Origin of the sequence: Natronospirillum operosum, assembly GCF_004768465.1 — a bacterium.
Taxonomy (GTDB): Bacteria; Pseudomonadota; Gammaproteobacteria; order Pseudomonadales; family Natronospirillaceae; genus Natronospirillum; species Natronospirillum operosum.
On record NZ_SRMF01000004.1, the window covers coordinates 1 to 57087 of the forward strand.

The following is a 57087-nucleotide window of genomic DNA, read 5'->3' on the forward strand; positions in this document are numbered from 1 at the left end:
CAGCGCATCGCCGATGGTAGTGTGGGGTATCCCCATGTGAGAGTAGGTCATCGTCAAGCGCCTAACAGAAGACCCCATCAACCCGGCCCTCGTGCCGGGTTTTTGGGTTCTGGGGGGCCCGGAATGGGTGCCTTCCAGCCCTTGCAGGCGGTGGCCCTTGGCCACGCATGCGGGCCGAGGCACTTCTGCGTGGCCAAGGGCCATCGCCTGCAAAAAAGCCTCGATTGTAGCGAGCGACGCGAGTCGCGATGGCGGCGCAGCCGCCCTTCATACAGGGCCTGCCGGCCCAGTCGGGACTTGCGTCCCTCGCTACACGTCCCTCGCTACAGGGGCCTCGCTACAGGATGGAGTATTCGGCACGGCTGGAGTCGCCTTACCGTGTCTGGCTGCCCAGATCCGCTACTGCATAATAGGCCGGCTTGCGCTGACGTGAGCGATCAAACAGCAGTGGATAGTTGGTGCGCCCCTGTACCGGGAAGTCATTCTTCCAGGACTCCCCGTCGTAGGTACCCCAGGTGGTGACCCGATCGATCTTGTTGCGATGCCGAATGAACATTTCAAACATCTCGACATAGCGGTCGGTCAGTTGCTGTTCAATGGCTGCCGGCAGGCCGTCCCTGTAGGGGTCGAGTTCTTCCGCGTATTCCTCGAGCGCTGATATCTCGGCGCCGGTGTGCTCCCAGGCTACAGGCAGGGCGTCGACATCCATTTCGGTGATGTGAATGCGCATGCCTTCGGCCGCATAGGCTTCGATGCTGCGCTCGAATTCGGTCAGATTGGGGAAGTCCAGGCCGACATGGCCCTGCAGGCCGATGGCGTTCATGGGCACTCCGCGGCGCTTGTAATCGCGGATGACATCAACAAGGAACGACCGCTTGCCGGGGTTGTGCATGTTGTAGTCGTTGTAGAGCAGATGGGCATCAGGCTCCATCTCATGAGCCAGATGAAAGGCCCGCTCCATGTACTCGGCGGAGCCGAAGATTTCATACCAGGGGCTCTGGCGCCAGCCCTGGTCTTCATCGATGGCTTCATTGACTACATCCCAGATGCTGACCTTGCCCTGGTAACGTTCCATCAGCGTCTGGATGTGGGTGTCCATGCGGCGGATCAGTTCATCGCGGGAGATCTGGTTGTCATTGGCATCGACAAAAAAGTCGCCGGGCACCTGGGAATGCCATACCAGTGCATGCCCGACTATGGTCTTTTTATGTTCGACACCAAAATTAATAAAACGGTCTGCCAGCGCCCAATCCCAGTTGCCCTGGGAGGGTTGGATCTCGCCCGACTTCATGCAGTTCTCTGCCGTAATGGTGTTGAACTCGCGATCAATCAGCCCCAGAAGCTCGCTGTTCTGGGTCTCGAGAGTGTGGTTGCTGATTGCAGTGCCAATCAGAAAGTCTGCTCCATAGGCGTCTTTCAGGCCGGTTTTCTGGATGGCGTTGGTGATGGCGCAGCCCTTCAGATGGCTGAGCGCCAGCGCGGCGGCAGAAGCAGTCAGAAAGCTGCGGCGATTGATCTTGCGCATGGTACAGAGGTCCTCTTTCTAGGGTGATTCTTGTTTTATTATTTCGAGTTCAGAATAAAATAAAGGTTTCGCAACTCTCTGACAAGACCCGTTGATCAGCGGGTACTTCCATTCATCGGAAGCTCGCTGTATAAGGAGCGCCTTCTGTTCAGTATAAGCACCGATGGAGGGGGCATGGCGGTCTGGATAGCAATAGCGCTGGGGGTGGTGCAGGGCGTGTTCATGTTCCTGCCGGTCAGTTCGACGGCTCACCTGGTCCTGACTCAGCACTGGCTGATTCAGCTCGGGTATGATCTGCCGCCTCCCGAGAGCGCCGAGATGGTGCTGTTTGATCTGGTTGTCCATGTCGGGACTCTGGTGTCCATTCTGGTGGTGTTTCGGCGCAGTCTGTGGAAGCTGAGCCTGGGTGTGCTGCGTGATACCGGCCATTGGCTGTCCGACGGCGGTAGAATCAGGCGGGAATTGCTGTTTCTGCGCCTGAGTTTTCTGTGCGCCTTTTCATTGCTGGTGACCGCTGTCATCGGCTTCAGTTTTCGCCACTGGTTCAACCTGGTCTTTGCCAATCCGCTGTCGGTTGCGGGTACGCTGACCGTGACCGGCATTCTGCTGTGGCTGACTGACCGCCTGTCGCGGCGGCCGCTTGGCCTGCGTCGTATCAATCTCAGAATTGCCGGTATTATCGGTCTGGCGCAGGGGCTGGCGTTGATCCCGGGTCTGTCGCGCAGCGGCATGACCATCACCTTTGCCCTGTTCAGTGGCATGAAACGAAAGTGGGCGGCCGAGTACAGCTTCTTCCTGGCCATACCGACCATTCTGGCCGCGTCGGCGGTGCAGTCACTTGAGGTGTTGCTGGATGGCGGGCTCAGGCAATTGAGCGGCACCGTGATGGCGGTCGGTTTTGTGGTGGCAGCCCTGGTGGGGATAGTCGCCCTGAAACTGGTGCTGGTATTGCTGTATCGTGCCCGGCTGAAGTATTTCTCCTTCTACCTCTGGGCGCTGGCCGCGGCCGTGGGCTTCGGCTTTATCAGCCCGGGTTACTGACTCAGAAGCGATACTGCCACTGGGCCAGATAGCGAGTCTGCCGATGCCGGTCCGCAAAGGGGGTGCCGTCATCGGCAAAATACTGGGTCAGGGTCAGCGACAGTTCACTGCCGTGATCATAGTGCCAGCCGGTGCGGGCCACTCCGGTGAGATAGGCGTCCGAGAAGGAGCCATAGACACTCAGCCGGGTGCTGATGCGGTTCGCGTACCAGCTGTCCAGCCAGGACAGAGCCAGCTCGTTTTGCCAGGCCTCGGTGTCGATCAGCGCCTGGTCGTCAAACCAGCGCCTGGCCGTCATGAAACCTTCCCATTCGCCAAATCGCCTGGTTATGATGCGCAAGCCAGTGGCGCCTTCCAGACGGCCATGGGCGCTCGAGTCAGCGCTGGGTATCGGTGCCGAGGGCGTGGGCGCATCAGCAGGGTACAGGCTGGACTTGTAGACCAGCTCGCCTCGCCATTCAACGGGCCCTACCGGGACGCGCGAACTGAGCCCGAAAAGCCAGTAGGGGTCGCGGGTTGCCGGTTCAGATGCTGTTACCTGCACGGGGGTGTCCGAGCTCAGGCGGGCCAGATGCAAGGTGGTCACGCTGCGTGGGGCTCGCGAGCTCAGTTGCAGCGCGAAGCCGGGGTCAGCGGCCTCTGTTCCGTTCTGCGCACTCTGTTGTTGCGCTTCCCGAGTGGCCAGCGGATCCGGAAACAGCCAGGCAGACAGGTCCAGAGTGGCAATACGGACGCTGCCCTGAATGCTGAGTTGGGGTTGTTTCCGGCCGCCGATATCCTCGGTAACATCGAGCGTCTGCGGGCTCAGTACATCCAGTACGTGCGCACCCTCTACCGTACCCCAGCTCGATTCCTGCCAGCCCGCAGCCAGCTGCCAGCGGCCTTCCTCGAAATGCACCGCCGCCTCGTCCACCCGGCCCTGAAACTGCAGTCTGTCATCGGCAATACGGTCCCATCTGACGGGTGCGTTCAGGTCGGCTTCCACCGTGATGGCGGCGTGCATCAACTCGGAAAACGGATGCTGCAGACGCGAGCGCAAGCGCGTCGTGAGTGCCGTCAGACCCTGTTCGCGTCCACCTTCCAGGCGCTGGCTGAAGGTGGAAACGGCCGTGGGTGGTGGGGCGACAATGTGGTAGCCCAGCGCTTCTGGATCCAGGGAATAGTCATCGGCCAGAAACAGATCGACAGGGAGAGAGTTGGCAGACAATGGCAATGGCAGCAGGCAGGCTCCAATGGCCAGCGCCTGCGTACAGAAGCGTGCGCGGTCCATGGCATGTCCTTTGTTGTAATCTTCGCATCTACCTGAGCATATTATGCCCTGAACCCCCACTGTCTGTCTCGCCTGACCGAGCCAGACCCGTCACAGGTCAGAGGCAGGGCTGGCAGCAGACGTGATATCAGTTAGAATCGTTGCCTCAATTTGAATACCGAGATCGGCATGCAGCCCGAACGAGAACAGCTCAGACAGCATTATCTGGAGGCCATGGGCGTCCGTAGCTGGTTTGCCCGGGTGGCACCGGAGCTGGGCCGGACGATTGATTGGCCGCCGGTGCCTGAAGAGCCTTCAGCGTATCAAGAGCCTTCAGCGGGAGGAATGCCTTCAGCGGATAGGCCACAGGAGTCCGGCAGACCACAGGCGCCTGAACCAGGCCGCCTGCAAGATGCCATGGCAGCAGTCAAGGCAACAGCAACCGAGGCTGTAACTGACAGATCCGACACTGAAGACCCGGCCGCTGCTGCTGCAGCGGCCATGCCGGAACCCGAAGCTGTAAAAGCCGGCCAGGGCGTCGAATTCAAGCAGCGCTGGTGGGCACGTGATGGCTGGCTGATTGTTGATACCCGCCCGCCCGGCATGCCTGCCGGCCAGCAAAGGGGGGCCGATCGGTTGCTGGCCGCCCTGGCGCAGACAGTGTGCGGCGAACGCCAGCCGACGGTGGCCCACAATATCGACTGGCCCCTGTTTGTGAACCGTTCCATCAAGCATGACGTGGAAGAAGCCCGCTTCTATCTGCAACAGAAGTGGCAGTCCGCTGAACGTGAAGGCAAGATCCGCTACCTGCTGATGCTGGGCGACGCCACGCCGGAACTGCTGAACTGCGAACCACCGGACGGGTTTGCCGCAGACATGGGTGGCTGGGAAGCCGGTGACCTGGCCTGTTTTGTGGGTCCGGCGCTGTCCGAACTGATGCACCTGCCGGCGCAGAAGCGAAAATTCTGGCACCGCCTGCAGCCCTGGCTGGACAGCCTGCCCTGATGGCGCTGACCCTGAATCCCCTGACCGAAGCGGATATATCGGCGTGCTGTGCTCTGGATACGCGAGTGAGTGACTACCCCTGGGCTGAGTCGACATTCAGGCGGGGCCTGCAGAGCAACCATTGGGCGCGTGTGGCGCTGTCTGACGAGCAACTGGTCGGGTTCTGCATTTGCCTGCTGGTCGCCGACGAGTTGTCCATTCTCAATATTGCGGTAGACCAGGCCTGGCAGCGCCAGGGGGTGGGGCAGACCCTGTTGTCGGCGGCACTCGAAGCGGGCCGGACGCATGGTGCGACCGAGGCCTTTCTGGAAGTCCGGCAAAGCAATGCGGGTGCGCAGGCCCTCTATGCAAGCAATGGCTTTCATATTGCCGGTATCCGCGAAGACTACTACCCTGCGCGCAAGCCGATGCCAGCGGCGCCGGATTCTGCACGTCCGCGCCCGGGCCGGGAGCACGCCCTGATCATGGCCCGTACCCTGCTGGCCTGAATTGAGCCGACCACAGGCTGTTCTGTGCTAGAGTACGGGGTTATTCAGTTCATAAAACAGATCGAGCAAGAACCGGCGAGCGATGGCCGGTTCGTCAGGTGATTGATGATGCATACCGAACGTACTATTGAAGAGATTCTGGGCCGCCTGGTCGGGTTTGATACCACCAGCCGCAATTCCAACCTGCCGCTGATCGACTGGGTAGATGCCTGGTTGCAGCAGTTTGGAGTGCAGGGAGAGCGCGTCTTCAATGCCGATGGCAACAAGGCCAACTTCTACGCCACCATCGGTCCTGCTGACCAGCCGGGCTATATTCTGTCCGGACACACCGACACCGTGCCGGTGGATGGTCAGAACTGGCTGACCGATCCCTACACGCTGACCCGCCAGGGTGATCAGCTGTTTGGCCGCGGCACGGTGGACATGAAGGGATTTCTGGCCTGTTGCCTGTCCCGAGTGCCACAATTGGTGGCGGCCGATCTGAAAGCCCCCGTGCATCTGGCTTTCTCCTATGATGAAGAAGTCGGCTGCCAGGGGGTGCCCGGCTTGCTGGAAGTGCTCTGTGACCGCCCTGTGAAGCCAAAGGCCTGTTTCGTCGGTGAACCCTCCTCCATGGAGGTGGTGGTGGCGCACAAGGCCAAGCAGAGCTATCGCGCCGAGTTCACCGGCCTGGCCTGCCACTCTTCGCAGGCACCGCATGGCGTGAATGCAGTCAGCTATGCGGCTCGTCTGGTTCAGTTCGTGGACAGTGTTGCCATCCGCCTGGGTGAGGGTGTACAGGGCGAGCTGTATGACGTCCCCGTGTCGACTGCCCATGTGGGTGTCATGCGAGGTGGTACCGCTCTCAACATAGTACCCGAGCGCGCGGTGGTCGATTTCGAGTTTCGCGTCCTGCCGACGGAAGATATCGATGTCGTGGCGGCAGAGGTGGCCTATTTCGCGGCGAGTCTGGATGCGGAGATGAAACAGCGCAACCCGGACTGTGGCGTGCAGTTGTCCAGAATCTCTGCGTTCCCCGGTCTTGATACCGACCCCGAGGCCGAGGTCGTGCGCCTGGCCTGTCAGTTGGCCGATGATCCCAAACTCAAGAAGGTGGCCTATGGCACCGAAGCCGGGCTGTTCTCTACCCGTCTGGGTGTCCCCACTGTAGTGGTGGGCCCTGGTTCAATCAATCAGGCGCACAAGCCCAACGAGTTTGTCGACATCGAGCAGCTTGAGCGTTGCGGGGCCTTTGTCGACCGTCTGCTAGAGCATTGCCGAGGGTAGAGCGGGGCGCTGTCAGTCCTGCTTGCCGCCGGCGATGGAGTGCATGGTGCAGGCCTTACGCAGTGCCTCCAGCGTTTGCTCGAAAGCTGTGACGGGCTCGGGGTGGCTGAACAGGTAGCCCTGAAACACATCACAGCGCCGTGAGAGCAGAAACTCGCGCTGTACCGGGGTTTCCACCCCCTCGGCGACCACGCGCATGCCCAGGCTGTGGGTGAGTCCGATAATGGCTTCCACTATGCTTCTGTCTGCGCCCTCGGTATCCAGTTGAGCCTGCCGGATAAAGGCCTGGTCTATCTTGACCTCGTCGAAGGGCAGGCGCGACAGGTAGGCCAGGGACGAATAGCCGGTACCGAAGTCGTCCATCGCAAAGCGTATGCCGGCTGCTCTGAGTGCCCGCATCTTGGTCACGGAGTCATCCAGATCAGTCAGAATGAGTGACTCGGTCAGCTCAAGTTTCAGTAACCTGGGGTTGGCACCGGTCTCATCGACTATGGTGAGGATGCGGTTTACGAAATCGGGCTGGTGGAACTGCCGGGCGCTGATATTGACGGCCAGGCTGAGTGTGTCGGCCTCGGCCTGCTCACCCCACAGACTCAGTTGATGGCAAGCGGTGCGCAGTACTGTGTCTCCCATGGGCGCGATCAGCCCCGTTTCTTCTGCCATGTTGATAAAGGCGGCGGGCCCCAGCAGGCCGCGGGCAGGATGCTGCCAGCGTATCAGGGCCTCGGCCCCGCAGGGTTCACCACGACGATTGACCTGAGCCTGGTAGAACAGCACCAGTTCATTGTTGTCGAGTGCAGCGCGAAACTCTGCTTCCAGCCGGAAGCGGGCTTCGATCGCGGCATGGATGGAGGGGTCGAAAAAGTGAATGGCATTGCGGCCGGCGGCCTTGGCCTGATACATGGCCACATCCGCGCGCCGTAACAGTTCCTCAGTGGATTCCCGCTCGCCCGTGAACAGGCAGATGCCGATGCTGGCCGTGCATCGGTAAATGGTCTCACCGAGCTGCACCGACTGGGTCAGCGTGGCGCGCAGCTTTTCCGCCATCCGTTCGGCCTCGATGGCTGCGGTGTGTTCTTCTGTATCCAGATTTTCCAGAATAACCACGAACTCGTCGCCCCCCAGGCGGGCCAGGGTGTCGGTGCCGACCAGTCTGCTGCGCAGCCGCTGTGACAACACCTTCAACAGGCGATCACCCGTTGAGTGGCCCAGGGTGTCATTGAGGCGCTTGAAATCATCCAGATCGATAAACAGCAGCGCACCATGCTTGAGGCTTACTCTGCTGCTGACCCTGGCCAGTTGCAGCCGATCGAGCAGCTGGCGGCGGTTGGGCAACCCGGTCAGGGCGTCATAGAAGGCCAGTTGATGAATGATGTCTTCCGACTTGCGGCGTTCGGTCACGTCCATGATAAAGCCGTTCCATAGTATGGACCCGTCCGACTCGCGCTCGGGCAGGGCATTGCCCTGCAGCCAGAGGATACTGCGGTCCGGCTTGCGTACTCGGTACTCATGCTGCCAGGGTTTCAGGGTCTCTGCTGACTCCCGAATGGAAGCGAACACGCCATCGAGGTCATCGGGGTGTATGACCCTGGTCAAGCGCATGGCGTCCTGTTGTACAGCCTCGGGCTCAACACCATAGATATCCCGGATCGCATTGCTTGCATAGGGGAATGACATGGCGCCGTCCGGGCCCAGGCGGAACTGGTACACCATGCCCGGCAGACGCGAGACGATCTTGCGAAAGCGATCGCGCATATGTTTCTGCGTGGCCTCGGAACGTTCCGTTTCCAGCTCTGCCATCTGCAGCCGGTTGCGCATGATGGCCGTGGTGGTTGATGTACCCAGGATGATCAAGCTGGCCAGCACGGCCAGGGAGGCGAGCAGGGTCTGGTCCATCACGGCGCCGGCAACCAGTTGCGGGTGGTCGCCGGGCAGAAACACTGTGGCACCCATGGCCACATAGTGCATGCCGGAAATCGCCAGTCCCATCAGCAGTGCACTGGCCAGTCTGGTGGTGGTCTCATCCTCGATGATTTGCGGCAGCAATCGGGGCGTCGCCAGGGCCAGGGTGGCCAGCAGCACCGCAATGCCGATTGAACTGGTGAACAGCCAGGGGTTGTAGTGGATATCACTGCTGGTCACCATGGCGCCCATGCCGGTGTAGTGCATGGCGCCGATACCGGCCCCCATCAGCAGCCCGCCTATGGCGATACTGGAGACTGCGGGCTGATCCTGGCTGATGATGTTCAGGGTGACAAAGCCTGCCAGTATTGCAGGCAGCACGGAAGTCAGTGTGAGATTGAGGTCATAGCTGATTTCAACCGGCATACGGAAAGCCACCATGCCGGTAAAGTGCATGGTCCATACACCCACCCCCATGGCCACAGCACCGCTGACATGCCAGACAATCCGAGTGAGTCGGGTCCGTGCCGAACGCATCAGGTCAACGTGACTGAAGCTGGCGTAGGCCGCGAGCACGGCGATCAGGATGGAGAGTACCACCAGAGCGATGGAGTACTGGCCGGAGAGCGCGGCGTGAACCGGGGTGTCTGCTCCGGTGAAATTGAGGGGACTCATGTGCCATCCCTGCCTGTGATCAGCATACAACATAGTCAGTGTAGTCAGGGATGGGGCGGACGTCACCTTTGGTGCTGTTCCCGCGACAGGAAGCAGGCCTCGGGGTGGTCAGAAGAGGGCGCCGCAGCGCCCGTCAGACTCAGGTGTCGGCACAGTGATCGATGTAGGAGTCGGCATCCATCAGGTCATCCAGCTCGCCGGTATCGGTTACCCGCATGCGGAAAAACCAGCCGTCCTCGAACGGATCGCTGTTGACCAGTTCCGGGGCTTCTTCCAGCGACTCATTGATGGCCAGGATGGTGCCTGTCGCCGGGGCATAGATGTCGGAGGCCGCCTTGACGGACTCCACCACCGCAATGCCGTCCCCGGCCGTTACGGCAGCGTCCACCTCGGGCAGTTCGACAAAGACCACGTCGCCCAGTTGCTCCTGTGCAAAGTCGGTAATGCCCACGGTGACGATGTCACCGTCTATCAGCAGCCACTCGTGCGTGGCGGTATACTTCAGATCTGCAGGTGTATTGCTCATGCCGCGTTCTCCTGTATCCACAGCCTGTCGGGTGCAGGCTTACCCATTATAGGCCTTGGCCGATTCTTCAATAGCCTGGCGTGCAGCGTCTGCATTGCGCCAGCCGTCGACCTTGACCCACTTGCCTTTTTCCAGTGTCTTGTAGTGCTCGAAAAAGTGCTTGATCTGTTCCAGCAGCAGGGAGGGCAGGTCTTCAATATCGTTGACCTCATCATACAGGCTGGTCAGCTTCTGATGCGGTACCGCCACCAGCTTGGCGTCCGAGCCGGCCTCGTCGGTCATGTCCAGAATGCCCACCGGACGGGCCCGAATGACCGAACCCGGGGCAACAGGATAGGGTGTGACGACCAATACATCCAGCGCGTCGCCATCGGGGGCCAGCGTCTGTGGAATATAGCCGTAGTTGGCCGGGTAGAACATGGGCGCTGCCATGAAACGGTCGACCAGGAGAGCATCCATGTCCTTGTCGATCTCATACTTGATGGGATCGGCATTGGCCGGAATCTCGATTGCCACGTAGATGTCATTGGGCAGGTCCTTGCCTGCGGGAATCTTGCTGTAGCTCATGTCTTTGTTCCTCCGGAGGTTGTCAAACGGGTTCGGCGTCAGGGCTGCACTGTGCGTTCTGCCCGGGGTGTTGTCAAAGCCCCGAACCGCGTGAAATAGTCGGGGAAGGTTTTGGCGGTGCAGCCCGGGTCGAGTATGGTCACCGGCTCTTCGCCGAAGGCGGCCAGCGAGAAGCACATGGCGATGCGATGGTCGTCATAGGTCTCGATTTCAGCCGGCTGGTAGTGCGTCGTTGGCGTGATGCGGATGTAGTCCTCGCCTTCTTCCACCTCGGCGCCGAGCTTGCGCAGCTCGGTGGCCATGGCACTGAGACGATCAGTCTCCTTGACCCGCCAGTTGTAGATGTTGCGGATTGTGGTCGGGCCTTCGGCAAACAGCGCCGTGGTGGCAATGGTCATGGCGGCATCGGGGATATGGTTCAGATCGACATCGACCCCGCGCAGGGCCCCGCGCGTGACCTCGATCCAACTGGGGTTCCAGGTCACCTGGGCGCCCATCTGCGCCAGTACCTCGGCAAAGCGGACATCACCCTGCACCGAGTCGGTGCCGGTGCCGTGCACCCGCACAGTGCCGCCGGCAATGGCGGCGGCAGCGAGAAAATAGGACGCCGAAGACGCATCGCCTTCGACCATGATCTGGCCGGGAGACCGATAGCGCTGGCCGCCCCGGATGTGAAAACTCTGGTAGTCCCGATTGTCGACGCTGACGCCAAAGCGACGCATGACATCCAGGGTAATGTCGATGTAGGGCCTGGACACCAGTTCGCCCTCCACCTGAATGGTCAGATCGCCGGCGGCCATCGGGGCAGCCATCAGCAGGGCGGTCAGAAACTGGCTGGAAATATTGCCCCGGATACTGACCGTCCCCCCCTGCAGACCGGTACCGCGGATCTGCAGCGGAGGGTAGTCGGTGGTGCCCAGATACTCGATGTCTGCGCCCAGTGGCCGCAGGGCCTCAATCAGGTCGCCAATGGGCCGCTCGTACATGCGCGGCACACCGCTGAGTATGAAATCACCCTGGCCCAGGCAGAGCGCTGCCGTCAGCGGGCGCATGGCGGTACCGGCGTTGCCGAGAAAGAGGTCCAGGGGTTCCGCGGCGTCTGTGCTCAACGGGCCGCCCACACCGGTGACCCGGCAGCGGGCTCGGTCAGCAGAGACATCGATGTCGACGCCCAGCGCGGCCAGAGCCTCCAGCATGCGATCCGTATCGTCGCTGTGCAGCAGATTGCTGATATCTGTCGTGCCTTCCGCGAGAGCGGCCAGCAGCAGAATACGGTTGGACAGGCTTTTCGAGCCCGGAATGGTGACTTCACCATCTATGCGTGCCAGAGGCTGCAGGGTCAGACTTTCCATGGAATGCTGTAAGAACCAGTGCTGTGTGATCAGGTCGAGCTATTGTAGCGGCCTGATCACGGGAAGCAATGAAGGAACTTCAGCTTCCTGACTGGTCCGTCTTGATGACCAGCACATCGCAGCGCAAACGGTCGAGAATCTTCTCTGCCGTATGGCCGATCAGCCAGCGGTTCAGGCCTTCCCGGGTTTGTGCGCCCAGCACTACCACATGGCTGCCGCTGTCCTGTACCAGCTCCGGGATGGTCGAGGTGGGGGTGCCGGCTTCAAGTCGGCCCTGCGCCTGCGGAATACCGCATTCATCCAGCAGCTTGTTCAGGGCATCCTGATGCTGCTCGGCCAGCGCCTCGGTGATCGGGGTGGTATCGGGGACCGGCGGGTCCATGTAGACGATGAAGGGGGTGGGGTCGTAGACGTTGAGGACTTCCAGTCGGGTGTCCAGAGCCTCCTGCCAGACTTTGGCCTGCAGCAGGATGGCCTTGTCCAGCAAGCGCGGTGCGTCGCCCTGTTCCACCGGGTCGACACAGGCCGTCAGATGCATGCCGGTGTCGGGCCAGGGGTTGTCCTTGACCAGCAGTACCGGCAGCGGGCTGCAGCGCATCAGGTCCCAGTCGGTGGAGCTGAAGAAGGTGCGCTGCATGACATTCTGGTGGTGGGTGCCTTTCAGGATCAGATCGAAATCCTGCTCTTCCAGCAGCTTCTCGATGGCCTGCCAGGCGTGTTTGCACCAGGCCACTCGGGTGGAAACCTCCAGGCCCCGCTCACGGAGCTGGCGCGCGATGGCCTCCAGCTTCTGCTCCTGCTCGCGCAGATAGGATGCCTGCTGGTTTTCGGCGCGGCCATCCGAGCCGCCCGCCAGGCCACGTGCCAGCGCACTGTGGAAAGCGGCAGAAAACAGCACCAGCGGGCATTGCCAGCGTTGGGCCAGGAATTCTGCCTTGTTGACCACAGGCAGGTTGTCTTCAGTCGGGTCCAGATAGACCAGGATCGGGTTCATGGTGGCATCACCTCGCGCTGATTAGGCTTGTTATAGCGTCAGCATAGCTCCGTCCTGACGTTTTGTGCACCCCGAATCAGTCAATGTAGTCAAAAATGGAAACAACCCGCTGCACACCATCGACCTGAGCGGCGCGCTGTTCCGCAATGCTGCCCTGTTCGCGGGTGACCAGCCCCATCAGGTAGGCCACGCCCTCATGGGTCGTGATGACCACTCGGCGCGCCGGAAAATCTGCCGTCAGCACCAGGCGACCCTTGACCCGCACGCTGATCCATTGATCGTTGGCACGCATCTCGGCGGTGGGCGGCTCGCCAACGCGCAATTCGTTGTGCAGCAGGCGCACACGCCGGAACTGCCGCACGACCTCGGTGGCCTGGTTGATCATCTGCTCTGAGGGCACGCGGCCGGTGATCAGAATACGGGCATTGTGCGAGACCACCTTGATGCGGCTGTCACTGAAGCGCTCATCAGCCGCGACCAGGCGTTCCCTGATGCGTACTTCCAGATCGGCATCATCAATGGCTGCACCACGGGACAGGCTGCTGTCATCACCGCGCGGGCCTGAACTGCCGCCGAGAGCACAGCCGACAACCAGCAGCATGAGTGGAAGCCAGATCAGCAGGGGTAAATGTTTCACGGCCTTCAATCCTCCGAACCGAAAATGGTGCGATCAACCAGCTCGCAGAGTCGGTGCACCAGCATGATATGAGCCTCAATGGCCATTGAACCAGCTGCCGGCACGGCGATCTCCAGATCATCCGGGGTCAACAGCGAGACCACATCTTCGCTGGTCTGACAGGAAAATGCGAGTACCGACAAGCCCCTGTTGTGGGCCGCCTGAATGGCCTGCACCAGACTGCCGGCGCGGGCACCATGATTGAATACCACCAGCAGGTCATGGGTCTGCGCAAGGGCCTGGATGGGCTTGGCAAAAATATCGTTGATGCCGGTCTCTACCCCTATCTGTGAAATCAGGGCCGAGTTGTTGCTCAGATTGATGGCGGGCAGGGCCGGTCGGTCCATGGCATAGCGGTGCAGCAGATAGCTGCAGAGCAGCTGAGCGCTGGCGGCACTCGGCCCATGGCCGCAGACCAGCACCTTGCCGTCGTGCAGGAAGGTATCGCACAGCAACTGATTGGCCACCAGCAACCGCTCCAGCGTCTGGTCGGCGGTTTCCTGCAAATGTTCAATGGTGTCGACCGTGCGCTGGGTCAACAGGGCCAGTTCCTCTGACATCAGAACGCGTTCCTTATCCAGGTCAGCTCATCAGTCTGCAGATTAACCTCGACCACGTCGAAACGGCAAGGTTGGTCGGTTGCACGGTGACGCGACAGGTACCAGTTGGCGGCGCTTCTGAGCCTGGCCTGCTTGCTGGCGGTGACTGCGGCCAGTCCGCCGCCGAACTGCTGACTGCGGCGCGCCTTGACCTCGACAAATACCCAGCAGTTGCCATCGGCCAGCACCAGGTCCAGTTCGCCCTGGCGACAGCGGGCCTGCTGGTCCCTCAGTTGCAACCCCTGGCTCTGCAGGTATTCGGCGGCCCGGCGTTCCGCCGCATTGCCGATGGCCACACTCATTGCGAGCCGTTCAGCGGGCGTGGAGACTCTTCAGCCTCCAGAGTGGGTGACAGCGTGAGGGGGACCAGACGGCCATTCATGTATTGGGCCCAGGCCAGTTCGCGTTCGATCTGGCCCCGCTCATTCAGCCGCAGTATGCCCGTCTGGCCGCGGTACTGAGCCTCCGGGGCACTGCGCAGATAGGGCAGTTGGGGTACCAGGTGCCATGCATCCAGGCCCATGGCATAGAGGCGTGAGTAGGTGCTGAACTGCTCGATGTCCAGGGCAGCCAGGGCTTCTGCCTCGGCACTGTCACTGACCAGCCAGGGTATCTCGACCAGACGGATCCCGCTCAGATCGCGATCACGCCCGGTATCATTGGTAGCCACGATGGACGAAGTGGCAAGTATCGGAATATCTTCCGCATACTGAAAGTTCAGCAAGGGCCGCAGCTGTCTGGCCTGGTCGGGCTCGACGGCCATGAAGATGAAGTCCAGGTCACGCCGTCGTCTGGGTTCGATTTCAACGGCAGTGCCGAGCACTGACTGAATGTTGATCGACCGCTGCTGGCTCTGATCGATGTCCAGCAGTGAGCGCACCTGAGCCAGGTAGCGCCGGCCGTCATCCTGTGCCGGGATGGACTCGGTGCTGACCAACTGGCCGCCCAGGCGTTCCCACTCTTCACGGAACGCGCTGGCCACGCGCTCTCCCCATTCACCCTGAGGGCGGATGGCGGCGGCCACATTGTGGCCGCTGAACCAGGCGTGCCGGGCGACCTGGCGGGCTTCGTCTTCCGGCGCCAGCGCAAACTGGATGACATTTTCGTTGTTGATGACCTGGCGATCTGTCCGGTTCAGCGCCATGACCGTGACCGGCAGGCTGTTGACGGACTCAACCTGCATGACCTGGTTGCGCCCCAGGGGGCCGATAATGAAATCGGCTCCGGCCTCTATGGCCGAGGTCACCACCTGACGCACATCACCATTGGCCTCATCGTAAAAGCGCAGCTCGGGCACATCCTGGCCTTCATTCTTGGCGCGGAAATACCCGGCCAGGAAGCCATCTGCAATGGCCTGACCGGGGCCGCGCAGATCGCCGCTGACGGGCAATATCAGGGCAATGTGCTCGGGCTGACTGCTGATGCTTTCGGTCAGCCTGAGCAGGCTGTCGGGCAGATCCAGCGCTGCCGGATGGCGGGGGTTGGCCTGCTGCCAGCCCTCGATGCCACGAACCAGCCGCATGGGTTCGTTCTGGTATTCATGGTAGATGTTGGCCAGTTCCAGCCAGCCACTGTAGTCGGGCGCGGTCTGCACCATGGCCAGCACCGCCAGCGCCTCGGGGTCGGCCTGTTGCAGGTCCAGCCAGATGGCCTGCACATTGCTGTGCTTTTGTTCGTCGGTCAGCAGCGGATGAATGAAAATACGTTCTCGGGCCGCCGCCACCGGGCTGTTGGTCAGGCTATAGGCCTGTGCGCGCAGCAGGCTGATTTCGATCTGTTGCGGCAGTGGCAGGCTGTCAAACAGCGGCACTGCGTCGCCGGTCAGCCAAGCCAGTGAGGCTCTGGGATTGAACAGCATCAGTTCGGTCTTGGCCGACAGCAAGGCAAAGTCACGCTGCATGGTCGCCGACAATTGCGGGTAGTCCAGCCGGTTCAGCAGGCGCTCGGTTTTGTCCGGCTCTCCGCGCAGGTAGAAAATCTTGGCCAACTCCAGAGTGTAGCCCTCGGCCGTCTGGGGCGCTCGATTCAGCCGGATCAGTTCGCTGCGCTTCAGGTCGTCCGGCAGTTCATCGGCCAGTTCGGCTATCGGGCGGTCCGTGTCGAGTGGCAATTCGCTCAGCCCCTCTGGTGCTGTGCGCCCGGTCGCGGTATCGTCCGGCGCATCAGAGACCGGAGGTGTGCTACAGGCCGCGAGGATCAGCACGGTCAGCAGTGCCGGCAGGCGCAGCGCAAAGTTCATGACGAGAACCCCTTCTCTAACAAGCAGGTTTGATTGTATATGTCCCAAGCACCGACCCAACGCCCTGTACCGGCGCTTTACACATCTGTGCTCTATGTGGTGGCCACACCCATTGGTCATCTGGGTGATATCACCCAGCGGGCGCTGGAGGTGCTGCATGGCGTGACCCGTATTCTGGCTGAAGATACGCGTCACAGCCTGAAACTGCTGCAGCATTATGGCATTGATCGACCGCTGGTGTCTCTGCACGAGCACAATGAACGGCAGCGCATCGAGCAGATCGTGAACTGGCTGGCAGCCGGTGACAGCCTGGCGCTGATCAGTGATGCCGGGACGCCGCTGATCTCCGACCCCGGTTATCCCCTGGTGACTGCGCTTGCCGAACGGGGCTACCGTGTGGTGCCGGTGCCGGGTGCCAGCGCCGTAACAGCGGCCATGAGTGTGGCCGGTCTGCCCTCGGACCGCTTCCAGTTCTGCGGCTTCCCGCCGGCCAAGGCCGGCCCGCGGCAGACCTTTCTTGGCGAAGTGATGCGGTTCGGCGGCACCTCGGTGCTGTATGAATCGCCGCGCCGCCTGCAGGAAACGCTGGCAATGCTGCGTGATCTGGATGCACAGCGCCCACTGGTGATAGCGCGGGAACTGACCAAGCAGTTCGAGACCATCCTGCGCGGCACTGCCGGTTCGGTACTCGAACTTGTGGCGGCCGATCCGGACCAGCGGCGGGGTGAGCTGGTGCTGCTGATCGGCGGCCAGCCTGCCGACCAGGCCCCGCCCGGACAGGTTGATGTCGATGCACTGCTGCAGACACTGGCTGTTCACCTGCCGCCCAAGCAGGCTGCCGGCGAAGCAGCGCGGCTGCTGGGCAGCAGCAAGAATGAACTCTACCGACGCCTGCTGAACCTGCGTGACCGGCAGTAAGCCATTGCCTTGCCGGCGCCTTTCGCGTACTGTCCGCCCGCGCAAGTCAGCCAGGCAATCGCCGCTCGGTATAACCGGGGGGAGGAAAGTCCGGGCTCCGCAGGGCAGAGTGCCTGTTAATTGCAGGGCGGCGTGAGCCGACGGAAAGTGCAGCAGAGAGCAGACCGCCTAAGTCGCTTCGGCGACCGGCAAGGGTGAAAGGGTGCGGTAAGAGCGCACCGCATGGCTGGTAACAGTCCATGGCACGGTAAACCCCACTCGGAGCAAGACCAAATAGGGTTCCTTCAGGCGTGGCCCGCGCTGGAACCGGGTAGGTCGCTTGAGCGTGCTGGTGACAGTACGCCTAGATGAATGATTGCCCACGACAGAACCCGGCTTATCGGCTGACTTGCGCCCTCTGTCTCAGCCTTTACTGTAATATTCTGTTTTCTCCTATCGATCCCCTTTTTTATCGAAAATCAATCTTGAAGTTAATGTTTAACTTTAACTGTGTCGTGCAGGTGATTCTTGTGCATCGGTTTAGCCGTGCACTACCCTTTGTTAGCACTTGCTAACACCTCGTAACCCCCTGTCATATAAGCATTTTTTTTTGAAATGGTGCACTTTCCCATGGTTGCAAATGGTGGGGGTGCTGCCTATAGTGGGCGCTGACTGTGGGAGATTGTGGGTTTTTGTGGCAATTAGTGGTTTCGTCTCCCTCCATACAGTGAATGGAACAGCATTTTGGAAGCGTCAAAGGCAGGTAACATGCTGCGGGGTGTGCACTCACTCAGCATGGACAGCAAAGGCAGAATGGCCATCCCTTCAAGATTCCGGGATGCGATTTCTGAGGTCTGCCAAGGTGAGTTAGTACTTACTATTGACACAGAAGAGTTGTGCCTCCTGCTTTACCCTCTCAATGAATGGGAAATCATTCAGCAGAAAATCGAGGCCCTGCCCAGCTACAACCGGGCCGTGCGCCGTATTCAGCGCCTGTTGATTGGCCATGCCACCGATATCGAGATGGACGGCAATGGCCGCATCCTGGTGCCGGGCCCGCTGCGTGAACATGCCCGCCTCGACAAGAAGATCGTGCTGCTGGGGCAGGGCAACAAATTCGAGGTCTGGGATGAAACCTACTGGCAGGAGCGGCGTGATGCCTACCTCCAGGATGATGCCATGGACGTGCCGGAAGCCCTGCTGGAGCTGTCTCTATGAGCCTGCATCAGCACATCTCGGTCATGCTGGATGAAGCCGTACTGTGGTGGGCCGGCAGGACCCCGTCGCAAGAGGAGCCTGTTCGGAACCCGGCTGTGGGGACCTATATCGATGGCACCTTCGGACGCGGCGGTCACAGCCGGGCACTGCTGGCCCATCTGGACACATCGGCGTGCCTGCTGGGTGTCGACAAGGACCCGGCGGCAGTCGAGGTCGGCCGCCAGTTGGCCTCCGAAGACGCGCGGTTCAACATGGCCTGGGGCTCGTTTGCAGAACTGCACGAGCTCTGTGCGCAGCACAACCTGGATCAGGTACAGGGCATATTGCTGGATCTGGGCGTGTCCTCGCCGCAACTCGATGATGCCGAGCGCGGTTTCAGCTTTACTCATGACGGCCCGCTGGACATGCGCATGAATCCGGAGCAGGGCGAAAGTGCTGCCGACTGGATCAATCGGGTGCCGGAGCAGGAAATGGCTGACGTGTTTTATCAGTATGGCGAAGAACGCTTTTCGCGCCGCATGGCGCGGGCCATAGTCGAACGTCGCCGTGAAACACCCTTTACCCGCACCGGGGACCTGGCCGAGGTGGTCAAGGCGGCCAATCCGCGCTGGGAAAAGCACAAGCATCCCGCAACACGGGTGTTTCAGGCTATCCGCATTCACATCAATGGCGAGCTTGGCGACCTGGAAACCGGTCTGGCTGCCGCCATGGAGCGGCTGGCGCCCGGAGGGCGTCTGGTCGTGATCAGTTTTCACTCGCTGGAAGATCGGCTGGTCAAGCGGTTCATGCGCCGAGAAGCGCAGGGGGACCCGATTCCGCGCGGCCTGCCGGTGCAGGAGAGCGCCATTCGGCGCCGTCTGCGTCTGCTGGTCAAGGGACGCAAGGCCACCGAACAGGAAGTGGCAGAAAATCCGCGTGCGCGCAGTGCAGTACTGCGGGTGGCCGAGCGTCTGGCCGATCCGACCGGAGGTGATGCATGACTTTGCGGCCGGGCTGGATTCTGCTGGTAATCGCGATATGGCTCAGTGGTCTGGGTGTTGTGTACAGCAGCCATCAGACCCGGCACATGCATGCCGAAGTGAATCGACTGACCCAGATCCATGACGATCTGATGGTCGAGTGGGGGCGGCTGACTCTGGAGCAGGGCGCCCTGGCTTCGCCCATGTTGCTGGAGCAGCGCGCCGGGCAACTGCAACTGCGGGAGCCGGAATCGGCTCAGATCGAACTATTGCCGGAGGTGTCCCGATGACTGCCCGCTGGCGACTTTATCTTGTGGTGCTGGCGCTGTTGCTGTTGCTGTCAGCACTGATCGGACGCGTGGTGTATCTGCAGGTGGCGGAGCAGCAGTTCCTGATCAATCAGGGGCAGATGCGCTCGGCCCGGGAAGTGGAAGTGGGTGCCCACCGCGGCATGATTCTGGACCGTCACGGCACACCGCTGGCGGTCAGCACGCCGGTGGTATCACTGTGGGGCGATCCGCGCCATCTGTCCGAAGCGGATCTGCCGCGTCTGGCCGAAGCCACCGGCGCTTCACTGGAAACCTTGCGTCAGCGCTACAACATTCATCGGGCCTTCTTCTATATTCGCCGGCAGCTGCCGCCCGAGCAGGCTGAAGACGTGCTGGCGCTGGGTATTCCGGGCGTGTACGGCCGGCAGGAATACAAGCGCTTTTATCCGGCCGGTGAAGTGACAGCGCATATTCTGGGGTTCACCAATATTGATGACCATGGTCAGGAAGGTGTGGAACTGGCCTACAACGATATGCTGGTTGGCCAGTCCGGGCGCAGCCTGGTGCTGCAGAACCTGAACGGACAGGTGGTGCGGCACGTGGAAACCGTGCGGGCACCGCAACCGGGGCGCGACCTGCAACTGACCATCGATCTGGACCTACAGTACAAGGTGTACCGCGCACTCAAGAGTGCCTGGCAGTACCATCAGGCCGACTGGGCTTCTGCTGTGGTGCTGGACCCGCGCACCGGCGACGTACTGGCGATGGCCAATCTGCCGTCCTACAACCCCAATGACCGCAGCTCCATCCGCCCCGAGTATCTGCGCAATCGTGCCATTACCGATGCTGTCGAGCCTGGCAGTGTCATGAAGACCATGGCAGTGCTGGCCGCCCTGAACGAGGGCCTGGTAACACCGGAAGACCGGTTCAATACGTCGCCCGGTACCATGAATCTGGGCAACGGCCACACCATTCGCGATTTCCGCGACTATGGTGAGCTGGATGTCACCGGCATCATACGTCATTCATCGAATGTCGGCATCAGCCAGTTGGCGCTGGACATGGGCGGGGATCGACTCTGGTCCACGCTGTACAGCCTGGGTTTCGGCCAGCCGATCGGAGTGGGCTTTCCGGGTGAAGCGACCGGGTCATTGCCCAACCGGACCAACTGGTCGGACGTGCAGGTGGCCACCCAGTCATACGGCTATGGCATGACTGCCACCCCGCTGCAACTGGCGCAGGCCTATGCCGTGATTGCCAATGACGGGGTGCTGGTGCGGCCCAGAATTCTACAGCAAAGCCTGCAGGCTCCCCCGACCAGGGTACTCCCCAGTAGTGTGGTCACTGATGTACAGCGCATGCTGGAAGCGGCCCTGGGTGACGGTGGCACCGGCACACGCGCTCGGATGCCGCTGTACACTGCGGCCGGCAAGACCGGTACGGCGCATACCGTCGGCCTGGCGGGCTATGATGAAAATGCCTATCGGGGTGTCTTTGTCGGCTACGCACCGGCGGATGATCCGGAGTTGGTAATCTCGATTGTGGTGAACAACCCGCGCGGCGAAGAGTATTTCGGCGGTGCGGTTGCGGCGCCGATTTTCTCGGAAGTGATGCAGGCCTCGCTGGCGCATATCGGCGCCACCCCCGATCGGCTTTTTGCCGAGCGCGAACAGAATGGCCTGACAGCCTGGACCGACCGTTTGCGGAGGGTGACGCATGAGTGATTGGCTGCGCCAGGTACTGGAACATCTGCGCCGCACCGGTGGTGATGCGGTGCTCGACAGTCGCCGGGTCAGACCCGGCGATGTCTTTATTGCCTTGCCGGGGGCGGCCATTGATGGGCGTGATTTTATCCAGCAGGTGATGGGGCAGGCTGATGTGCTGGTCGTGGCCGAATGCATTGATGCCGGACAGGCTATGCAGAAGCAGATGCCGGTGGCGCCGGAATCGACAGAACGCCTGCTGTGGGTGGAGGACCTGCGCCCGCAGTTGGGCCAGTTGGCGGAAGCCATCTATGCGGTCAATGAGCGCGGATTGGCAGTGATCGGTGTCACCGGCACCAACGGCAAGACCTCGATCAGTCACTACCTGGCCCAGGCCTTGGGTCAGGCGGGTCGGTGTGGCGTGATCGGCACCCTGGGTACCGGCCTCTGGCCCGATCTGGAAGACAGCCTGAACACTACGCCGGATGTGCTGACCAATCACCGTCTGCTGGCCGACTGGTCGGAGCAGGGCGCCCAGTGGGCGGTCATGGAAGTGTCCAGCCATGCACTGGATCAGGGCCGGGTGGACGGGCTGCGCTTCCGGCTCGCACTTTTCACGCATTTGTCACGCGACCATCTGGATTACCACGGCGATATGGATCACTATTTCGCCGCCAAACAGAAGCTGTTTGATCTGGGTCGCAGCCAGCGGGCAGTGATCTGTACCGACGATCGCTGGGGGCAGCGTCTGGCCCAGGGGCGGCGAGATGCGCTGCGGGTATCCGGCCGCATCGGCGGTACCGCGAGCGTGGTGCCCAATCATATTCAACGACGGCCCCAGGGCCTGCTGATCCATTGGGTCACGCCCTGGGGGCCACTGGAAACCGACACTGCTCTGGTGGGCGACTTCAATATTGCCAATCTGGCCGTCACCATCGGGGCGCTGGGCCTGCTCGGCTTGAACAGCCGCGACATCCGTGACCGCCTGCAGGCGCTGCGACCGGTGGCCGGTCGCATGCAACCGGTGCCTCTGCCCAACGGCGTGGTGGCCATCATCGATTACGCGCATACGCCGGATGCTCTGGAAAAGGCCTTGCGGGCAGCCCGTCATCATACCCGCGGGCGCCTGCATTGCGTGTTTGGCTGTGGCGGCGATCGTGACCGCGGTAAGCGCCCGCTGATGGCAGCGGCAGCGGCAGCCGAGGCCGATTGCCTGTGGATTACCAGTGACAACAATCGCAGCGAGCCGTTCGCGCGCATCGTTACCGATATGCGGCCCGGCATTCCTGACGGCATGGCACTGGAAGTGATTGAAAGCCGCGCCGACGCCATTCGGCAGGCCATTGCCGGAGCGGCCGCAGGTGATGTGATTCTGGTGGCCGGCAAGGGGCACGAGAATTACCAGGAAGAGCAGGGTGTACGGCACCCCTATTCAGACCTGGGCGCGGTGCAGAGCGCGCGGGAGGCCCTGTCATGATGCGGTTTCTGGACAGCACAGAACTGGTCAGCCTGTATCCGGGCTCGGCCATTACCGGCCCGGCACAGATTCGCAATGTCAGTACGGATACCCGCACGCTGCAGCCCGGAGATGCCTACGTGGCGCTGCGCGGAGCCCATTTCGACGGTCACGAATTCAATCCGGTGGCGCATGAAAATGGTGCCTCCCTGCTGGTTGTGGATCACCCGGACACGCTGCCGGTACCGCAGTGGATCGTGCCCGACACCCGGCGTGCCCTGGGGCACCTGGGGGCGGCCAACCGGCAGTTGACGAAGGCCCCGGTGGTGGCGCTGACCGGCAGTTCCGGCAAGACCACCACCAAGGAAATGCTGGCTGTGCTGCTCAATGCCTGCGGCAACACGCTGGCGACGCAGGGCAATCTGAACAACGAGATTGGCGTGCCCAAGACGCTGCTGCGCATCAGCCCTGAGCATGCTTATGCAGTAGTGGAACTGGGGGCCAATCATGTCGGCGAAATTGCCTATACCACACGGCTGACGAAGCCGGATGTGGCGGTGATCGTCAATGCCGGCACGGCGCACCTGGCCGAGTTCGGGTCCACCGAGCGGATCCGGCAGGCCAAGGGCGAGATTCTGCAGGGTCTGAACAGTGAAGGCATCGCGGTACTCAATCGGGATGATCCGGCCTACGAGCAATGGGCACAGCAGGCGCCCGGTCGCATTGTCAGCTTCGGCACCAGTGCCGAGGCGGAAATACAGGCTACCTGCCTGAAAGCGGAAGCCGAGCGCACGCTGGTCAATCTGCGTGGTCCGGGCTTTGAGCACGTGGTTACCCTGCCACTTGTGGGCGCACACAATGTATCCAACCTGGCTGCGGCAGTAGCGGTGATGGTGGCGCTGCGACTGCCGGACCATCTCTGGCTGGATGCCATTGAACGGATGAGCGCGGCACCGGGGCGGCTGGCCCAGCATTCGATCAAGGGCTGGCGGCTGATTGATGACGCCTACAATGCCAACCCGGAATCGGTACGGGCGGCCATCGATGTCCTGTCCACCGCGCCCACGCCGCAGGTGCTGGTGCTGGGCGAGCTGGGCGAGCTCGGGGACCATACCGCCCCGGCCATGAAGGCGCTCGGCAACTATGCGCGGCGACGAATTGCGGCGCTGTGGTCGGTTGGCCCGACCGCAGCACCGGCAAGCAAGGCCTTCGGTGACGAGGGCAGGCATTTTGTTAATCGGGCGGAAGTGATCTCCGCTCTTTCTGAACTGGTACAGCGCGAGTCCGGTGGCTCGGTGCTGGTCAAGGGCTCAAGGTCGTCGGCCATGGAAGAAGTGATGGCAGCCCTCATAGACCGCCTGGAAAAAGGAGACTGAGACGATGTTTCTCTGGCTGGCGACCCACCTGTCCGGACTGTTCTCACCACTGACCGTGGTGCAGTACCTGACTATGCGCACCATTCTCAGTGTGTTGACCGCACTGGGCCTTTCTCTGGTCTTCGGTGCCCGCGTGATCGGCCTGCTGCAGCGCCACCAGATCGGTCAGTCGATTCGCGATGACGGGCCCAAGGCGCACCTGAGCAAGGCCGGCACGCCGACCATGGGCGGTGCGCTGATCCTGTTCTCGGTACTGGCTTCAGCGCTGCTGTGGTCGGACCTGACCAACCACTATGTCTGGATCGTGGTCGGCGTTACCGCCGCCTTCGGGCTGATCGGGCTGGTTGATGACTACAAGAAGGTGGTGCTGCGCAACGCACGCGGCTTGGCCGCACGCTGGAAGTACTTCTGGCAGTCCATTGCCGGGCTGATAGCAGCCCTGCTGCTGTTCTGGTTTGCTGAAGCGCCGGTGGAAACGTCACTGATCGTGCCGTTTTTCAAGGACATCATGATTCCGCTGGGTTTCGGCTTTGTGATCCTGACCTATTTCGTCATTGTCGGCTCGAGCAACGCGGTCAACCTGACCGACGGTCTGGACGGGCTGGCCATTGTGCCCACCATCCTGGTCGGCGGTGCCCTGGGCATCTTTGCCTATGCCAGCGGCAATGTCGGCTTTGCCGAATACTTGCAGATTCCCTATGTGGCCGGTGCCGGGGAACTGATTATTTTCTGCGGGGCGCTGGTGGGCGCCGGGCTCGGATTTCTCTGGTTCAACACCTACCCGGCGCAGGTGTTCATGGGTGATGTCGGGGCGCTGGCGCTGGGTGCGGCGCTGGGGGTGATTGCCGTCATTACGCGCCAGGAAATCGTGCTGTTCATCATGGGCGGGGTGTTTGTGGCTGAAACCCTGTCGGTCATCGTGCAGGTGGCGAGTTACAAACTGACCGGGCGCCGCGTTTTTCGCATGGCGCCGCTGCATCACCACTACGAATTGAAGGGCTGGCCGGAACCCCGGGTCATTGTCCGTTTCTGGATCATCACCGTCATTCTGGTGCTGATCGGACTGTCTACATTGAAACTGCGCTGAAGAGGCGAATGACGTAACAGATTATGAGCAAGGTTATCGGAACGGATACAGAACGACTGATACTGGGTCTCGGGAAGACAGGCTTTAGTATGGCGTCCTGGCTGGCTCGCCAGGGCCGGTCGTTCCGGGTGCTGGATACGCGGGACGACCCGCCGTATCTGGCTGCCGTGCGTGAGCTTTGCCCGCAGAGTCATATCCATACGGGCGGCTGGCGGCAGGACTGGCTGGATGCCGCTGATGAACTCTATGTCAGCCCCGGCCTGGCGCTGAGCCAGGAACCGATCCGGCAGGCGCTGGCCAAGGGCGCCATGCTGGTCAGTGATATCGACCTGTACCGGCAGCACAGCCAGGCATCAGTGATTGCCGTGACCGGCTCCAACGGCAAGAGCACCGTAGTGCGCCTGCTGGAGCATATCGCGCAGACCCTTGGCCTGCAGGCGCTGGCCGGCGGCAATATCGGCCGCCCGGTGCTGGACCTGCTGGAGGAACCGCATGAACTGGCGGTGCTGGAACTGTCCAGCTTCCAGCTGGAAATGACGCATGCACTGAACGCCGATGTGGCCATGGTGCTGAATATCAGCCCTGACCATATGGATCGCTACCCCGACATGACAGCCTACCGGGCCGCCAAACATCGCATTTTCACCGGCTGTCAGGCCATCGTGGTGCATGCCGAAGATCCGCTGACGGCACCGCTGGTGTCCGAACAGATGCCGCGTCAGGCCTATTCGCTGAAACAGGCGGATATCGGCCTGCTGAGCCTGCAGACCGAGCCTGGCGGCGTGCGCCTCTATCGAGGCCTGGAGCCGGTATATCTGTGGTCCGGGCTGGCCCTGAAAGGGCGCCACAATCAGCTCAACATCCTGGCCGCACTGTCCGCCGGCATGCTGCAGGGCTGGTCACTGACAGCCATGGCCGAGGCCGTGGGCAGCTACCGTGGCCTGCCGCATCGCTGTGAATGGGTGGCGGACCAGGCCGGGGTGACCTTTATCAATGATTCCAAGGGTACCAATGTGGGTGCCACGCTGGCAGCGTTGGACGGCCTGGCGCCGGAATGCGCCGGGCGCATGCATCTGCTGGCGGGCGGTGACGGCAAGGCGGCAGATTTCCGGGCGCTGGGAGAAACCTGTCAGCGGCTGGGTGTGTCGGTCTACAGCTACGGTCGTGACGGCGAACAGATCGCCCAGGCCTGTCGTCAGGCCGGGTCGGAGTGGGTCTGGACTGAAGATACTCTGCTCGCTGCCCTGGCTCAGGCCCGGATCCGGAGTGCACCAGGGGACTGGGTCATACTGTCACCGGCCTGTGCCAGCTTTGATCAGTTTGCAGACTTCGAGGCCCGGGGCGAAGCCTTCCGTCAGGCCGTGCTGGATCGGGCGACAGGCATGGGGGGCGCACTATGAGCACGCACATGACCTGGCGCAACTGGTTCGACAATGAGCAGAGTGTCTGGCAGCGGGTTGATCCGATTCTGCTGATGCTGATGGCCGGTCTGGCCCTGTTCGGCTGGATGATGATCGCCTCGGCGTCGATGGATTTCTCGGCTCAGGTCCATGGTGACAGCTTTGCGCTGATGATCCGTCATGGCGTTTACCTGGGGCTTGGCGTGCTGGTCTATGGACTGATGGTTTCCATGCCGCTGGCATTCTGGTACCGCATCAGCGGGCTGCTGCTGCTGCTCGGTTTTGCGTTGCTGGTGGCCGTTCTGATCCCCGGTATCGGGTATGAAGTGAATGGTTCCTGGCGCTGGATCAATCTGGGCATTATCACCCTGCAACCCAGCGAGGCCATGAAACTGGCCATGGTCATCTATGTCGCCGGCTATCTGGTGCGGCGGCAGGAAGAAGTGCGCACGCGCTGGACCGGTTTTCTCAAGCCCCTGCTGGTGGTGGCGCTGGTCACCAGCCTGCTGCTGGCACAGCCCGATTTCGGGTCCGTGGTCATACTGATGGCGACCATCATGGGCATGATGTTTCTGGGCGGTGTGCGGCCGGGACAGTTCTTTGTCACCATAGCGGTGGCGATCCTGTCTGCCGGTCTGATGGCGGTCACCCAGACTTACCGGGTGCAGCGCCTGATGTCGTTCATGGACCCCTGGTCGGAAGCCAATGTATTCGGTTCGGGCTACCAGCTCACCCAGGCACTGATCGCCTTCGGGCGCGGCGAATGGCTGGGCGTGGGGCTCGGCAACAGCCTGCAGAAATTGTTCTACCTGCCGGAAGCGCATACTGATTTCATTACCGCCATTGTGGCCGAGGAATTCGGGCTGGTTGGCACACTGCTGCTGCTGCTGGCGCTGTCGGCGCTGGTAGGGCGCATGCTGTGGATCGGCTGGCAGGCCAATGAGCGTGAACACCCGTTTTCGGCTTACCTGTGTTATGGCGTGGTGATCATCTTTGCCTTGCAGATATTCATCAATCTGGGGGTCAACACCGGCCTGCTGCCGACCAAGGGGCTGACGCTGCCGTTCATCAGTTACGGCGGTTCCAGCCTGCTGGTCTGTTTTGCCATGGTGGGCCTGGTCAGCCGGGTATCGGCCGAACTCAATGGCGATCAGGCACCCGACCCGCTGATCAGGGAGGATGAAGCATGACCGCTGCCCGTCCATCCGTACTGATCATGGCCGGCGGCACCGGGGGCCATGTGTTCCCGGCGCTGGCGGTGGCGCAAGAACTGCAGGCTCGCGGCTGTCGTGTCGACTGGCTGGGCACGCCGCGCGGCATCGAAAACAGGGTGGTACCTGCCGCCGACCTGCCGCTGCACCATATTTCCGTGACCGGTGTCCGGGGGCTCGGTCCCCTGACCAAGTTGATGGCGCCGTTCCGGCTGACTCTGGCCCTGCTGCAGGCACTGCGCATTCTGCGGCGGCTGCAGCCGGATGTGGTGCTCGGCATGGGCGGTTTCGCTTCCGGTCCCGGCGGTCTGGCCGCCTGGTTGCTGCGCTGCCCGGTGGTCATTCATGAACAGAATGCGGTCGCGGGCACCACCAACCGCTGGCTGGCCCGCATTGCCCGGCGCTGCCTCTGTGCTTTTCCCGGAGCCCTGCCGGCGCAGTACCGACCGGAAGTCGTGGGCAATCCGTTGCGTGCCGAGGTCTGTGCGCTGCCGGGCCCGGATGCACGCCAGACCGGACGGCACAGTCCCCTGCGCCTGCTGGTGCTGGGGGGCAGCCAGGGGGCGCTGGCCCTGAATCAATTGCTGCCACCGGCTTTGGCGCGCCTGCCGGCGGGGCGACGGCCGGAAGTGTGGCATCAGTGCGGGCGCGCACACGAGACACTGACCCGACAGGTATACAGTCGGAACGGAATCGAGGCGACAGTGACGCCCTTTATCGAGGACATGGCCGAGGCTATGGGCTGGGCTGATCTGGTGGTGGCGCGCGCCGGCGCCCTGACGGTGTCAGAGCTGGCGGCAGTCGGTGTCGGCAGTCTGCTGGTGCCGTTCCCGTTTGCCATTGACGACCACCAGACCCGCAACGCGGAACGCCTGGTGCGCGTGCACGCAGCGCGCATGCTGCCGCAGGCCGAACTGACCGAAGAAACACTGGCCGCAGCGCTGCAGGATACATTGCATGCCGAGCGGCTGCAGGAGTGGGCACAGGCCGCCCATGGCGCCGGGCAGCGAGATGCCACCGAACGTGTGGTGGCGGCTCTGGAAACCTTTATGGAGCGCAGCAAATGACTTTTCGTGACACCAACATCACGGTACATGATGTACCGGAAATGCGGCGTATCCGGCGCATCCATTTCGTCGGCATCGGCGGTGTCGGCATGTGCGGCATTGCCGAGGTTCTGGTCAATCAGGGCTATGAGGTATCCGGCTCCGATATCAGGCACAGCCCGGTCACCCGTCGGCTGATGAAGATGGGCGTCGAGGTCAGTATCGGCCATGATGCCGAGCATGTCAGCAAGGCCAATGTCGTGGTGACTTCAACCGCCATCAAGGAAGGCAACCCGGAAGTGGCGGCGGCGCACCAGCACCGCATCCCCGTGGTACCGAGAGCCGAGATGCTGGCCGAACTGATGCGCTATCGCCATGGCATCGCCGTCGCCGGCACCCATGGCAAGACCACCACCACCAGTCTCGCTGCCTCCGTGCTGGCCGAAGGCGGGCTGGATCCGACCTTTGTCATCGGTGGCAAGCTGACCAGTGCCGGCACCAATGCTCGCCTCGGTACATCGCGCTATCTGGTGGCAGAGGCGGATGAAAGTGATGCCTCCTTCCTGCATCTGCAGCCCATGGTGGCCGTGATCACCAATATCGATGCCGACCACATGGACACCTATGAGGGCGATTTCGACAAGGTGAAGGATGCCTTTGTGCAGTTCCTGCACAACCTGCCGTTCTACGGCCTGGCCATTCTCTGCATCGACGATGAACATGTGCGGTCGATTCTGCCGCGCATCAGTCGGCCTACCGTGACCTATGGTTTCTCCGAGGATGCCGACTACCGCATTTCCAGTGTCGAGGCGCAGGCCTACAGCACGCGCTTCCGGGTCGATCGCCCCGGGGGCCGACCGCCACTTGATCTGACCGTCCGCATGCCCGGCCAGCACAACGTATTGAATGCTACCGCTGCCGTGGTCATGGCAACGGATGAGGGCGTGGAAGACGCCGCCATAGTGCGGGCTCTGGAACGCTTCGAAGGGGTGGGCCGGCGCTTTCAGGTGCGCGGTGAGTTCACCACGCCGAAGGGCGAAATCATGCTGGTGGATGACTATGGTCATCATCCGCGAGAACTCCAGGTCACCATTGATGCAGCCCGCAAGGGCTGGCCGGACCGGCGCCTGGTGCTGCTGTTCCAGCCCCATCGCTATACCCGCACGCGCGATCTCTACGAGGATTTCGTGCGCGTGCTGTCCAGAGTGGACGCCTTGGTGCTGCTGGATGTCTATGCGGCTGGCGAGGAGCCCATTCCCGGTGCGGATGGTCGCTCGCTGGCCCGCAGTATCCGCCAGCGCGGGCAGGTGGAGCCGGTCTTCGTGGCGGACCGCAATGAGGTCATGACGGTGCTGCCCAACCTGCTGGCCGGCGGTGACCTGCTGATCGCCCAGGGCGCCGGGGATATCGGTGCTCTGGCCATCGAACTGGCAGAGAAAGAACTGGGGTTCAAGGCATGACGGCACAGCATACAGATCGGCACAGCCGGATCCGTGCTCTGGGACGCATCGCCGTGCTGTATGGCGGGCACTCTGCCGAGCGCGCCGTATCCCTGCAGTCTGGTGGCGCGGTGCTGACCGCGCTGCAGGACCTGGGGGCGGATGTCGTGGGTATCGATACCGCCGAAGACTACCTGGCCCAATTGCAGGCGGCGCAGCCGCAGCGGGTGTTCATTGCCCTGCATGGTCGCGGTGGTGAGGACGGCCAGATTCAGGCCGTGCTGGATGCCTTCGGTTACGCCTATACCGGCAGCGGCGTGGCGGCCTCTGCCATTGCCATGAACAAGCTGCTGACCAAGCGTGTCTGGGCCGGCAGCGGCCTGCCCACTGCGGACAGCCGGGTACTGAGCGCCGATACCGACTGGTCGGAGGCGTTGCAGGCGCTGGGCGGCAAGGCGGTGCTGAAACCGGTACTGGAAGGGTCCAGCCTGGGTATCAGCATCGTCGACAACGCTGCTGCCATGGCCAGCGGTTATGCCGCGGCCAGCCAGTACGACAGCGAGGTGATTGCCGAGCGCTTTATCGATGGCCCCGAGTATACGGTGGGCATTGTCGGTGACCAGGCGCTGCCGGTTATCCGCATGGAGGCCGAGAGCGGGTTCTACGACTACGCCGCCAAATATGAACGGGACGACACGCGCTACTTTCTGCCGTCCGGTCTGAATGAAGAAGATGAAGCGGCGCTGCAGGCCTTGTCGCTGACCGCCTTTCGTACTCTGGGCTGCCGGGGCTGGGGTCGGATCGACACCATGCGTGACAGCGCCGGCCGTTTCTGGTTGCTGGAAGCCAATACCATTCCCGGCCTGACCAGCCATAGCCTGGTGCCCAAGGCGGCGCGGGCCGTGGGACTGGAGTTCGGGGACCTGATCGTGCGCCTGCTGGAACAGGTGGAGGTGCAGGCATGACCCGACGCGGCGCCACGCCAAGACGCAGTTGGCCCAGCATCCGCCTGCCGAGGCTAGCGCTGCCTCGGGTGCACTTTCGGGTGTCCTTCTGGCAGCCGGTGGTCGTGGTCTTCAGCCTGGGGGTGTTTGCTGCCGGGCTGGCCATGGGTGGACGCTGGCTGACGCCGGAGACGGTGCAGTGGGAGATTGAGGGCAATCTGCTGTTTCAGGACGAGCAGGCCATTCTGGACCATCTGCACCGCGTTGAAGACAGCTACTGGGGACTGTCGCTGACGGCCCTGGAGCAGGAGCTGCGGGCCTTCCCCTGGCTGGACCGGGTGGTGCTGGAGCGCCAGTGGCCGGACCGGGTGCGGGTACAGGTGGTCGAGCAGACCCCGCTGGCGTTCTGGAACGATGACGCTTTTATCAATAGCCGGGGTGAGGTCTTTGGCCCCAGCGAGCTCAGTTTTGAATTGCCGCGCCTGGCCGGACCGGAGGGGCGTGCCGAGGATGTGATGGCCAACTATCTGCGCTTCAGTCAGATGTTCAGCAGCATGGGCTATCGAATTGAAGCCCTGACCCTGGCTGACCGGGGCGCCTGGGAGCTGGAGCTGGACAATGGCATCAAAGTGCGGCTCGGGCAGCGCCAAATTCTGCAGCGAGCGCGCCGCGTGGCGCGTGTGCTGGCAGTTACCAATGACAGCCAGCAGGCGGACAACATCGCCGTGCTGGATGCACGTTACCAGTACGGGGTAGCCGTTGCGTGGAAATCAGGAGAGACAGCATGAGTTCGGTGCACAAGGGAGAGCTGATAGTCAGTCTGGATATCGGAACCTCCAAAGTTGTGGCCATTGTGGGCATGGTGACCGCCGAGGGCGGACTGGAGGTCGTGGGTCTGGGTTCGCATCCGGCACATGGCATGAAAAAGGGCGTGGTGGTCAATATCGAGTCCACCGTGCAAAGCATTCAACGCGCCATTGAAGAGGCCGAACTGATGTCGGGCTGTGACATCCACTCCGTACATGTGGGTATCGCCGGCAGTCATATTCGCAGTCTGAACAGCCACGGCATTGTCGCCATTCGGGACAAGGAGGTGCTGGAGGCCGACGTGGAGCGGGTGATCGACGCTGCCCAGGCGGTTGCCATCCCGGCCGACCAGAAGATTCTGCATATCCTGCCGCAGGAGTACCTGGTCGACAACCAGGAAGGCATCAAGGAGCCCTTCGGCATGTCGGGCGTGCGTCTGGAAGCCAAGGTGCATCTGGTGACGGCTGCCGAGACGGCAGTACAGAACATTGAGAAATGCGTGCGTCGCTGTGGGCTGGAAGTGGAGCAGATCATTCTGGAACAGCTGGCTTCCAGCTATGCCGTGCTGACCGATGACGAGAAGGAACTGGGTGTCTGCATGGTCGATATCGGCGGCGGCACCACCGACATGGCGATATTCACCGAGGGTGCGATCAAGCACACGGCGGTGATTCCCATTGCCGGTGACCAGGTGACCAACGACATCGCCATGGCCTTTGCCACGCCCACCCAGCATGCCGAAGAGATCAAGGTCAAGTACGCCTGTGCGCTGGCCCAGCTGGCCGGCGCGCATGAATCGATCAAGGTGCCCAGCGTGGGCGACCGACCGCCGCGGGAACTGTCACGGCAGGCGCTGGCAGAGGTGGTGGAACCGCGGTACGAAGAGCTGTTTTCACTGATTCAGGCCGAACTGCGCCGCAGCGGCTACGAGGAACTGATCCCGGCAGGCATTGTCCTGACGGGGGGTACGGCCCGTATGGAGGGGGCCGTGGAGTTGGCTGAGGAAGTGTTCCACATGCCGGTTCGTCTGGCCTATCCCGCTGGGGTAACCGGCCTGTCGGATGTGGTGAAAAGCCCGATCTACGCCACCGGTGTGGGTCTGTTGCTGCACGGACTGCAGCAGCTCGAGACTCAGGGAAGCAGTCCCAGCAGGAAGAAGCGTGCACCCAAACCGGCAGGACCCGGTGCCTGGGCACGATTCAGGGATATGATCAAACGCAATTTCTGATGGACACGAGGACAACAACAGGAGCAGGAAAATGACTGAATTTGATAAAACCATGACTTCAGGTGACATGTTCACGCTGATCGAGTCGGCCCCCAATCAGGCCGTCATCAAGGTGGTCGGTGTCGGCGGCGGTGGCTGCAACGCCATCCAGCACATGCTGGCCACCAATCAGGTACCCGGGGTGCAGTTTATCTGCGCCAACACGGATGCGCAGGCCCTGGATTCGGTGGAAGGCGCCACCGTGCTGCAACTGGGCGGAGCCATCACCCGGGGCCTGGGTGCCGGTGCCAACCCCGAGGTAGGGCGGCAATCGGCGCTGGAAGACCGGGAAAAACTGGTCGAAGCACTGACCGGTGCCGACATGGTCTTCGTGACCGCCGGCATGGGCGGTGGCACGGGCACCGGAGCGGCGCCGATTGTGGCCGAGGTGTCCAAGGAACTGGGTATTCTGACTGTCGGTGTGGTGACCAAGCCATTCCGTTTCGAAGGCAAGCGTCGGCTGAAAGTGGCCGAAGCCGGTGTGGAGGCCCTGCGCCAGTATGTGGACTCGCTGATCTCCATTCCCAACGAGAAACTGCTGACGGCGATGGATGATGACATCAGCTTGCTGGATGCGTTCGCGGAAGCCGACAATGTGCTGCTCAACGCTGTGCAGGGCGTGTCCGATCTGATCGTCCGCCAGGGCAAGATCAACGTCGACTTTGCCGATGTCAGAACCGTGATGTCCGAAATGGGCATGGCCATGATGGGTGCCGGTGTCGCCAAGGGCGAAGGACGGGCTGTCAAGGCTGCGGAAGAAGCCATCCGGTCGCCGCTGCTGGAAGATGTGAATCTGCAGGGCGCCCGTGGTGTACTGGTCAATATTACCGCCGGGGTCAATCTGGGGTTGCGGGAATATCAGGCTGTGGGCGATATTATTGAAGAATTCGCCGCCGAGGACGCTACCATTGTTATCGGTACTGCCATTGATCCGGAACTGACGGACGAAATTCGGGTCACTGTGGTGGCGACCGGTATCGGTGAACGTGAAGATCGACCGACGGTTGCGGTGGACAATACGCGCAAGCCGGTGGAAACCAATTATCAGAAGCTGGACCGTCCCACCGTCATGCGGCGTCGGGATACAGAGCAACGCAGTCAAAGTTCTGGCGGCAGATCTGACAATATGGACGACCTTCTTGACGTTCCGGCCTTTCTGAGGCGTCAGGCTGATTAACAATTGTTAATTGGGGAAGTCCGGGCCGATCTGGTATTATCGGCAGACTTTGAATACACCGCTTAAGCAGGATTGCACAAATCACATGGTGAAACAGCGTACACTCAGGAACGTCATCAAGGCGACAGGCGTTGGACTGCACTCGGGCGAAAAGGTCTTTCTGACACTTCGTCCTGCTCCACTGGATACAGGGATCGTATTCCGTCGGACAGACTTGGACCCCGTAGTCGACATTCACGCCTTTGCAAAGAACGTCGGTGAGACGACGCTGTCAACCACCCTGATGGAAGGTGATGTCCGTGTGGACACCGTGGAGCACCTGCTGTCTGCCTTTGCCGGGCTGGGTATCGACAACGCCTATGTCGAGGTCAGTGCGGCCGAAGTGCCGATCATGGATGGCAGTGCAGGGCCCTTTGTATTCCTGTTGCAATCTGCAGGTATCGCGGAGCAGGAAGCGCCCAAGAAGTACATTCGCATTCTGCGCCCGGTTGAAGTCCGCGATGGTGATCGTGTAGCCCGCTTTGAGCCCTATGACGGCTTCAAGATCAGCTTCAGAATCGATTTCGATCACCCGGCCTTCGATGTCAGCAAGCAATACGCCAGTTTGGAGTTTTCCTCCTCGACCTTTGTCAAGGAGATCAGTCGTGCGCGTACCTTCGGGTTCATGCGCGACTTCGAGTACCTGCGTGCGAACAATCTCGCACTGGGTGCCAATTTCAACAATGCCATTGCCATGGACGAGTACCGTATCCTCAACGAGGACGGTCTGCGTTATGATGATGAATTTGTGAAGCATAAAATATTGGATGCCGTTGGCGATCTCTACCTGTTGGGTCACAGCCTGATCGGTCATTTTGTAGCCGAGAAGTCCGGGCACGGTCTCAACAATCTCCTGCTTCGGGAATTGATCTGTCATCCGGAAACCTGGGAGTACATGACCTTTGATACCCCGGAAGCCGCACCCATTTCATATCGTCCGGTTGTGGCCTGAACGCACACAGTAGTCGTTAAGCAGCAGTCAACGTAGCGTCCGTATCAACGGAGAGAGTTCGAGCGCATGCAGATTATTCTGGTCACACAGAGACACGGTCGTTCGCTGCACCTGCCGACCTGGCTTGGGCGGTCAATGCCCTACCTGATCCTGGTGTCGGCGGTAGGTCTGTTTTATCTGGGCTTCCTGGCCGGTACGCCGGAAGCCGGGCGTGCCCTCAGTGACCGTGCCCTGGTGCAATGGGAGCAGGAAATCCACTCGCAGCGACAGCTGTTGGACCAGATTACTCGCCAGTCCGAAGAGGAGCTGGCCGCCTTGGCCGTGCGTCTGGCCGAGCTGCAGGCGCGCTCGACACGGCTGGACGCGCTGGGCGAGCGGCTGATCGACGTGGCCGGTCTGGAAGACAGCGAATTCGATTTCTCCATGCCGCCCGGCGTGGGTGGCCCTGAAGTTCCGGTTTCCAGTGACGATGATCAGCGCTTCCAGCGGCCGCCCACCTTTGCCGAAGAACTGGAGCGACTGGAAGCGCACCTCGACAGTCGGCGTCAGCAGTTGACCGTGCTGGAGTCCTTGCTCAACAACCGCAGTATGGATGATCAGACCTTTGTCGCCGGTCGTCCGGTTGGCAGCGGCGCCTGGATGAGCTCCCGCTATGGTTATCGTACCGATCCGTTCACCGGCGCCAATGCCTGGCATGGCGGACTCGATTTCGCTGGCCCAGAGGGGCTGGATATCGTCTCCGTGGCTTCGGGCGTGGTGGTGTATTCCGGCGAGCGCGGTGGCTATGGCAACATGGTCGAGATCAACCATGGCGGTGGTTATTCGACCCGCTATGCGCACAACAGGGAAAACTACGTACAGGTCGGCGAGATCGTGGAGAAAGGCCAGGTGATTGCCGCTCTGGGCAATACCGGTCGTTCGACTGCACCGCATGTGCATTTTGAAGTCCACAACAATGGCCGTACCCGCGACCCCATCGACTATATTTCCCGCACGCGCAACTGAGCGCGCAAAGACTTCCCTTCCTGTGATGTGGTGCCGAAACCATCGGCGCCACTGTGGCCAATAGTGTCATAAATGACTGATTAATCTGATATAGTAGCGCGCAGTCAAATTCATCAACAGAAGTGTCTCATGTTTACCCAACTCGCAAAGCTTATTGTCGGGAGCAAGAACGAACGAGAAGTAAAGCGCCTGCGCAAGACTGTCCATAAAATCAATGCGTTGGAAGAGGGCCTGCAGGCGCTCAGCGATGCTGATCTGCAGGCCAGGACTCCCGAGCTCAAGAAGCGCCTGGCAGAAGGCGCAACACTGGAAGACCTGTTGCCGGAAGCCTTTGCCGTCTGCCGTGAGGCGAGTCGTCGCGTCATGGGCATGCGGCACTTTGATGTACAGCTCATCGGTGGCATGGTGCTGCACCAGGGCAAGGTAGCCGAGATGAAAACCGGGGAAGGCAAAACCCTGGTGGCGACCTTGCCGGTGTATCTGAATGCACTGGATGGCGAGGGAGTGCATCTGGTCACGGTCAATGACTATCTGGCCGCCCGTGATGCCGACTGGATGCGCCCGCTGTATGAATTTCTGGGTCTGACTGTGGGGGTGGTGCGCAGCCAGCAGCCGCCGGAAGAAAAGCGTGCTGCCTATCAAGCCGACGTGACCTACGGCACCAACAATGAAATGGGTTTTGACTACCTGCGCGACAACATGGCCTTCCGACCGGAAGATCGCTATCAGCGCGGACATGTCTTTGCCATCGTCGATGAGGTGGATTCCATCCTGATCGACGAGGCGCGAACACCACTGGTCATCTCTGGCCCGGCGGAAGACAGCTCCGAACTCTATACTACGCTCAACAAACTGGTGCCACGTCTGGAGCAACAGGTACTGGATGAAAACGGTGAAATCGAGAAGCCCGGTGATTTCACCGTGGACGAGAAGGACCGTCTGGTCGAGCTCACCGAGCAGGGTCATGAGCATCTGGAACAGTTGCTGATCGAACAGGAACTGCTGGGTGAGGGCGAGTCTCTGTACGCCCCCAATAATCTGGGTCTGCTGCACCATGCCACGGCGGCGCTGCGCGCGCACAACCTGTTTCACCGCGATGTGCATTATCTGGTACAGGACGATCAGGTCCTGATCGTGGATGAGCATACCGGCCGTACCATGCCCGGTCGACGCTGGAGCGAAGGCCTGCATCAGGCCGTTGAAGCCAAGGAAGGGCTGCAGGTGCAGCGCGAAAACCAGACCCTGGCCTCCACCACCTTCCAGAACTATTTTCGTCTCTACGACAAGCTGGCCGGCATGACCGGTACGGCGGATACCGAAGCCTTCGAACTGCGGCAGATCTATGGTCTGGATGTGGTGGTCATTCCGACCAACAAGCCGATCGCCCGGGTCGACAACAATGACCTGGTCTATCTGACCGAAGAAGAGAAATACGAAGCGGTTATCGCCGACATCAAGACCACGGTGGAGCAGCAGCGGCCCGTGCTGGTGGGCACGGCGTCGGTCGAGGCCTCGGAGCGTATCTCGGAAGCCTTGAACACGGCCGGTCTGAAGCACAATGTGCTGAACGCCAAGAACCACGCCAACGAAGCCCAGATCATTGCCGAAGCCGGGCGCCCGGGCGCCATTACCATTGCCACCAACATGGCCGGTCGCGGTACGGATATTGTGCTGGGTGGCAACTGGGAGGCTGAAGCCAGGCAACTGGACAACCCCAGTGAGGAGCAGGTGGCGGCCATCAAGGCCGACTGGGACAAACGCAACTCGGCGGTTATCGAAGCCGGCGGGCTGCACATCATCGGTACCGAGCGTCATGAATCCCGTCGTATAGACAACCAGCTGCGTGGTCGTGCCGGCCGTCAGGGTGACCCGGGTTCATCGCGTTTCTACCTGTCGCTGGAAGATCCCTTCATGCGCATCTTCATGTCTGATCGCATGAAGTCCATGATGCAGAATCTGGGCATGGACAAGGGCGAAGCACTGGAAGCCCGCATGGTGTCCAATGCCATCGAGAAGGCCCAGCGCAAGGTGGAGAACCGCAACTTCGATATCCGCAAGCAGTTGCTGGAATATGACAACGTGGCCAATGACCAGCGTATGGTCGTGTATGCCCAGCGCAACGAGTTCATGGTGTCCGAAGATCTCACCGAGATGCTGGAAGCCATCCGTGCCGACGTGGTGCATGACGTCATTGATGATTTCATTCCGCCGGGCAGCCTGCACGAGCAATGGGATGTCAGCGGCCTGCAGGAACAGATCAAGGCGTCGTTTGCGGTTGATCTGTCGCTGCAGCAATGGATAGACGCTGACGACCATCTGGGCGAACAGGGCCTGCGCGACCGTATTCTCGAAGCCATTGCAGAGCGTTATCGGGAGAAGTCGGAAGTGGCCGGCCCGGAAGCCATGCGTCGCTTTGAAAAGCAGGTCATGCTGCAGGTTCTGGACCAGCACTGGAAAGAGCATCTGCATCAGATGGACCAACTGCGCCAGGGCATCCATCTGCGCGGTTATGCGCAGAAGAACCCCAAGCAGGAATACAAGAAGGAAGCCTTTGCCCTGTTCCAGGAAATGCTGGAATCAGTGAAGCGTGAAACCATTCGCGTATTGTCGCATGTGCAGGTACGCAGCCGCGAAGAAGTGGAAGAGATGGAGCGCAAGCGGGCCGAGCAGGAGAAGGCAATGCGGGAACTGCAGCGGCGTCAGTCCGAGCTGCGTGAGCAGTTGCAGGCGCAGGGCCAGACTACCCCGGCCACCGCCAGTGCGGTGCCAAAGGTGGGTCGCAACGAACCCTGTCCCTGCGGTTCCGGCAAGAAATACAAACACTGTCATGGCAGGTTGAGCTGATGGCTGTTGGCAAGGGCATTGTGACTGATCTGCGTCCGGTGGCCGGCGTGTCGCTGGCGGTGGGTGCTGCCGGCATCAAGAAACCGGATCACAACGACCTTGCACTGATACACCTGGCCCCGGGCAGTCGTGTGGCCGGCGTCTTTACCCGCAACCGCTTCTGTGCTGCTCCGGTGCATGTGGCTCGGGCACATCTGCAGGCCCAGGTCGAGTCGGCTCGGGCCCTGCTGATCAACACCGGCAATGCCAATGCCGGCACCGGTGAGCAGGGTCATGCCGATGCGCTGGCCTGCTGTGCTACCCTGGCGCAGGCGCTGGGCGTGGCGCCCGAGGCAGTGCTGCCGTTTTCAACCGGCGTGATTGGCGAGTACCTGCCCATGGATCGCATCGAGCCTGTGCTGCCGCAGTTGGCTGCCGCTGCAGGTGAAGCCGACTGGTACCAGATCGGCGAAGCCATACTGACCACGGATACCCGGCCCAAAGGTCATTCGGTGGTGGTGCATATCGGCGATCAGGCCGTCACCATTACCGGGGTCAGCAAGGGCTCCGGCATGATCTGCCCCAATATGGCCACCATGCTGGGCTTTGTCTGTACCGACGCCGAGCTGGAGCAGGCCGATCTGGAAGCCCTGCTGCAGGACACCAACGAACAGAGCTTCAACCGTATTACTGTGGATGGTGACACCTCCACCAATGACGCCTGCATCATGGCGGCCACCGGGGCTTCCGGAGTGGCTCTGCACCCGGGCTCGGAAGACTGGAACTGTTTCCACAACGCGGTGCAGGAAGTCATGCGCGAACTGGCGCTGCAGATTGTGCGCGATGGCGAAGGCGCCAACAAGATGGTCGCCATCAGTGTCCATGGCGCGGCCAGCGTCGATGATGCCCTGACCGTCGCCTATACCGTGGCCCACTCGCCACTGGTCAAGACAGCGCTCAGTGCCAGCGATGCCAACTGGGGGCGTATTCTGGCCGCAGTGGGGCGGGCGCCGGTGGCGTCCCTTGATCTGGACCGGGTGCGCATCGATCTTGATGATATCCCGCTGGTCAAGGAAGGTGGTCGACACCCCGACTATACTGAAGAGCAGGGTGCTGCCCTGTTTGCCGAATCGCAGTTCACCATCCATATTGATCTGGGGCAGGGAGAGGTCACGGAAACCGTCTGGACGACCGATCTCAGCCATGGCTATGTCAGTATCAACGCGGACTATCGAACATGACAGCAACTGCAAGCGAACTGACTCCGACCGTGGTGCGGGTAGCCGTGGGCGTACTGGTGAATGACCAGCGCCAGGTGCTGATCGCCCGCCGGGCCGCCCATCAGCATCAGGGTGGCCGTTGGGAGTTTCCCGGGGGCAAGATCGAAGGCAGGGAAAACCTGGCCGAAGCGCTGACACGGGAATTTGCCGAAGAAGTGGGTCTGGTGCTGGATATCCCGGCTGACCTGGCGCCCTGGCAGGTGATCGAGCACGACTATGGCGACAAGCGGGTATGCCTGGAAGTCGCCCAGATCGGAGCCTACTCCGGCCAGCCGGAAGGTCGTGAAGGGCAGGAAGTTCGCTGGATGCCGGTGCAGGCGCTGAATCCGGAGGAATTCCCGGCCGCCAATATCAGCATTATCGAGGCCCTGCAGGCGGACTGCGCCTGAGCCAGTTGCCCTGCTACGCCTGATCTAGCTGTCCCGGTAACGCCCCATCTCTTCCGACATCAGTTCATCCTCTGCCGGTTCACCCGGTATCCGGTGGCCTTCGGTCACCCAGTCGCCCAGATCTATCAGATGGCAGCGCTTGCTGCAGAACGGACGAAAACGGGACGCTGTGGTCCAGGGCACGGTCTTGCCGCAGGTCGGGCAGGGTACGCTGAGGCTGGTGGCTTCGGTGGTGCGGTCAGACATGGTGTTGAGTTCGCTTTAACAGGGTCTGGTGCAGTTCATCAATGGCCTCTGGCAGGTCTGCTTCGGCGCCTGTATTGTCCACGATCAGGTCAGCGGCCTGCAACCGTTGTTCGCGCGTCCATTGCTTGGCCATGATGCTGCGCACCAGCGCCTCCGAGTTGCCGTCCCGTTCCACGGTGCGCTCGATCTGCTGTGTTTCGGTGGCATCCACCACTATGACCAGGTCGCACATGCGGCTTTGGCCGGTCTCCAGCAGCAGGGGTGAGTCCAGCAACTGATAGGCCGCCTTGCCCTGATTGGACATGAGCCTCTCGCGGATGAGTTCCCGAATGGCCGGGTGGGTAATGCCCTCCAGCCAAGCCCGCTTTTCATCATCAGGCAGCACATGGTGACGCAGCCAGGCGCGGTCCAGCGTGCCATCGTCCTGCCGGGCGGCGGGAAAACGACGCACAATGGCCTGATAGGCCGGCCGGCCCGGCTCGACAATGATCCGGGCCAACTGGTCGGCATCGGTAACAGGTATGCCGTAATGGATGTGCAGGTAGCGGCTGACAACCGATTTACCGGAGCCGATACCCCCTGTCAGGCCTGCAATCATGGTGTGTCTGCTCTCGTCATGCCGTGACTGTAGCGGGTTATTACAGCAATGCCCAGTGCAACCAGAGGTTGACCAGAGCCTCTCCCCAAAAGTAGTACACCACGGCGGCTGCGCAAAGGTAGGGCCCGAAAGCGATCGGCAACTGCCGATCACGGCCGGCCAGCAGCACCATCAGCAGACCCGCCGCCGCCCCCACCAGAGACGCCAGCAGAATGATGGGGGCCAGCGCTATCCAGCCGAACCAGGCCCCGAAGGCGGCAAACAGCTTGAAATCACCATACCCCATGCCTTCCTTGCCGGTCAGCAGGCGGAAACCGTGATAGACCGACCACAGTGACAGGTACCCCGCCATGGCGCCGATCACGGCATCCTGCAGGGGTATCGGTGTCAGGCCCAGCAGGCTGGCCAGCAGGCCGGCCCAGAGCAGGGGCAGGGTGATCTGGTCCGGCAGCAGTTGCGTGTCCAGATCAACAAAGGTGAGGGCGATCAGAGTCCAGACAAAGCCCAGCCACACCAGCGTCTCCGCGCCCGGTGGCAGTGTCAGGGCAACAGCCAGACTGAGCCCGCCGGTCAGGGCCTCGATCAGCGGATAACGCGCGCTGATGGCCGTGCCGCACTGGCTGCAGCGGCCGCGCAGGAACAACCAGCTCAGGCAGGGAATGTTCTCGTACCAGCGGATGACATGACCACAGGCCGGGCAACGAGAGCGCGGCACGGCCAGGTTGAACGGCTCGGCAGCCTCTGCCTCGGGTGTCTCAGCGGCAGTCAGAATGGCACGGGCATCGGTCTGCCACTGACGCTCCAGCATGACCGGCAGGCGCAGAATGACCACATTCAGAAAGCTGCCGACCAGCAGCCCCAACAGCAATACACTCCCCAGGTAAAGACTCGGAAAGGCGTTGAGTACTAACTGCAGGTCTGACATCAGATGACGGACCCCATCATGAAGATGGGCAGGTACATGGCAATCAGCAGGCCACCCACCACGATGGCCAGGAAGGCCATGATAAAGGGTTCGATCATGGCGGTCAGGTTGTCCACCTGATGGTCCACCTCTTCCTCGTAAATGGTGGCGGCCCGACCCAGCATGTCATCCAGCGAACCGGCCTGTTCGCCAATGGTCACCATCTGCACCAGCATAGGTGGAAAGAGGTCCTGGTTGTTCATCGACTGGTTCAGCTCGGTACCGGACTCCACATCGGTACGCACGCGGTTGATGGCTTCGGAAAACACGATATTGCCCGAGGCGCCGGCGGCAGAATGCAGGGCCTCCACCAGTGGCACCCCGGCTGCGAAGGTGGTCGACAGGGTGCGGGCATAGCGTGCTATGGCCGCGGTGCGGGCCAGCTTGCCGACAATGGGCAAGCGGACCATGAGCCGCTGTACGGACTCCCGGAAGCGTCGGGACCGGCGCATGGCCTGGAAAAACAGGGTCAGAGTGCCGACGGTACCGCCCAGCAGATAGAGAATGTTGGCAGCCAGCCAGTCGGACATATTGACCACCATCTGGGTCAGTACCGGCAAGTCGGCCCCGAAACCCTGAAACATGTCGGCGAACACCGGCACCACGCGCCAGAGCAGCACAATGGTCACGGCAATGGCAAATACCAGCACGATAATGGGGTAGGTAAGCGCCTTGCGGATTTTCTTTTTCAGCGCCTCGCCCTTTTCCTTGTACAGCGCGATGCGTGACAGCATGGTCTCCAGAGACCCGGACTGCTCGCCCGATTCCACCAGGTTGCAGTACAGGTCATCAAAATAATAGCTGTTGGCGCGCAGGGCATCAGCCAGGGTGCCGCCGGCGGCGACCCGTTCCTTGATATCCAGCACCAGCTCCCGCATGCGGGGCTTTTCCAGGCCGTTGGCCACGATTTCGAAGGATTTGATCAGCGGCACGCCGGCGCGCATCATGGTCGCCATCTGGCGGGTAAAGCCGGCAATGTCTTCCGATTTGATGCGGTTGTTGCCCAGGCTCAGCGGCTGCCGTTTCTTGGCAATCTTGCGTACCTTGACGCCCTGCTTGCGCAATTCCGCCTTGGCCAGCGCCACATTCTGCTGGTTGACGATGCCCTTGATCGGCTTGCCCTTGCTGTCAGCGCCTTGGTATTCGAAGGCAATGGTTTTGGTAGCCATAGTCAGTGTTCCGAAGTCACGCGGTTTATTTCTTCCAGTGAGGTCACGCCCTGGGCTGCTTTCAGCAGGCCGGAGCGGCGCAGGTCATTGAAGCCCTCACGGCGGAACTGCTCATCCAGTTCGATGGCATTGCCCTCTTCCATGATGATGCGCGACACCGCCGGTGTCATGCGGACCACCTCATAGACCCCGACCCGCCCCTTGTAGCCCTTGTTGCAGGCACTGCAGCCCACCGGCTGATACAGCGTGGCCTCTTGCAACAGGGCATCGTCAAAGCCTTCCTTGCGCAGGGTTTCTTCCGGTATGTCGGCCGGCTTCTTGCACTGGCTGCACAGGCGGCGGGCCAGGCGCTGGGCGATGATCACATTGATGGTGGTGGCCAGGTTGAACGACGGCACGCCCATATTGAGCAGGCGGGTAAGAGTTTCGGCGGCACTGTTGGTGTGCAGCGTCGACATCACCATGTGGCCGGTCTGGGCCGCCTTGATGGCAATGGAGGCGGTTTCCAGATCCCGTATTTCGCCGACCATGATGACATCCGGATCCTGGCGCAGAAAGGCGCGCAGAGCCGCCGCAAAATCCAGCCCTACCTTCGAATTCACGTTGACCTGGTTGATGCCTTCGAGGTTGATCTCCACCGGATCTTCCGCCGTGGAGATGTTCACCCCCTCCTGATTGACGATATGGATGCCGGTGTACAGCGAGACCGTTTTGCCCGAACCGGTGGGGCCGGTCACCAGTATCATGCCCTGGGGTTTGGCCAGCGCATCCAGATAGAGCTGTTTCTGATCTTCCTCATAGCCCAGCGCATCGATGCCCAGCTTGGCGCTGGACGGGTCCAGTATGCGCAGGACCACCTTTTCGCCGAACAGCGTAGGCAGGGTGTTCATGCGGAAATCGATTGCCTTGTTGCGCGAAATGCGCAGTTTGATGCGCCCATCCTGCGGCACCCGGCGTTCGGAGATGTCCAGGTTGCCCAGAATCTTCAGGCGCGCCGTAATCTTGGGCGCGAGCTGTATCGGTGGTTTGGCGGCGGTCTGCAGCACGCCGTCGATACGCAACCGCACCCGGTAGGCCCGTTCATAGGGCTCGAAGTGCAGGTCCGAGGCACCCTTCTTGATGGCGCTGAGCAGCATCTGCTGCACAAAGCGGACGATGGGGGCATCGTCCGAACCGGCCATGTCGGTGCGCTCTTCTTCCTGTTTCGAGTCATCGACGACATCAAGCTCTTCGAAGTCGTCATCGTCCAGCCCCGCCAGGGCAGACGGCCCTTCGTCCGCCGCCTGCTCCAGCCATGCGGCCAGCTTCTCTTCCTCGACCAGAATCGGCTCCGTGGTCAGGCCGGTGGCAAAGCGTATTTCTTCCAGCGCCGCCAGATTGGTAGGGTCGGACAGCGCTACATACAGCCGGTTGGTGCGCTTGAACAGCGGCAGGGCCCGGTGGTGCTGAATCAGCCTGGCATCGACCAGGTCGCCGGGCAGCAGCTCACGGTCAAAGGCGTCCAGATCCAGTACCGGAATACCGAATTCTTCGCTGGCCATGATGGCCAGCTCCCGACCGGGTGCCAGCTTGTGCTGTACCAGATGCGTGACCAGTGGCGTTTTATCTCTGGTGGCGGTTTTCTGCGCATCCCTGAGACCGTCCGCAGTGAGAATGCCCCGGTCGACCAGGCGCTTGCCCAGTCCGGACAGTACTGTGGTCATGAAAGTTCTTTTGTTGTCAGCTGCATTGTCGATCCATTGTAACAGGACTGAGAGGCACAACCAGACGCCGGGGCGGGACCCAGTTCACAGTCCTGGCATTTGCAGAACGGCTGCGCGGCATGCAGTCGCGGCCCTTGCAGAGTCGGTTGAAGCCGATACACTGTACCATGAGTTCGCACTATATTCCTGCCGTTGGTGCGAGCTACAGGGATGTTCGGTACCAGGGTGTGGGCTTTGCGGTTGGCAGAATATCCAGAGTCGCTGCTGCTTGTGAACGGGTGATCAAATCGGCGCCGTGATGCCGTGCTTAGTGCTCCAGTTCACAAAACGGAGAATCCGCAAGCCCTAATCGGGGGTGCGGTGTAGCGGGTCTGCAGGAACTAGGGTAGTTTTTTGACTGCACGGTTCCGGGGAATTCCTGCCAGAGCTCGGTACCGGATGACACAAGTACGATAACCGATGGAGAAATCGACATGAATGTACAACAAAAGGGTTTCAGCTTGATTGAACTGATGATCGTGGTTGCGATCATCGGTATTCTGGCGGCGATAGCCATTCCGCAGTATCAGAATTATATTGCTCGTTCGCAGTTTTCAGAATCCCATGCCGTACTGGGTGGTGCCAGGATCGCCATTCAGGAAGACCTGGGCCGGGGCAACACGATCGACGACGCGTCCGATTCGGATGGTCTTGACGACAGCAACGATGACGTTGATCGCCTGGGTATCAATACCGAAGGCACCTACGGGATGCTGACGGAGTTCGCTACTGTTGGTGACATTGATGACCCGGATGCCGATGTTCATTTTACGGTGACCTACACCTTTGCTGCTGGTGATGATACTACCGCGAGTCCGCAGATTTCCGGCGGTGATGTGAACTATGTGTATATTGTGCGTGGCGAACCGACCGTCAATGGTGATGAAAGAGCCAGTGGCAGATGGTTCTGCTGGACTGACGTCGAAGAGCAATTCGCTTCCGAGTGTGAGCAAGAACACACTTAATAGTGGTCTTCCTGTAGGGGCGCTTGATTGGGAGTGAAGTCACTCCGAGTATTGCTTCGACCCACAGAAACCCCGATTCACCGAAGGTGAGTCGGGGTTTTTTTATTGCAGGAATGATGTCTGCCGCGACTCATACTGCTGTACAAACTGGTCGGCGGCCGCCCAGCGCCTCAGTCACGCTGCTCCAGCCGCATGGAAAAATCGATTGCCCGCACATGCTTGGTCAGGGCGCCGACCGAGACATAGCGGCTGCGGGCATCCTGCAGGCGCTCCAGGTCGAAGGACCCGGAGGATTCGAGCGGGATCTCTGTGGTATCGGCGTGCACGCGCGCCAGGTCAGGTTCCGGCAGTTCATCGAGCATGATGCGATCGGCGCCGGCTGTCAGGGCTTCACGGAATTCCTCGTAGGACTCGACCTCCACAATGATCAGCTGTGTGGTGCGCAGTTCGCGGGCTTTTTCTATGGCCCGGGTGATGCTGCCGGCTGCGGCAATATGGTTTTCCTTGATCAGGTAGGTGTCGTACAGCCCCAGACGGTGGTTTTCGCAGCCGCCGGCATAAACGGCATACTTCTGGGCCAGGCGCAGGCCGGGTATGGTCTTGCGCGTATCCAGCACTATCAGCCCCTGGGGGGCGGCCGCATCGGCATACTGACGCGCCACGGTGGCGGTGCCGGACAGGGTCTGAATAAAGTTGATGGCGGTGCGTTCGCCGGTCAGCAGGCTGCGGGCCGGGCCCTGCAATACGCAGATGGTGGTATCTGCACGCACGTTGTCGCCGTCTTCATGGCGCCAGTCGATGGAGACCGAACGGTCCAGTTGGGCAAATACAGCCTCGACCCAGGGGCGGCCGCAGAACACGGCATTTTCCTTCACCTGAATGCGGGCGGTGGCCATCTGCTCGGCCGGTATCAGTTCGGCGGTCACATCACCAATGTCATCAAGGTCTTCTTGTAATGCAAAGGCCACTGTGGCATCAATGTGGCTTCTTAGTCGGTCCGCGTAGGACACAGGTAACAGTTTCATGCGACTTGCTTCCCGGAGAATCCCGTTGTGACGCTTGGCCTGGCGCTGCTGGCCAGCAACCTGCTGTTGCGCTGGCCCTGGTTCGGCTCGCAAGTGTACCCCATTGCCGAGCGCTTGGCGAAGTGGCGCCGCACGCTGCCCTGGCTGACTTTCCTGCTGGCGCTGCTGTTCACTGCAGCGGCCTGGTTCAGCGGTGGCTGGTGGCGTGTGGTGCTGGGTGGCACCCTGATGCTGCTGCTGTTTTCCGGCCAGCCATTGCGCCGGGAAGAAGGGCTGGAACCGCCGGCGCAGGCGGAGCGGCTGGCGCGCAGTCTGCGCCGCTATTTCGTGCCGCTGCCGATCATCGCCTTCGGTGGCATCTGGGGCATTGTCGTGTTGTGGTGGCTGCGTTTTACGCCGGTGCCGGGACGGCAGACCATCAATCGAGTACTGAACCTGCGCCTGGCGCAGTTGGCCGGGCTGCACTATAGCCTGGTGCGCCAGTCACGGGCGTCTCTGCAGTGGTCGCTGGCCGGTGCGGGGAAGGGCGGCCAGAGTTCACTGTTCAGCTGGTGCCTGCAGTTTCTGGCCCGCACGCGTGATGAAACCACCTTTGCCAGCCTCTGGAAGACTTTCGTCAGTCTGCGCTGGCAGTGGCTCGCCATGGCGGTACTGGTGCGCTGGTGGCTGGGCAACTGAAAAGTTCAGCTGGGTTCCGGTCACCGGGGTTGCAGCCGCAGTTATCGACCCCATATTGAAAATCAATTTTGTTTCCGGGCTTCGGGCAGGCACGCTGCCAGGCTCAGCAACAGTTCGTTTTAAATCATCCTGAGGAGACAGGTACACCATGGCAGAGAGCAAGCATGCCAAATTGCTGATTCTGGGTTCCGGACCGGCGGGCTATACGGCAGCCGTCTACGCTGCCCGGGCCAACCTGGAACCGGTACTGATCACCGGTATGGAAATGGGCGGTCAGCTCACCACCACCACTGATGTCGACAACTGGCCCGGTGATGTGGAAGGGCTGCAGGGTCCGGCCCTGATGGAGCGCATGAAGGCCCATGCCGAGCGTTTCGAGACCGAGGTCATCTTCGATCACATTCATACCGCTGAACTGACGCAGAAGCCGTACCGGCTGATCGGCGATCAGGCCACCTATACCTGTGATGCGCTGATCATCGCCACCGGGGCCAGTGCCAAGTATCTGGGCCTGGACAGCGAAAGCGCCTTCATGGGCAAGGGTGTGTCGGCCTGCGCCACCTGTGACGGCTTCTTCTACCGCGGCAAGGAAGTGTGCGTGGTCGGCGGCGGCAATACCGCTGTCGAGGAGGCCCTTTACCTGTCCAATATTGCCAGCAAGGTGACCGTCATTCACCGGCGTGATCGCTTCCGCTCGGAGAAGATCCTGGCCGACAAGCTGATGGAGAAGGCGCGCAACGGCAATGTCGAGATTCTGTGGAATCACACCCTGGACGAAGTCCTGGGTGACGACATGGGCGTGACCGGCGTGCGCATAAGGCACACCGGCAAGGATGAAACCCGCGAGCTCAAGCTGGATGGCGTCTTCATTGCCATCGGCCACCAGCCGAACACGCAGCTGTTCGAAGGCCAACTGGATATGGAAAACGGCTATATCAAGGTCAACAGCGGCACCCAGGGCAATGCCACCCAGACCAGTGTTCCGGGTATCTATGCGGCCGGTGATGTCATGGACCATGTGTACCGGCAGGCCATTACTTCGGCCGGTACCGGGTGCATGGCGGCACTGGATGCGGAAAAGTATCTGGATGGCTTGGAAGGCCAGTAACGCCTTGCGGCCGGCTTCCCGGCGGTCATGCGGCCGCCGGGGTTGGCAATCGCTGAGCCGCTAGCGCTCTATCACCTCGTTGGGCAGGGTCACGTTCAGTTCCAGTACGGACACCTGCCCTTCCTGTTCGATCTGAATGTTCACGTCGTCATAGTCGATCGGGATGTACTTGCGTACCACCTGCAGGATGTCCCGCTGCATGGCCGCAAGATAGTCCGGCTGCTGACGCTGGCGGCGCTCGTGGGCCACGATGACTTTCAGTCGCTCCTTGGCGGCCGAGGCGGTGCCTTCGGGCTGCCGGTCCCGGTCCTTGAAGATATCGAACAGTGCCATGCTCACCCCCCGAACATCCGTTGCAGGATGCCCTTGCGCTCAAGTTCAGTAAACCGCAGTGGTCGCTCTTCGCCGGTCAGTCGTGCGACCACATCCACATAGGCCTGGCCGGCGCGGCTGTCTTCATCCAGAATCACCGGAATGCCCTGATTGGACGCCCGCAGCACCGATTCGCTTTCCGGAATCACGCCGATCAGCGGGCTGGCCAGTATCTCTTCCACATCCTCTATGCTCAGCATGTCGCCGCGCCCGACCCGCTCCGGGTCATAGCGGGTGACCAGCAGGTGCTCCCTGATCGGCGGCTCGTTGTTTTCGGCGCGTCGGCTCTTGCTCTGCAGCAGGCCGATGATGCGGTCCGAATCCCGTACCGAGGAGACCTCCGGGTTGGTCACCACAATGGCTTCGTCGGCAAAGTACATGGCCATCATGGCGCCGCCTTCAATGCCGGCCGGCGAGTCGCAGATGATGTACTCATGGTCCTGGCTCAGTTCCTCCAGTATTGCCTGCACGCCTTCCCGGGTCAGGGCTTCCTTGTCGCGCGTCTGCGAGGCCGGCAGGATGGACAGCAGTTCACAGCGCTTGTCGCGGATCAGCGCCTGGTTGAGGCGGGCGTCGCCCTGGATGACATTGACGAAGTCGAACACGACCCGTCGCTCGCAGTCCATGATGATGTCCAGATTGCGCAGGCCAATGTCGAAATCGATAACCACGGTCTTGTGGCCTGCCCGAGCCAGCCCCATGCTGAGGGCGGCGCTGGTGGTGGTTTTACCCACACCGCCCTTGCCCGAGGTGACGACGATGATTCTGGTCAATGTGGTCTCTCCTGAGTTGAAACGATTGAAACGGTCCATTGGGGCGGCTCTGCCACGGCGCACGAGCCGTGAAACTGTTATTGGCCGGAAATCTGCAACTGGTCGTCCTGCAGGTGAATCTCCACGCGCTGGCGTTGCTCGGGGAGTTGCTCAGGCAGCAGGTAGAGGCCGGCGACCGCCACCAGCTCGGCCTGCAGCGACTGGCACCAGATGCGGGCAGCGGCATTGCCGCTGACGCCTGCCAGCGCGCGTCCGCGCAGCTCGCCATAGACATGGATATGGCCGTCGGCCATCACTTCCGCCCCGGCGCTGACTGACGCCAGTACCACCAGATCCTGATTGCGTGCGTAAACCTGCTGACCCGAGCGCACCTGCTGGCGAATGACCAGCGGGGCCTGGCCCGGCTGCTCGGCACTGGCGCGGGGAGCCGCTCTGGGCTTGCGAAACGACGGCTCCGGTACCGGCATGTCGGCCAGCCCCAGGGCATGCACGCGGGCGCGATCGGCCGCCTGCTCGCACTGTACGGCAAAGGGGACCAGTTGCTCCTGCCGCAGGCGCTCTACCCAGTCCGGCAGCCAGTCCGGCAGCTCGGTCCGTTCGGGAAAGGCCAGAATGCAGGGCGTATGGCGCAGCGACTCACCGTCTTCCGCCAGCAGCGTGGCCAGGGCGCGCGTGGCCGCCGGCTCGTCGGCGTCGGCCGGTACCTGCAGCAGAGCATGCGCGGTCATGCTGCCTTTCAGGCCCAGCGTGATCGGCGATGGCGTTTCGGTATCCGGTTGCATCAGGCATCCTGCAGATTCAGTCAGTCGGCCGCCAGTGTACCGTATGCAGGCGCGCAGCGACCAGTGTGCTGTGTTTATCGGTGTGGCCCTCCCAATGGCGCCTTGATCTGGCTATGCTAGGCTTCACATTCAGATGTGAACAGCAGGGTGCTCGAACGTGTCCTATACCCCCATTTTCCCATTGTCGCAGCCGCTGTTTCCCGGTTGCCGGCTGCCACTGCGCATATTCGAGCCGCGCTACGTGCGCATGGTGTCGGAGTCGAGCCGCGAGGGCAGCGGGTTCGTGATCACCCTGCTCAACGAAGGGCAGGAAGTCATTCGTTCCGGCACCGGCCCCACACGCTTCCATGATCTGGGGTGCCTGTGCCATATTGTCGATTTCGAGTCCCTGAGCGGCGGTTTGCTGGGTATCACCGTGGAAGGCACCCGCGAAACCTGGATCGGCCAGGCGCATCAGGAAGAGGATGGTCTCTGGTGTGCACCGGTGCACCCGGCAGAGGTGATCCCGCTGCCGGACGATGAGCCGGTCGATGACCTGCGCGCCGTCATGGAGGAACTGGCACGCCATCCCTTGCTGGACAATCTGCTGCCCCCACAGGAGCTTGAATCAACGCCGCCGCCGGCGTTGCTGAATCAGCTCTGCTGCTGGCTGCCGATGACCGAAGTGCAGAAACAGTCGCTGCTGACCGAGCTGGATCACAGTCAGCGCCTCAGTGTTCTGCGCCAGATGCTGGATGAGTGGATGCGGGCCTGACCTACTGGATGTATAATGGCAGGTCATCCATCCAACTGACCAAGGGGTTTGTTCAGTGAGCGCACAGGCGGCGACATCGGTGCTTGATTACATGCAGACGGTAGGACAGCAGGCGCGGCAGGCGTCCACCCGGCTGCGGGCGGCCACCACAGCGGAAAAGAACGCGGCTCTGCACGCCATTGCCGAGGCGCTGCTGGCGGACCAGCCAGCCCTGCTGGCGGCCAATGGCAGGGACCTGGCTGCGGGCCGGCAGAACGGCTTGTCGGAAGCCCTGCTGGATCGCCTGGCGCTGACCCCGGAACGCATACAGGCCATGGTGGACGGGCTGCATCAGGTTGCCACGCTGCAGGACCCGGTCGGCCAGATCGACAACATGGAATTTCTGCCCTCGGGTATTCAGCGCGGCCAGATGCGGGTGCCGCTCGGCGTGGTGGGTATCATCTATGAGTCGCGGCCCAATGTGACCATCGATGCCACAGCCTTGTGTCTGAAGTCGGGCAATGCGGCCATTCTGCGTGGCGGCAAGGAAGCCATTCATTCCAATCAGGCGCTGGCGCTGGCGGTACAGAAGGGTCTGCAGCAAGCCGGGTTGCCGGCCGAGGCGGTGCAGATCATCAACACCACGGACCGCGCTGCCGTCGGTGCCCTGATCACCATGCCCGAGTACGTCGACGTCATCGTGCCGCGTGGCGGCAAGGGGTTGATCGAACGCATCGCCAATGATGCTCGGGTGCCGGTGATCAAGCATCTGGACGGCATCTGCCATGTCTATGTGGACGCCGCCGCCGACCCGGCCAAGGCGGTCGCCATTGCGTTCAATGCCAAGACCCGGCGCTATGGCGTGTGCAACGCCATGGAGACCCTGCTGGTGCATGCCGAAGCTACCGGGGTGCTGACCGAACTGGCGCCGCTGCTGGTGGAGCAGGGGGTCGAGCTGCGTGGCTGTGCGCGCACTCAGGCGCTGCTCGACTGTGTGGCGGCCAGCGAAGAGGACTGGAGCACGGAATATCTGGCCCCGATCTTGTCGATCCGTATTGTCGACTCCGCGGATGAGGCTGTGGCCCATATCAATCATTACGGGTCACAGCACACGGATGCCATCGTGACCGAGAGTTATACGCTGGCCCGGCGTTTCCTGACCGAGGTCGATTCCAGTTCGGTCATGGTCAATGCCTCCACGGCCTTTGCTGACGGCGCTGAATACGGGCTTGGTGCCGAGATCGGTATTTCAACGGACAAGATTCACGCCCGCGGTCCGGTTGGCCTGATTGGCCTGACCAGTCAGAAATACATCGTTTTTGGCGACGGCCATATACGAGCCTGATGGATATTCTCTACGGCGGCACTTTTGACCCGCCCCACCTGGGGCACGAGCGTTTTATCGAACTGGTGCTGGCGCGCTTCCCCGACGCCCGCCTGCATCTGGTGCCCTGCTGGCAGCCGGTACACAAGGCCCGGGCTCAGGCTGACCCTGAACAGCGCCTGGGCATGCTGCAGGCGCTTTGTGCACCCTGGCGGCGGGTGACCATTGATCAGCAGGAACTGCGTGCCGCCGAACCCGTCTATACTCTGGAGACGCTGCAGGCCTGGCGGGCAGAGCTGGGTGATCGGGCGTCACTGGTCTTTGCCATGGGCGGTGATTCGTTCGCGGGCCTGCATCAGTGGTCGCGCTGGCAGCAACTGACCGAACTGGCCCATATTCTGGTGTTGCCGAGACCAGGCTGGAAGCAGGACCTGCCGCCCGAAGTGGCAGCGCATTTTCAGGGTCGCTGGCTGGCGCCCCGGGATACGGAAACCCTGGCGCGAACCCCCTGCGGTCATGCCATGGAGCTACCGGGCAAGGCATTGACCTGCGCCAGTTCACAGATCAGAGAAGGCACGGCAGTGCTGGCACATGCAGTGCCAGAGCGCGTGCTACACTATATCAGGCAAGAGCGGGTTTACCCGTCACTCGAGGTGCAATGAACACAGAACAAATGCAGGCGCTGATTACCGCGGCGCTGGAAGATGTAAAGGTGCAGAATCTGGTCGTGCTGGATGTGCGGGACAAGACCAGCGTCACCGACGTGATGCTGGTCGGGTCGGGTACATCCAATCGCCACCTGCAGGCCATGGTCGATCGTGTGGATGAAGCCATGTCAACCCAGGGTATCGAGCCCATCGGGCGCGAGGGCGATCCGGGTTCCGACTGGGTGCTGATCGATTACGGCGATGTCATCGTGCACGCCATGCTGCCCGAAACCCGTGCCCTGTATGACCTGGAGCAGCTCTGGTCCGGTGCTTCGCCGGCCAGCGCAGCCGACTCCGGACCGGCGCACTGACCCGCTGCCGATGAAGCTGCGCATCCATTCGGTGGCCGGGCGCATGCCGAGCTGGGTCGATGAGGGAGTGGCGGAATATGGTCGCCGCCTGCCGCGCGAATTGCAGCCGGACTGGGTAAACTTGCCTTTGGGCAAGCGTACCCGTAATGTAAAACCGATTGCAGTTAAGGCGGAAGAATCCGATCGTCTGCTGCAGTCGGTGCGTGATCGCGATTTCATGGTGCTGCTTGATCTGAGTGGCAAAGCCTGGACGACTGAACAATTGGCCCGTGAGTTGCGAGAGTGGCAACTGGAGGGACGGGATGTATCCCTGGTGATTGGCGGCCCGGATGGTGTGGATGATCGGGTTCGCCAGCGCGCAGATCGGCGCTGGTCATTGTCGGCGCTGACATTGCCGCATCCACTGGTGCGGATAGTGCTGGCCGAACAGCTCTATCGGGCCTGGACGGTCAATCAGGGGCACCCTTACCACAAGTAGCCATACCCTATTAGCAGTTAACGCAGACGGTAAAGATGTCGATTGAGCGCTTTCAGGATTATGCCAGGGAACAGGTGTTGGTGTTCCGCCGCACGCTGTTTGCGTTCTGTCTGATTGTACTGCTGTGCATATTGCTGGGCGCACGCCTGTTCTATCTGCAGGTGATGACCCATGACGTCCATGCCACCCGATCCAACAACAACCGGATTTCTCTGCAGGCCCTGCCGCCCAATCGGGGCCTGATCTATGACCGGCAAGGGCGCTTGCTGGCTGAAAACCTGCCCAACCATCGCCTCAGCCTGATGCTGGAGCGCATTGACGATCTGGATGCCACACTGGCTCAGTTGAAGGAACTGGTCGACCTGTCCGAAGACGACATCCAGCGTTTTCATCAGCAGCGCCAGCGCCCGCGGCGGCCCTTCTCGCCGGTACCACTGAAAAACGGCCTCAGCGAAGAGGAAATCGCCCGTCTGGCCACCGACCGCTATTTTCTGGATGGCGTCGAGGTGGAAGCCAACCTGATGCGCAGCTATCCGCATGGCGAGGTTTTTGCGCATGCACTGGGCTATGTCGGGCGTATCAACAGTGCCGAGCGCCGGTCGCTGGACAACCGTCTCTACGTGGGCACCGAGTATGTCGGCAAGTCCGGCGTCGAGCGCTTCTATGAAGAAGCCCTGCTGGGCAAGCCCGGGTCACAGACGGTTGAAATCAATGCCCGCGGGCAGATACTGCGCGTACTGGATCAGACACTGCCCACGCCCGGGGCTGATCTGCAGCTGTATCTGGATATTGACCTGCAGCAAGCCACCTATGAGGCCTTTGAGGGTCGCCGCGGGGCGGCGGTTGCCATCGATCTGGAAACCGGCGGCATAGTGTCCATGGTCAGCAGTCCCAGTTTTGATGCCAACCAGTTCGTGATCGGGTACAACTCGGCCGAATATGCCGCCCTGCAGAGCAATATTGATCTGCCCTTCATGAACCGGGCCACGCGCGGCCAGTATGCGCCGGCATCCACCATCAAGCCCTTCCTGGGTCTGGCTGGCCTGGAGTCGGGCGCTACCACCTGGGATCAGCGGATCGAAGACCCCGGGTTTTTCCAACTGCCCAATGATGATCGCATCTTCTATGACTGGACCTGGCGTATCAGGCCGGAAGGACGCGGGGCCAAGATCGGCCTCGAACAGTCGATTCAGGAAAGCAGCAACACCTTCTTCTATCATCTGGCCTACAACACTCGCCTGGAAGGTCTGCACGACATGCTGGACCGCTTCGGGTTCGGTCGCGTAACCACGGCTGATGTCCACAACCCCGCCCGTGGCATCAACCCCACCCGGGACTGGAAGCGCGAGCGGCATGGTTTCTCCTGGTATGCCGGTGATACCGTCAACCTCGGCATCGGTCAGGGCTATATGCTGACCACGCCCCTGCAACTGGCGGTGGCCACTGCAGTGATGGGGCGGCATGGCGAATGGTTCACCCCCCGATTGCTCAAGGACAGTTCCGATCAGTCCCTGCTGGATGCCCTGCCGGAGCCACCGGAAGACATTACGCTGGCCAACCAGAGTCACTGGGAACGCATGGAGCAGGCCATGGTGGGGGTGGTGCATGGCCCGCGCGGCACAGCGCGCGCGCTGGCACAGAATCTCGATTACCAGATTGTCGGCAAGACCGGCACCGCACAGGTCTTCAGTATCGAAAACTTCGAAGATCATGATTCGGATGACGTCGATGAGCGCATGCGTGACCATGCCCTGTTTGTGGGCTATGCACCGCGTGACAACCCGCGCATTGCGGTGGCCGTGATTGTCGAGAACGGGGCCAGCGGGGGTCGGGTCGCGGCCCCCATTGCCCGGGCCATGTTTGATGAGTACCTGCGGCTGCCGCCGCTGGCTGAATCGGGAGTCCTGCAGTGAGCATGCGTCTCGGGGCCCTGGCCATGACTTCAGGCCACTCGGGCTGGTCCAAACGCCTGCATATGGATGTACCGCTGCTGCTGATGCTGCTGGTCCTGCTGGCTGTGGGGCTGGTAGCCCTGTACAGCGCCTCCGGCAGCACCATCCATGTACAGCGCCAGGGCATGCGCATCGGCATTGGACTGTTGGCCATGCTGGTGCTGGCGCAGCTTGATCCGCGAACCATCCGTTTCGGCTCCTTGCCGATCTATATAATCAGTCTGATATTCCTGGTGATGGTGCTGTATGTCGGCACCGGCGCCATGGGCGCTACCCGTTGGCTGGGCATCCCCGGGCTGTTCATGTTTCAGC

Annotated in this window: 55 protein-coding genes and 1 other RNA gene (1 of these 56 only partly in view); 36 read left to right on the top strand and 20 right to left on the bottom strand. The window is 61.4% G+C overall.

All coding sequences use genetic code 11. The features are described 5' to 3' along the window. Positions 1-373 precede the first annotated feature (373 nt). Positions 374-1525, bottom strand: coding sequence for an endo-1,4-beta-xylanase (locus E4656_RS11230; RefSeq protein WP_135483376.1), 1152 nt, complete (start codon positions 1523-1525; stop codon positions 374-376). Positions 1526-1699: 174 nt separating this feature from the next. Between E4656_RS11230 and E4656_RS11235 the strand changes: the two genes are divergently transcribed. Beyond that, the gene (locus tag E4656_RS11235) at positions 1700-2566 is read left to right on the top strand and encodes an undecaprenyl-diphosphate phosphatase (RefSeq protein WP_135483377.1); all 867 of its coding nucleotides are present in this window, start codon (positions 1700-1702) and stop codon (positions 2564-2566) included. Between the two features lies 1 nt (position 2567). Here E4656_RS11235 and E4656_RS11240 read toward each other — a convergent pair whose 3' ends face one another. After that, a complete protein-coding gene (locus tag E4656_RS11240; RefSeq protein ID WP_135483378.1) occupies positions 2568-3836 on the bottom strand; it encodes a hypothetical protein in 1269 nt (422 codons plus the stop codon). A 396-nt stretch (positions 3837-4232) separates the two neighbouring features. Between E4656_RS11240 and E4656_RS11245 the strand changes: the two genes are divergently transcribed. The 3 genes from E4656_RS11245 to argE all read left to right on the top strand — a co-directional run bounded on the left by E4656_RS11245 (position 4233) and on the right by argE (position 6574). Continuing rightward, positions 4233-4820 (top strand): hypothetical protein, encoded by a 588-nt coding sequence (locus E4656_RS11245; protein WP_135483379.1) that lies wholly within the window; start codon positions 4233-4235, stop codon positions 4818-4820. Then, positions 4820-5308 carry a ribosomal protein S18-alanine N-acetyltransferase gene (rimI, locus tag E4656_RS11250; RefSeq protein WP_135483380.1) on the top strand — a complete coding sequence of 163 codons (489 nt, stop codon included), beginning with the start codon at positions 4820-4822 and terminating at the stop codon, positions 5306-5308. The genes E4656_RS11245 and rimI overlap by 1 nt, the downstream gene beginning before the upstream one ends. 105 nt (positions 5309-5413) lie before the next feature. Beyond that, positions 5414-6574, top strand: coding sequence for an acetylornithine deacetylase (gene argE, locus E4656_RS11255; protein WP_205849187.1), 1161 nt, complete (start codon positions 5414-5416; stop codon positions 6572-6574). Between the two features lie 12 nt (positions 6575-6586). On the opposite strand, the gene E4656_RS11260 is transcribed toward argE, so the two are convergent. From E4656_RS11260 to E4656_RS11300, 9 genes are all read right to left on the bottom strand, one after another. Next, entirely contained in the window at positions 6587-9151 is a 2565-nt protein-coding gene (locus tag E4656_RS11260) for an EAL domain-containing protein (protein ID WP_135483381.1), read from the bottom strand. Positions 9152-9290: 139 nt separating this feature from the next. Continuing rightward, positions 9291-9677 carry a glycine cleavage system protein GcvH gene (gcvH, locus tag E4656_RS11265; RefSeq protein WP_135483382.1) on the bottom strand — a complete coding sequence of 129 codons (387 nt, stop codon included), beginning with the start codon at positions 9675-9677 and terminating at the stop codon, positions 9291-9293. Between the two features lie 39 nt (positions 9678-9716). After that, positions 9717-10244: an inorganic diphosphatase gene (gene ppa, locus E4656_RS11270; RefSeq protein WP_135483383.1), complete on the bottom strand. Its 528-nt coding sequence runs from the start codon at positions 10242-10244 to the stop codon at positions 9717-9719. Positions 10245-10282: 38 nt separating this feature from the next. Then, positions 10283-11596 carry a 3-phosphoshikimate 1-carboxyvinyltransferase gene (gene aroA / locus E4656_RS11275; RefSeq protein ID WP_135483384.1) on the bottom strand — a complete coding sequence of 438 codons (1314 nt, stop codon included), beginning with the start codon at positions 11594-11596 and terminating at the stop codon, positions 10283-10285. A gap of 79 nt (positions 11597-11675) precedes the next feature. Then, positions 11676-12590, bottom strand: coding sequence for a universal stress protein (locus tag E4656_RS11280; protein ID WP_135483385.1), 915 nt, complete (start codon positions 12588-12590; stop codon positions 11676-11678). Between the two features lie 76 nt (positions 12591-12666). After that, a complete protein-coding gene (locus E4656_RS11285; RefSeq protein ID WP_135483386.1) occupies positions 12667-13227 on the bottom strand; it encodes a BON domain-containing protein in 561 nt (186 codons plus the stop codon). 5 nt (positions 13228-13232) lie between these two features. Next, a complete protein-coding gene (locus tag E4656_RS11290) occupies positions 13233-13826 on the bottom strand; it encodes a D-sedoheptulose-7-phosphate isomerase (protein WP_135483387.1) in 594 nt (197 codons plus the stop codon). After that, complete coding sequence (locus E4656_RS11295; protein WP_135483388.1) at positions 13826-14167, bottom strand: YraN family protein; 342 nt, start codon at positions 14165-14167, stop codon at positions 13826-13828. Before E4656_RS11295 ends, E4656_RS11290 begins: the two co-directional genes overlap by 1 nt. Next, positions 14164-16104, bottom strand: coding sequence for a penicillin-binding protein activator (locus E4656_RS11300; RefSeq protein WP_167856036.1), 1941 nt, complete (start codon positions 16102-16104; stop codon positions 14164-14166). The genes E4656_RS11295 and E4656_RS11300 overlap by 4 nt, the downstream gene beginning before the upstream one ends. A gap of 39 nt (positions 16105-16143) precedes the next feature. On the opposite strand from E4656_RS11300, the gene rsmI reads away from it, so the two are divergent. From rsmI to mutT, 22 genes are all read left to right on the top strand, one after another. Beyond that, entirely contained in the window at positions 16144-17022 is an 879-nt protein-coding gene (rsmI, locus tag E4656_RS11305) for a 16S rRNA (cytidine(1402)-2'-O)-methyltransferase (RefSeq protein ID WP_135483390.1), read from the top strand. 42 nt (positions 17023-17064) lie between these two features. Beyond that, positions 17065-17417, top strand: an RNA gene (gene rnpB / locus E4656_RS11310) — RNase P RNA component class A. Between the two features lie 352 nt (positions 17418-17769). Further along, the gene (gene mraZ, locus E4656_RS11315; protein ID WP_135483634.1) at positions 17770-18219 is read left to right on the top strand and encodes a division/cell wall cluster transcriptional repressor MraZ; all 450 of its coding nucleotides are present in this window, start codon (positions 17770-17772) and stop codon (positions 18217-18219) included. Beyond that, on the top strand, positions 18216-19199 hold the full coding sequence (rsmH, locus tag E4656_RS11320) for a 16S rRNA (cytosine(1402)-N(4))-methyltransferase RsmH (protein WP_135483391.1): 984 nt from the start codon (positions 18216-18218) through the stop codon (positions 19197-19199). Before mraZ ends, rsmH begins: the two co-directional genes overlap by 4 nt. Next, positions 19196-19468: a cell division protein FtsL gene (gene ftsL, locus E4656_RS11325; RefSeq protein ID WP_135483392.1), complete on the top strand. Its 273-nt coding sequence runs from the start codon at positions 19196-19198 to the stop codon at positions 19466-19468. Before rsmH ends, ftsL begins: the two co-directional genes overlap by 4 nt. Further along, entirely contained in the window at positions 19465-21171 is a 1707-nt protein-coding gene (locus E4656_RS11330) for a peptidoglycan D,D-transpeptidase FtsI family protein (protein WP_135483393.1), read from the top strand. The genes ftsL and E4656_RS11330 overlap by 4 nt, the downstream gene beginning before the upstream one ends. Continuing rightward, entirely contained in the window at positions 21164-22627 is a 1464-nt protein-coding gene (locus E4656_RS11335) for a UDP-N-acetylmuramoyl-L-alanyl-D-glutamate--2,6-diaminopimelate ligase (protein ID WP_135483394.1), read from the top strand. Before E4656_RS11330 ends, E4656_RS11335 begins: the two co-directional genes overlap by 8 nt. Next, complete coding sequence (locus E4656_RS11340; RefSeq protein ID WP_135483395.1) at positions 22624-23982, top strand: UDP-N-acetylmuramoyl-tripeptide--D-alanyl-D-alanine ligase; 1359 nt, start codon at positions 22624-22626, stop codon at positions 23980-23982. Before E4656_RS11335 ends, E4656_RS11340 begins: the two co-directional genes overlap by 4 nt. 4 nt (positions 23983-23986) lie before the next feature. Beyond that, positions 23987-25069 (top strand): phospho-N-acetylmuramoyl-pentapeptide-transferase, encoded by a 1083-nt coding sequence (gene mraY / locus E4656_RS11345; protein WP_135483396.1) that lies wholly within the window; start codon positions 23987-23989, stop codon positions 25067-25069. Between the two features lie 23 nt (positions 25070-25092). Then, entirely contained in the window at positions 25093-26469 is a 1377-nt protein-coding gene (gene murD / locus E4656_RS11350; RefSeq protein WP_135483397.1) for a UDP-N-acetylmuramoyl-L-alanine--D-glutamate ligase, read from the top strand. Beyond that, a complete protein-coding gene (ftsW, locus tag E4656_RS11355) occupies positions 26466-27659 on the top strand; it encodes a putative lipid II flippase FtsW (RefSeq protein WP_205849188.1) in 1194 nt (397 codons plus the stop codon). The genes murD and ftsW overlap by 4 nt, the downstream gene beginning before the upstream one ends. Beyond that, positions 27656-28747, top strand: a complete 1092-nt coding sequence (gene murG, locus E4656_RS11360; protein ID WP_135483398.1) for an undecaprenyldiphospho-muramoylpentapeptide beta-N-acetylglucosaminyltransferase — start codon at positions 27656-27658, stop codon at positions 28745-28747. The genes ftsW and murG overlap by 4 nt, the downstream gene beginning before the upstream one ends. Next, positions 28744-30186, top strand: a complete 1443-nt coding sequence (gene murC / locus E4656_RS11365) for a UDP-N-acetylmuramate--L-alanine ligase (protein WP_135483399.1) — start codon at positions 28744-28746, stop codon at positions 30184-30186. Before murG ends, murC begins: the two co-directional genes overlap by 4 nt. Beyond that, positions 30183-31130 carry a D-alanine--D-alanine ligase gene (locus tag E4656_RS11370; protein ID WP_135483400.1) on the top strand — a complete coding sequence of 316 codons (948 nt, stop codon included), beginning with the start codon at positions 30183-30185 and terminating at the stop codon, positions 31128-31130. The genes murC and E4656_RS11370 overlap by 4 nt, the downstream gene beginning before the upstream one ends. After that, positions 31127-31897, top strand: coding sequence for a cell division protein FtsQ/DivIB (locus E4656_RS11375; protein WP_135483401.1), 771 nt, complete (start codon positions 31127-31129; stop codon positions 31895-31897). Before E4656_RS11370 ends, E4656_RS11375 begins: the two co-directional genes overlap by 4 nt. Continuing rightward, positions 31894-33144, top strand: a complete 1251-nt coding sequence (gene ftsA / locus E4656_RS11380) for a cell division protein FtsA (protein ID WP_135483402.1) — start codon at positions 31894-31896, stop codon at positions 33142-33144. Before E4656_RS11375 ends, ftsA begins: the two co-directional genes overlap by 4 nt. 67 nt (positions 33145-33211) lie before the next feature. After that, entirely contained in the window at positions 33212-34360 is a 1149-nt protein-coding gene (gene ftsZ, locus E4656_RS11385; RefSeq protein WP_135483636.1) for a cell division protein FtsZ, read from the top strand. An 85-nt stretch (positions 34361-34445) separates the two neighbouring features. Beyond that, a complete protein-coding gene (lpxC, locus tag E4656_RS11390) occupies positions 34446-35351 on the top strand; it encodes a UDP-3-O-acyl-N-acetylglucosamine deacetylase (RefSeq protein WP_135483403.1) in 906 nt (301 codons plus the stop codon). 66 nt (positions 35352-35417) lie between these two features. Further along, positions 35418-36356 carry a M23 family metallopeptidase gene (locus tag E4656_RS11395; protein ID WP_135483404.1) on the top strand — a complete coding sequence of 313 codons (939 nt, stop codon included), beginning with the start codon at positions 35418-35420 and terminating at the stop codon, positions 36354-36356. A gap of 129 nt (positions 36357-36485) precedes the next feature. After that, positions 36486-39200 carry a preprotein translocase subunit SecA gene (gene secA, locus E4656_RS11400; protein ID WP_135483405.1) on the top strand — a complete coding sequence of 905 codons (2715 nt, stop codon included), beginning with the start codon at positions 36486-36488 and terminating at the stop codon, positions 39198-39200. Further along, the gene (gene argJ, locus E4656_RS11405) at positions 39200-40420 is read left to right on the top strand and encodes a bifunctional glutamate N-acetyltransferase/amino-acid acetyltransferase ArgJ (protein ID WP_135483406.1); all 1221 of its coding nucleotides are present in this window, start codon (positions 39200-39202) and stop codon (positions 40418-40420) included. Before secA ends, argJ begins: the two co-directional genes overlap by 1 nt. Then, positions 40417-40848, top strand: coding sequence for an 8-oxo-dGTP diphosphatase MutT (gene mutT, locus E4656_RS11410; RefSeq protein ID WP_135483407.1), 432 nt, complete (start codon positions 40417-40419; stop codon positions 40846-40848). The genes argJ and mutT overlap by 4 nt, the downstream gene beginning before the upstream one ends. A 24-nt stretch (positions 40849-40872) precedes the next feature. Here mutT and yacG read toward each other — a convergent pair whose 3' ends face one another. From yacG to pilB, 5 genes are read right to left on the bottom strand one after another with little or no spacing between them, the layout of a single operon-like run. Then, positions 40873-41094 carry a DNA gyrase inhibitor YacG gene (gene yacG / locus E4656_RS11415; RefSeq protein WP_135483408.1) on the bottom strand — a complete coding sequence of 74 codons (222 nt, stop codon included), beginning with the start codon at positions 41092-41094 and terminating at the stop codon, positions 40873-40875. Further along, positions 41087-41692 carry a dephospho-CoA kinase gene (coaE, locus tag E4656_RS11420; RefSeq protein WP_135483409.1) on the bottom strand — a complete coding sequence of 202 codons (606 nt, stop codon included), beginning with the start codon at positions 41690-41692 and terminating at the stop codon, positions 41087-41089. The genes yacG and coaE overlap by 8 nt, the downstream gene beginning before the upstream one ends. 40 nt (positions 41693-41732) lie before the next feature. Next, complete coding sequence (locus E4656_RS11425) at positions 41733-42617, bottom strand: prepilin peptidase (protein WP_135483410.1); 885 nt, start codon at positions 42615-42617, stop codon at positions 41733-41735. Continuing rightward, positions 42617-43825 (bottom strand): type II secretion system F family protein, encoded by a 1209-nt coding sequence (locus E4656_RS11430; protein WP_135483411.1) that lies wholly within the window; start codon positions 43823-43825, stop codon positions 42617-42619. Before E4656_RS11430 ends, E4656_RS11425 begins: the two co-directional genes overlap by 1 nt. Positions 43826-43827: 2 nt before the next feature. Beyond that, complete coding sequence (gene pilB, locus E4656_RS11435) at positions 43828-45528, bottom strand: type IV-A pilus assembly ATPase PilB (RefSeq protein ID WP_135483412.1); 1701 nt, start codon at positions 45526-45528, stop codon at positions 43828-43830. 473 nt (positions 45529-46001) lie between these two features. On the opposite strand from pilB, the gene E4656_RS11440 reads away from it, so the two are divergent. Next, positions 46002-46532, top strand: coding sequence for a pilin (locus tag E4656_RS11440; RefSeq protein ID WP_135483413.1), 531 nt, complete (start codon positions 46002-46004; stop codon positions 46530-46532). A gap of 170 nt (positions 46533-46702) precedes the next feature. Here the strand turns inward: E4656_RS11440 and nadC are convergent, their stop codons facing one another. Further along, positions 46703-47557, bottom strand: coding sequence for a carboxylating nicotinate-nucleotide diphosphorylase (gene nadC / locus E4656_RS11445; RefSeq protein WP_135483414.1), 855 nt, complete (start codon positions 47555-47557; stop codon positions 46703-46705). Between the two features lie 27 nt (positions 47558-47584). Here nadC and E4656_RS11450 point away from each other — a divergent pair, with 27 nt between their 5' ends. Beyond that, complete coding sequence (locus E4656_RS11450; protein WP_135483415.1) at positions 47585-48235, top strand: hypothetical protein; 651 nt, start codon at positions 47585-47587, stop codon at positions 48233-48235. A gap of 148 nt (positions 48236-48383) precedes the next feature. Further along, on the top strand, positions 48384-49343 hold the full coding sequence (gene trxB / locus E4656_RS11455; RefSeq protein ID WP_135483416.1) for a thioredoxin-disulfide reductase: 960 nt from the start codon (positions 48384-48386) through the stop codon (positions 49341-49343). Positions 49344-49403: 60 nt separating this feature from the next. Here the strand turns inward: trxB and minE are convergent, their stop codons facing one another. From minE to minC, 3 genes are all read right to left on the bottom strand, one after another. Next, positions 49404-49676 carry a cell division topological specificity factor MinE gene (minE, locus tag E4656_RS11460; RefSeq protein ID WP_135483417.1) on the bottom strand — a complete coding sequence of 91 codons (273 nt, stop codon included), beginning with the start codon at positions 49674-49676 and terminating at the stop codon, positions 49404-49406. A 2-nt stretch (positions 49677-49678) separates the two neighbouring features. Continuing rightward, positions 49679-50488 (bottom strand): septum site-determining protein MinD, encoded by an 810-nt coding sequence (minD, locus tag E4656_RS11465; RefSeq protein ID WP_135483418.1) that lies wholly within the window; start codon positions 50486-50488, stop codon positions 49679-49681. Positions 50489-50565: 77 nt separating this feature from the next. Continuing rightward, on the bottom strand, positions 50566-51270 hold the full coding sequence (gene minC / locus E4656_RS11470; RefSeq protein ID WP_135483419.1) for a septum site-determining protein MinC: 705 nt from the start codon (positions 51268-51270) through the stop codon (positions 50566-50568). 157 nt (positions 51271-51427) lie between these two features. On the opposite strand from minC, the gene E4656_RS11475 reads away from it, so the two are divergent. The 7 genes in view from E4656_RS11475 to rodA are tightly spaced (at most 35 nt apart) and all read left to right on the top strand, a layout consistent with a single transcriptional unit that may run on beyond the window. Continuing rightward, complete coding sequence (locus tag E4656_RS11475; RefSeq protein WP_135483420.1) at positions 51428-52024, top strand: LON peptidase substrate-binding domain-containing protein; 597 nt, start codon at positions 51428-51430, stop codon at positions 52022-52024. Between the two features lie 25 nt (positions 52025-52049). Beyond that, positions 52050-53348 carry a glutamate-5-semialdehyde dehydrogenase gene (locus tag E4656_RS11480; RefSeq protein WP_135483421.1) on the top strand — a complete coding sequence of 433 codons (1299 nt, stop codon included), beginning with the start codon at positions 52050-52052 and terminating at the stop codon, positions 53346-53348. After that, the gene (gene nadD, locus E4656_RS11485; protein WP_135483422.1) at positions 53348-53989 is read left to right on the top strand and encodes a nicotinate (nicotinamide) nucleotide adenylyltransferase; all 642 of its coding nucleotides are present in this window, start codon (positions 53348-53350) and stop codon (positions 53987-53989) included. Before E4656_RS11480 ends, nadD begins: the two co-directional genes overlap by 1 nt. Continuing rightward, a complete protein-coding gene (rsfS, locus tag E4656_RS11490) occupies positions 53986-54345 on the top strand; it encodes a ribosome silencing factor (RefSeq protein ID WP_135483423.1) in 360 nt (119 codons plus the stop codon). The genes nadD and rsfS overlap by 4 nt, the downstream gene beginning before the upstream one ends. 10 nt (positions 54346-54355) lie before the next feature. Continuing rightward, on the top strand, positions 54356-54823 hold the full coding sequence (gene rlmH, locus E4656_RS11495; RefSeq protein WP_135483424.1) for a 23S rRNA (pseudouridine(1915)-N(3))-methyltransferase RlmH: 468 nt from the start codon (positions 54356-54358) through the stop codon (positions 54821-54823). A gap of 35 nt (positions 54824-54858) precedes the next feature. Continuing rightward, complete coding sequence (gene mrdA, locus E4656_RS11500; RefSeq protein WP_135483425.1) at positions 54859-56736, top strand: penicillin-binding protein 2; 1878 nt, start codon at positions 54859-54861, stop codon at positions 56734-56736. Positions 56737-56738: 2 nt separating this feature from the next. Beyond that, positions 56739-57087, top strand: the 5' portion of a protein-coding gene (rodA, locus tag E4656_RS11505) for a rod shape-determining protein RodA (protein ID WP_135483637.1). 764 nt of this gene lie beyond the right edge of the window; only the first 349 of its 1113 coding nucleotides appear in the window; its start codon is at positions 56739-56741; its stop codon lies beyond the right edge, outside the window.

Coding starts and splice junctions, on each gene's coding strand:
- yacG (WP_135483408.1), bottom strand. CDS start 41,094: ATGTCTGACCGCACCACCGAAGCCACCAGCCTCAGCGTACCCTGCCCG.
- E4656_RS11235 (WP_135483377.1), top strand. CDS start 1,700: ATGGCGGTCTGGATAGCAATAGCGCTGGGGGTGGTGCAGGGCGTGTTC.
- secA (WP_135483405.1), top strand. CDS start 36,486: ATGTTTACCCAACTCGCAAAGCTTATTGTCGGGAGCAAGAACGAACGA.
- E4656_RS11395 (WP_135483404.1), top strand. CDS start 35,418: ATGCAGATTATTCTGGTCACACAGAGACACGGTCGTTCGCTGCACCTG.
- ftsZ (WP_135483636.1), top strand. CDS start 33,212: ATGTTCACGCTGATCGAGTCGGCCCCCAATCAGGCCGTCATCAAGGTG.
- E4656_RS11245 (WP_135483379.1), top strand. CDS start 4,233: ATGGCAGCAGTCAAGGCAACAGCAACCGAGGCTGTAACTGACAGATCC.
- rsmH (WP_135483391.1), top strand. CDS start 18,216: ATGAGCCTGCATCAGCACATCTCGGTCATGCTGGATGAAGCCGTACTG.
- murD (WP_135483397.1), top strand. CDS start 25,093: ATGAGCAAGGTTATCGGAACGGATACAGAACGACTGATACTGGGTCTC.
- trxB (WP_135483416.1), top strand. CDS start 48,384: ATGGCAGAGAGCAAGCATGCCAAATTGCTGATTCTGGGTTCCGGACCG.
- aroA (WP_135483384.1), bottom strand. CDS start 11,596: ATGGAAAGTCTGACCCTGCAGCCTCTGGCACGCATAGATGGTGAAGTC.
- minC (WP_135483419.1), bottom strand. CDS start 51,270: ATGCAACCGGATACCGAAACGCCATCGCCGATCACGCTGGGCCTGAAA.
- E4656_RS11290 (WP_135483387.1), bottom strand. CDS start 13,826: ATGTCAGAGGAACTGGCCCTGTTGACCCAGCGCACGGTCGACACCATT.
- E4656_RS11430 (WP_135483411.1), bottom strand. CDS start 43,825: ATGGCTACCAAAACCATTGCCTTCGAATACCAAGGCGCTGACAGCAAG.
- argE (WP_205849187.1), top strand. CDS start 5,414: ATGATGCATACCGAACGTACTATTGAAGAGATTCTGGGCCGCCTGGTC.
- lpxC (WP_135483403.1), top strand. CDS start 34,446: ATGGTGAAACAGCGTACACTCAGGAACGTCATCAAGGCGACAGGCGTT.
- E4656_RS11230 (WP_135483376.1), bottom strand. CDS start 1,525: ATGCGCAAGATCAATCGCCGCAGCTTTCTGACTGCTTCTGCCGCCGCG.
- rsmI (WP_135483390.1), top strand. CDS start 16,144: ATGTCCCAAGCACCGACCCAACGCCCTGTACCGGCGCTTTACACATCT.
- E4656_RS11370 (WP_135483400.1), top strand. CDS start 30,183: ATGACGGCACAGCATACAGATCGGCACAGCCGGATCCGTGCTCTGGGA.
- E4656_RS11295 (WP_135483388.1), bottom strand. CDS start 14,167: ATGAGTGTGGCCATCGGCAATGCGGCGGAACGCCGGGCCGCCGAATAC.
- mrdA (WP_135483425.1), top strand. CDS start 54,859: ATGTCGATTGAGCGCTTTCAGGATTATGCCAGGGAACAGGTGTTGGTG.
- E4656_RS11425 (WP_135483410.1), bottom strand. CDS start 42,617: ATGTCAGACCTGCAGTTAGTACTCAACGCCTTTCCGAGTCTTTACCTG.
- ftsL (WP_135483392.1), top strand. CDS start 19,196: ATGACTTTGCGGCCGGGCTGGATTCTGCTGGTAATCGCGATATGGCTC.
- rsfS (WP_135483423.1), top strand. CDS start 53,986: ATGAACACAGAACAAATGCAGGCGCTGATTACCGCGGCGCTGGAAGAT.
- mutT (WP_135483407.1), top strand. CDS start 40,417: ATGACAGCAACTGCAAGCGAACTGACTCCGACCGTGGTGCGGGTAGCC.
- E4656_RS11260 (WP_135483381.1), bottom strand. CDS start 9,151: ATGAGTCCCCTCAATTTCACCGGAGCAGACACCCCGGTTCACGCCGCG.
- pilB (WP_135483412.1), bottom strand. CDS start 45,528: ATGACCACAGTACTGTCCGGACTGGGCAAGCGCCTGGTCGACCGGGGC.
- rimI (WP_135483380.1), top strand. CDS start 4,820: ATGGCGCTGACCCTGAATCCCCTGACCGAAGCGGATATATCGGCGTGC.
- ftsW (WP_205849188.1), top strand. CDS start 26,466: ATGAGCACGCACATGACCTGGCGCAACTGGTTCGACAATGAGCAGAGT.
- E4656_RS11335 (WP_135483394.1), top strand. CDS start 21,164: ATGAGTGATTGGCTGCGCCAGGTACTGGAACATCTGCGCCGCACCGGT.
- mraY (WP_135483396.1), top strand. CDS start 23,987: ATGTTTCTCTGGCTGGCGACCCACCTGTCCGGACTGTTCTCACCACTG.
- E4656_RS11240 (WP_135483378.1), bottom strand. CDS start 3,836: ATGGACCGCGCACGCTTCTGTACGCAGGCGCTGGCCATTGGAGCCTGC.
- murC (WP_135483399.1), top strand. CDS start 28,744: ATGACTTTTCGTGACACCAACATCACGGTACATGATGTACCGGAAATG.
- ftsA (WP_135483402.1), top strand. CDS start 31,894: ATGAGTTCGGTGCACAAGGGAGAGCTGATAGTCAGTCTGGATATCGGA.
- coaE (WP_135483409.1), bottom strand. CDS start 41,692: ATGATTGCAGGCCTGACAGGGGGTATCGGCTCCGGTAAATCGGTTGTC.
- mraZ (WP_135483634.1), top strand. CDS start 17,770: ATGCTGCGGGGTGTGCACTCACTCAGCATGGACAGCAAAGGCAGAATG.
- E4656_RS11280 (WP_135483385.1), bottom strand. CDS start 12,590: ATGAACCCGATCCTGGTCTATCTGGACCCGACTGAAGACAACCTGCCT.
- nadC (WP_135483414.1), bottom strand. CDS start 47,557: ATGAAACTGTTACCTGTGTCCTACGCGGACCGACTAAGAAGCCACATT.
- minE (WP_135483417.1), bottom strand. CDS start 49,676: ATGGCACTGTTCGATATCTTCAAGGACCGGGACCGGCAGCCCGAAGGC.
- nadD (WP_135483422.1), top strand. CDS start 53,348: ATGGATATTCTCTACGGCGGCACTTTTGACCCGCCCCACCTGGGGCAC.
- E4656_RS11440 (WP_135483413.1), top strand. CDS start 46,002: ATGAATGTACAACAAAAGGGTTTCAGCTTGATTGAACTGATGATCGTG.
- E4656_RS11375 (WP_135483401.1), top strand. CDS start 31,127: ATGACCCGACGCGGCGCCACGCCAAGACGCAGTTGGCCCAGCATCCGC.
- ppa (WP_135483383.1), bottom strand. CDS start 10,244: ATGAGCTACAGCAAGATTCCCGCAGGCAAGGACCTGCCCAATGACATC.
- E4656_RS11300 (WP_167856036.1), bottom strand. CDS start 16,104: ATGAACTTTGCGCTGCGCCTGCCGGCACTGCTGACCGTGCTGATCCTC.
- gcvH (WP_135483382.1), bottom strand. CDS start 9,677: ATGAGCAATACACCTGCAGATCTGAAGTATACCGCCACGCACGAGTGG.
- murG (WP_135483398.1), top strand. CDS start 27,656: ATGACCGCTGCCCGTCCATCCGTACTGATCATGGCCGGCGGCACCGGG.
- argJ (WP_135483406.1), top strand. CDS start 39,200: ATGGCTGTTGGCAAGGGCATTGTGACTGATCTGCGTCCGGTGGCCGGC.
- rlmH (WP_135483424.1), top strand. CDS start 54,356: ATGAAGCTGCGCATCCATTCGGTGGCCGGGCGCATGCCGAGCTGGGTC.
- E4656_RS11330 (WP_135483393.1), top strand. CDS start 19,465: ATGACTGCCCGCTGGCGACTTTATCTTGTGGTGCTGGCGCTGTTGCTG.
- E4656_RS11340 (WP_135483395.1), top strand. CDS start 22,624: ATGATGCGGTTTCTGGACAGCACAGAACTGGTCAGCCTGTATCCGGGC.